The following is a 57,671-nucleotide window of genomic DNA, read 5'->3' as shown; positions in this document are numbered from 1 at the left end:
TAATAAATTAAAAACGTTATCAACAAAAATAACAATTTCAAACAAACAACAGTTAAAAAAAATAACTATTTTTTATAGAATCTATTATTTTTATAAAATATTCACTTTTATGTATAAATTTTATAATCGTAGGTATATCTCTTGTAAACAAAGAAATACACACATAAAACAACATTATATGATATTATTATATTTTAAATAAAAGATCAATATTTTAAAATATACCATAAAAAAAACGGCCGATATTAGAATCGGCCGTTTTAATAAATAAATACTAATAATTATTTAATATTTTTAATCCCCATTTCAAAAAGAGCAAAAGATAGTAAATCTGCATTTTCTCCTATCACCTGCTCGGTAGATCTACCAGCTCCGTGACCTGCATTTTTTTCAATTCTCAACAAAATAGGATTTTTACATGCCTGTTTTTCCTGAAGCTCTGCACCAAACTTGAAAGAATGCGCAGGAACCACTCTGTCGTCGTGATCACTGGTAATAATCATGGTAGAAGGATAACAGGTTCCAGCTTTTACATTATGCACAGGAGAATACGATTTTAAATAATCAAACATTTCTTTATTATCTTCTGCTGTACCATAATCGTAAGACCATCCTGCTCCTGCTGTAAACTTATTATACCTCAGCATATCCAGTACACCTACTCCCGGAAATGCAACTCTTGCCAGGTCGGGTCTCATCGTCATAGCTGCTCCAACCAGCAATCCACCATTCGATCTTCCTGAAAGTGCCATATATTCTTTTGAAGTATATTTTTTACTTTGCAAATATTCTCCGGCTGCGATAAAATCTTCAAAAACATTTTTCTTCTGCATTTTAGTACCCGCAATATGCCATTTTTTACCATATTCACCACCACCACGGATATTTGGAACCGCATAAATACCTCCATTTTCCATCCAGATTGCATTTACTACTGAGAACGAAGGTTGTAAGCTGATATTAAAACCACCATAAGAATAAAGAATCGTTGGATTTTTACCATCTAGCTTTGTTCCTTTTTTATAGTTGATCATCATTGGAATTTTTGTTCCATCCTTTGATGTATAAAATACTTGTTCTGAAATGTAATCTTCTGGATTAAACTTAACTTTTGGCTTTTGATAAACCTCTGATTTACCTGAATCTACATTGAATTTATAAATAGTACCAGGGGTAATATAGTTGGTAAATGAAAAATATACTTCTTTCTCTTTTTCCTTTCCTCCAAAGCCTGAAATATTCCCTTTCCCCGGAAGTGAAATCTCTCTCACTAATTTCCCGGTTTTGTCATATTGTTTCACCTGATCAATAGCATCAATCATGTAGGTAGCAAAGAAATAACCACCACCCGTAGAGACACCTAATACATTTTCAGTTTGAGGAATAACATCTTTCCAGTTTTCAGGAGTAGGATTCTTGATACTTGTTTTTACCAACCTCTCATTGGGTGCATCTTTATCAGTGGCAATAAACAGATCATCTCCTTCGGTGTCTACTATGCCAGCACTAATATCAAATCCTTTATTAATCTGTATGAAATCTCCGCCATTCTTAAGATCCTTAATATACAATTCGTTTCCGCTTGTCGTATTGGCTGCTGATATAATAAGATATCTCTGATCTTCAGATACACTTGCACCAATATATCTTCTTGGCGTTTTTTCACCTCCAAAGATCAATTGATCAGAGGATTGTTTAGTCCCTAATTTATGGAAATAGACTTTATGTTTATCTGTCATTCCGGAAAGTACAGTTCCTTCCTTTGGCTTATCATAACTGGAATAATAGAATCCTTCATCTCCCTGCCATGAAATACCACTAAACTTCACATCTACCAATGTTTCATCGATCTGTTTCTTGGTGATAGCGTCTATGATAATAATTTTATTCCAATCGCTACCGCCTTCAGAAATAGAGTAAGCTGCTAAATTTCCTTTTTTATTAAACGAAAGCTGCGAAAGAGAAGTGGTCCCTTTTTCAGAAAACTTATTAGGATCTAAAAATACTTCTGTAGCTTTGGTAGTATTATTTGTTCTGTATAAAACAGATTGCGCCTGCAACCCATCATTTTTAGAGTAATAAGTGTAATCACCTTCTTTGAAAGGGGCAGAAATTTTTTCATAATTCCAGATATCTCTTAACTGGTTTTTGATCTTTTCTCTAAAAGGTATTTTAGAAAGATAATCCTGACTGAAAGTAACTTCTTCATCAACCCATTTTTTTGTTGGCTCAGAGTCATTTTCCAAATCTCTAAACGGATCTGCTACAGCAGTACCGAAATATGTATCAGTTTGATTTCCTTTTAAGGCTTTAGGATAAGTCATTTTTTGTGAATAAAAAGACGCTGAAAATAGAACTCCAGCTGTTAATAAGATAGGTTTAAAATTCATTTCAAAGGATTTTATCAAAAATACATAATATCATTAAATAAAAAAAACCTGCACGAAATGCAGGCCTGTATGATCATTATTAACAAATTAAGGCACTATTTAATATTGAAACTATCAAAATAGAAATCAATAAGTGTTGACGCAATTTGATCCGGACTTCCATTCCAATAATACACCTTCCCATCTTGCTTAAGACCATACAAACTAAATTCCTGCTCTGTAGTGACTGTTTTATCTGCATTTTTAATTTTTTCCAACCCTTGAAGTAAAAACTGTTTTACATCTTCAGGTTTCGCTTTTTGAGGATCCGGAACAGCTATTTCTGATAATTTGGAAACAACCAGAAAACTTACGGAGTAAGTTATGTTTGCAATTTTTTGATCTGCAACATATTCGTTTTGTACCAGTTCTACTTTTTTCACAGACATCTTTCCATCCTTAAAATTTTTATATAATGCCGTGAAGTAATCTTCGGATTCTTTTTTACATGCAGCTGCCACCTTCTTAGGAAATACTGATAAAAAAGCCTCCGCGCTTTTCTTTACCATATCTTCTGAGACATCTTTTAGATTAACCTGATAACCATCTTTTCCCTCCATTGTTGGCTTCAGATAATCATTAAGTTTAGGAAGTGCCTGATCATCATATCTGACAAAAACATCGAAATAAAGTCCAAAAACCTCTGCTGGCTTTTTAACTTCCTGCGCACTCAGATGCTGTGCAAAAGTAGCTAGTAATAAAAATAAAATAACCTTGTACGTTTTCATAATGCTTATTTTGATTTTGGTTTGTTTAAAGTAGATATTTAAAAACAAAAAGTCTCTGTTTTCCAGAGACTTTAGTATTTATTTAAGAAAAAATTAAATAATTTTCGTATCAATAATGAATTACGTTATTTTTTACAGTCCCTTTGGCCCACCTCCAATTGTATCTGATGGTTTTGTATCCGGTAAATTTATATTACAATTTGCCAAATAAAGAGAAATATTACAAGCCGACAATACTGTTTTATCATTAACTATTTGAAATCTTCCCTTTCTAATAGTCTTTACCTTTACAGATACGGTTTTCCCACCGCACCCATACAGTTGAATCATATCATAAGGATTAATTTCAGCATAGTGAGTATTTGCTGGTAAATAAATTGTAGGAACAATACCAAACACCTGATTGTTTCCAATAAAATATTCTAATTCAAAAGTATATCCTTCATTGTACAGTTGTGGTGAATAAATCTGAATATAACCGCTAACATAATTTGTTGGAGTACTATTAGGTACAGCATCAGATCTATCACTTAAGATAAAATCGTAATTTTCAACAGCAGTTTTACTAGTAATGCTTTTGGACTGACTTTTCGTCTTCTGAACACCTGACGACATTTCTTCATTTTGAACATCGCCAGCACAAGATGAAATAAATAGTAGCACTAAAAATGATAAAAGAATTTTTTTCATAAAATTGAGTTTGGTTAAATTAAATATTAATAATTATCTTCCTCGCCCTTCATTTTTTCTGCATTTTCGGCCATAATTACAGCATCAATCATTTCAGAAATATCACCATTCATATAAGCATCCAGATTATACATGGATTTGTTGATTCTATGGTCTGTTACTCTACCTTGAGGGTAATTGTATGTTTTGATCTTTGCAGAACGGTCTCCTGTGGAAACCATTGATTTACGTTGTGCAGCGATATCCCCTTGAACTTTTTGTAATTCGATATCGTATAATTTAGTTCTCAACATCTCCATTGCCAATTCACGGTTAGCTAGCTGAGAACGAGCCTGCTGACAAACAACAACCATACCTGATGGTTTGTGTGTCAACTGAACTTTTGTTTCAACCTTGTTTACGTTCTGTCCTCCAGCACCTCCTGAACGGGAAGTCTGCATTTCGATATCGGCAGGATTCAGTTCAAAATCTACTTCTTCAGCTTCCGGTAACACAGCAATAGTAATTGCAGATGTGTGAACTCTTCCTTGAGATTCAGTTTCAGGAACACGTTGTACACGGTGAACTCCAGACTCGAATTTCATGATTCCATATACTCCTTCTCCTTCAACTTTCATGATCAGTTCTTTATACCCTTTCGCAGCTTCATTAGAATCAGTTACCTCATGTCTCCAACCTTTCGTTTTGAAATACATGGTATACATTCTGTAAACATCTTCCACAAAAATCGCAGCTTCATCACCACCCGTTCCAGCACGTAGCTCAACGATAACATTTTTATCATCTGCAGGGTCTTTAGGAATCAATAAAACTTTCAATTCTTCTTCAAAAGTCGGAAGTTTTGCCTGAGCTTCTAATTTTTCCTCTTTTGCAAGATCTACTAAATCTCTGTCTGAACCATCAGCAATGATTTCATCAGATTCTTCAATTGTATCTAAAGCACCTTTATACTGGTCGTAAACTCTAACAATTTTCCCCAAATCACTATATTCTTTGTTCAGAGAAGAATATCTTTTCTGATCAGAAATAACATCAGGCTGTATAATAAGATCTGCGACCTCATTATATCTTTGTTTTATGGCTTCTAATTTTGGAATTAATGACTTAGACATTATAGAAATTTTGTGGCTGCAAAGATATGAATTATTAATTCAATTTGAAACCCATTTAGTTTTCTGATTTAGAAAGTCTTTGGTTCTGGAAATACATAATCTTCCCGAAGCAACAATTTGCAATCGAAAAAACTCTGACCCTCTCATTTTTCCCATTAGGTTTTTAATCATCCGGTTTTACACTTTTGTGCTTAAGCAACTGAGTCCATTATCTATTTAACAATCATTTTCTGAATAGCAACTCCTGTATCAGATTTCAAATGAACCAAATAATTTCCAGAAGGATAGCTGGTTTTCAACTCATAAGTCCCATTCTCATTTTTAAGTTTAAAAGATTCCATTTTTTTGCCCGTCATATCATAAATACTAATTTCTCCATTTTTAGCTTTATAATACTTTAACCTCGCTATTTTATCTTTTACAGGGTTATCTATTATCTGAAGTGATAGTCTCTGGTCAGCATTTTCGTCTATAGTTGATAAATTTCCTGTATAGTTCCCAAAAATTCTAAATTCGCCTGGCTGTAACGTTATAGGAGCTGTAGTCGAAGTAATATTTGAAATGCTATTATCCATTAAATTCTGCCATTGACCCGTATATGGAAAATAAGGAACTACATTTTTGGCCGATGTATTATAATTTGCCAGCACAACAATATTCTTCACTCCGTTCGTAAGTAAGTTATCATATACATAGATTCTTGTGATCAATCCATCCGGATCATTGGACAAATTATTTGATTCTACAGTATAGGTTTTTGATGTAAATACGGGATAGGTATTTCTGATGTTAATAATTTTTGCCCAGGTATCATACACAGCTGTTCTGTTTGTATTATTATCATAGCCCAAAGTAAAAGCAATTGGTTTCTCATCTGTCCTGCATCCATTGTTGATCGAACCGTCTGCACATCTGTTGATACTGAATTCATAACCGAGCTCTCCAAATTGCCAGATCATTTTCGGTCCTGGTATCGTAAAGAAGGTTGCTCCAAAGGTTTTCATTCTTTCCAGGGCGGTATTTAGATTTTTCACACTGTATGCTCCATTGATTGCTCCGTATTCAAGATTCTTAAACATTAATCTCTCTTCGTCATGACTTTCGCCATATCCAACTACATTCATCGTATTAAAACCATGAAGTTCATGATCCATTCTATCAAAATTGCTATTATCCTTATACCCCATTGTGTTTTGATTATAAGGCTCTGTCTGCTTATTCCAGAGCATTACTCCTTTTCCTTCAGCAACCCTGTAATTTGCCCATTGCTGTTCTTCAGCATCGGTTCCCAGATGTTCAAAAATCATATAAGAATTAGGATCAATTGCCCACTGTTTATCAGCATAGCTTTTTAAGATATCTACTCTGTCCTGTTGATAAGCATTGGTGCAGTTTTCATCATTTTCAGAACAGTTTTGGGTAAAACCTTTGGTAAGGTCCCAGCGAAATCCATCAATTTTATATTCCGTCAGCCATTGCTTCAAAGTTCTTTCAACGTAATATTGAGTTGCCGCACTTGAATGATTGAAATCGTTGAAAACATTGTAAGAATGTTTAGGAACCTGATTAAAATATGGATTATTTGCAGCAACATTTCCATATCCATCTCCATCAGGATCAATATTCCATAGCCTTACCAACGGTGATCTTCCTGTTGCGTGGTTAAATGCGATGTCTAAAATCACTGCAATCCCATTTTGATGACAGAGATCGATAAACTCTTTAAATTTCTCAGGCGTTCCATAAGCTTTATCTAAAGCATAATGAAAAGAAGTATTATAACCCCATGAAAGGTTCCCTTCAAATTCCATGATAGGAAGAAGCTCGATAGCATTGATATTCAGATTCTTTAGATAAGTAATTTTGTTGATCAAAGACTGCCAGTTCTTTTCTTGTGTAAAATCCCTTAGCAGTAATTCGTACACTACCAGATTTTCTTTATTAGGCCTTTGAAAATTCGTTACCTGCCAGTTATAACCAGCTTGTCCGGTTTTAAATAATGAAACTTCAAAATCCTGTCCTGCTGGAAAAGGAGGCAAATTGGGATAGGTAGAAGCCGAGATCCACTGATCATCATAAGAAGACAGAATCTGCGGAGAGAACGGATCAGCTACTTTTTTCAAATCATTGGTTCTGTACTGAAAAGTGTATAATTGAGAGGGAGTAATTCCATTCAGCTCAATCCAATATAAATCCGGATTTGTCGTGTCCCTTTTCATCAGATAAGTATCGTTGACCACCCAATTATTAAAACTTCCAATCACGTGAACAAAGTTTTTGTGGGGAGCATATAAAGCCAGCCCTACTTTTGTATGATCTGTTGGGTGATAATTAATCCCTTGCTTTATCCAGGCTGGAATTGCTTCACTAACAACGTTTCTGGGCAATTGCAATATAAAAGCTGCATTTTTAGAATTTGAATTAGTATCTGTTGCAATCAGTTCCATATTAGCATCTGCTGAAACTGTATAGTTGTAAGAATATGATGTACCAGGAGCAGAAGTAGAATTTACGACAACTCCATTCGCTTTTAACTGGAAGGTAGCATTTACATTTGTGGTTGCTGTAACTGAAACAGAACTTCCAGAAGGCACCGATGTAAGGCTATTGGGAAGAGGATTGGTTAAAGTAAGATTAAGCACCCCCACATTAACAAAAATATCAGGGGTGGTTTGATGACTTCCTGTTTTATTTTTTAAAAGAAAACCAAATCTCCCAATTCCCGTTCTTCCGAAAAAAGCAGTGGGAGTAAATGTAAGTGAATAAGTATCTGTGGTTGTGTCATAATTTAATTTATTTAAGTCATCGGAATTATCCCAGCTCCCATTCGTCGGGCAGTTTTGGCTGTTCCCATAATTGGTATCCAAAGACCAGGACCAAATATAAATCGTATGATTGCTAACTCCCCAGGCAGATTCATCAATCTGATCACCGGGAACTGTTAGCGTAATCTGATCGGTTTCATTAAACGGATTAGGGGTAATGGTATAGTTGATTTGCCCAAACACGAAAATGGTAATCAACAGTAATATACCGGAATAAAATTTCTTCATAAAAGCTCGTTTTTCTATTAATATTTATACTAAAATAGTTTATTTCCGGAAATAGTCATTCTAAGATATACTGCTTCACAATATTTGATTGATCTGATCTGCAAATTTTTCAGGTTTTAAAATGACAGGTTCACACTTAATATTGTCCAGCTCACCTGTTTATCAATTGTTTCCCCTCAATAGCAGTCCTACTTTTGAATCAGAAATTAAAAACTCACTCTAAAACAATTAAAAACCTACGCTATGTTTACAAAACCAATATTCAAGTTTCAGTATATGATTGAAAAAATAACAGTAAGCCTAATCCTGATGATCCTTTTCAATGTGGGATTGGCTAATGCTCAGCAAAAAAGCTATCTGGGTACTTTAAAACAAATTGATGCCGGTGTCCTTAATATTGGATATACAGAAGCGGGGCCTACAAATGGCACCCCTGTTATCCTACTTCATGGATGGCCATACGACATTCATAGTTATAATGAAGTAGTTCCTCTTTTGGTATCAAAAGGTTACAGAGTCATCACTCCTTACTTAAGGGGATTTGGAACCACTCGTTTTATCTCTGACAACACCATGAGGAATGGTCAGCAATCAGCTGTCGCTAAGGACATTATTGCTTTGATGGATGCTCTTAAAATAAACAAAGCAATTGTTGGGGGATTTGATTGGGGCGCAAGAACAGCAGATGTTATGGCTGCGCTTTGGCCTGAGCGCGTAAAAGCCCTGGTTTCAGTAAGTGGCTACCTGATCACAAATTTAGACAGCAACCAAAATCCATTGAATCCAACCGCCGAATACGGCTGGTGGTATCAATATTATTTTTCTACTGCACGTGGCGAGAAAGGCTATGGGGACAACACCTATGAATTCAATAAGTTGATCTGGAAACTTGCCTCTCCGAAATGGAATTTTGACGATGCAACCTATGATCAGACAGCAGCTTCTTTCAAAAACCCGGATCATGTAGCTATTGTTATTCACAATTATCGCTGGAGACTTTCTCTTGCTAAGGGAGAAACTCAGTATGAAGATTTAGAAAACCGACTTGCCAAACGACCTGTCATTACCGTTCCGACCATTACAATAAGTAGTGATTTTGATGGCCTGGCAGCAGATGGAAAAGCGTATGCAAATAAATTCACTGGAAAATATTCTCACAAAATCCTCAATGGGATTGGCCATAATGTACCGCAGGAAGCTCCAAAAGCATTTGCAGATGCCATTAGTGAGGTCGATTCTTATACCAAATAGGCCTTTCTCAAATCAAGCCTATTCAAAAACAAAACCCGCAATGTACTACATAGGATACACTGCGGGTTTATTTAACTAAAAAATGAACTATCTTCTTTATGACCACACTATAAATTGTGATCTATTAAAAACAAAAGGTCTTTTTTAAGGACCTTTTTAAATAATCAATCAATATGCGAACATTAGTTTTTAATGATCTTTTTTGAGAAAGTCTGACCATTCTTTAATTTCAGCTGCACCACATAAACTCCGTTTGGAATTCCCTGCATGTTAATGTGATTCGTAAAGAATGGTACATCAATTACCTGCCCAACAACATTCGTCACCTGTACACTTTCTATTACAGAATCTACTTTGATGTTAAGAATGCCATTGGTAGGGTTAGGATAAACACCTACTGTATTTAGTTTGATTTCAGACGTACCCAGTGAAGAAACTTCCTTGATACATCTTACAGATTGCCCCTGACCTCTTGGGCTTCCGGCATTTGGATTTCCAATCGTAGTTCCAATATAGAAATATTTAGCTCCGAATGATGACGGAGTCGAACTCCAGTAATACCCTCTTTGCCCTACAAACGTATAATCACCACTACTTGGGCTTCTATATCCTGCTGCCGGCAATTTTAGGGTACTGCTATAAGCTGTAGCCGGATTATTAATGATCTCAGCGTTTTGTAAAGCTGTCCAGTCTGCCTGATTGGGCATTTTCCAACCCTGACCTATTGCTTTACAAGGATCGTATCCGTCGCCGGAGTTTACCGAGGCCATTGAATTTGCAGACCATTGATCTGTTAAAGAATTTGCAGACCACCACGATCCTGTAATAAATGAAGCGATTCCCGCCAGTCCATCCGGAGAGTTTGGTGTTGGAATACCTACGGTTAATGAATTTTTTTTCTGATGTCCATCGTCCCATCTTCCCCATTGAAATAGATCTCCATACGAATCTTCATCCGTCATTGATGTTGCCACCTGCGTACTTCCTAAGTTTTGCTGAAGCCATATTCTCCCATCTTTTCCTCTTACCGTATTGTAAGAAACAGAGCTCCCTTTATAAATAAAAGAGACACAACCAACATCTCCCGGATTATTTCCCGGATCCGTATTATTGCATACTGGTGTTGTTTTGGTAGTTGAAGTTCCAGAAACAGCTTGTACTCCACTACCATTTGCCCATTGTTGAGCATATAAAAAACTATTGGCAATGCTGAGCAACCCTAATCCCACTCCCAATTTCCGCATTGCAAAATGTAAATTTTTAAACATAACGAATATTATTTTTAATTATTCTAAATTTAATTTAACTTTGCGCAAAAGTACTGTACTCTATTAACCTTAAGTTATCATTTCCAAACTTTTTGTTATCTGAGGTTTCACTTTAGCTTTAAATTGTACCATGACCGTAAAAAGATTGTCGCATGAAAGACCAATCTAGAAAGGGATTACTATTCCAATCCGAAGACATTAAAATAATAATGCAGGAAGAATTATGTTCTGAAAAATCTTCAAAATCAAGCATGATTGAAGAAAAATCAAGCTTTAATCTTCTCTTTTTGCTAAGCCCAAATATCCATTTGGAAGCCCAGGATTGCAACACAAGCTTTTTGTTTAAAGAAAATCAATACATTCTTCATTATTCGGCACAGGAAAATACTTCGGAACTTTGGGTAGATAATCACGAAATATTGAAATATTTTCAAATTCAGATCAATTATCAATATATCTTCAATTTGATCAATCCTGATTCCGGTTTAGAAAGCAAAGAGATATTGGAAGGAATGCTAAACAACAGGTATATTTTCCTCCACAAGGAAACTCCGGCATACATGACCGCTGAAATGCATATAATCCTCAAAGAAATCATGTCCAATTCAAAAAGAGGGGTGATGCAAAAATTGCTTATAGAAGCAAAGATCATCAAGCTTCTTATTTTAGTCATTGAACAGTTTCACGAAAAAAACATTCAAGACACTTCTCCCAAAACAGCAACCCTGATCAAAAAGTTTGTGGATGAAAATTTCCATAAGAATATCAGGATAGAAGAAATGGGTAAGCTCATCGGAATCAATCAGAGTACAATGAGGAAAGAATTCAAGTCACAATACAACATTACAATAACTGATTATATTTCGGAGCTCAGAATGCTCAAGGCAAAAAAAATGATCATCAATAAAGAGATTATGATCAAAGAAATCTCCATCGAATGTGGGTATGAATATGTACAAAACTTTACAAGAGCTTTTAAAAAGAAATTCGGATTGTCTCCGGAAAAGCTCAGAAATACATAAAAAAACCACCTAATAAATTAAGTGGTTTTGTATATGTTGTTTTGCTTTGATATTACTTTTTCAGAATTAAGGTGAAAAAGCAATGACAATCAATTAATGATGTCCGTGACTATCGTGTAAGAAAGGACCGTTACCTTTAGGCTCGTTGAAGATCACTTCTACTCCTTCCTGCTCATATACTTTCTTTCTTCTAATATCTTCCGGATCAAAAGGCTTCACTTTACCGAAGTATTCCATCAAACCTTCACTTAACCACATTGGGATTACTAATCCAAAAAACATAAAGATACACCAGAATCCTACCAAGAACATTGTAAAAAAGTAGATGGTCCAAAGGAACTGATAAAACGGCCAAAATGCTGATAACATCATTTTTCTTAATATTTTAGGCAAAAATAGAACTTTTTTCCTTTTTATACAAAAGATAGAAGCCTATTTTTATTATTTATTTTTATTTTAAACTAATTAATGAGCAAGGTCTGCAAAGAAATCATTTCCTTTATCATCCGTAATGATGAATGCTGGGAAGTCTTTGATCTCAATTTTTCTTACAGCTTCCATACCTAATTCCGGGAAATCAACTACATCCACCGATAGAATATTGTCTTTAGCAAGAATAGCTGCCGGACCTCCGATCGATCCAAGATAGAATCCACCATGCTTCTTACATGCCTCCGTTACATCCTTACTTCTATTTCCTTTTGCCAGCATAATCATGCTACCACCATGGCTTTGAAATTCGTCTACATACACATCCATTCTTCCTGCTGTTGTAGGTCCAAAACTTCCGGAAGGCATTCCTTCAGGTGTTTTTGCGGGCCCCGCATAATAAACAGGATGATTTTTGAAGTATTCCGGCATTGGTTTCCCACTGTCGATCAATTCCTTAATTTTTGCGTGAGCAATATCTCTGGCAACGATTAAAGTTCCGTTTAGTTTTAATCGGGTTTTGATCGGATATTTAGAAAGTTCAGCCAGAATTTCAGGCATTGGTTTATTCAGATCAACTTCAACTGCCTCTTCAAGATGAGGAGCCGTTTCAGGTAAGAATCTCTTTGGATTTTCTTCCAGTTGTTCAAGGAAGATCCCATCTTTGTTGATCTTGCCTTTGATATTTCTGTCTGCCGAACAGGAAACTCCCATCCCAACAGGGCAAGATGCTGCATGACGAGGTAGTCGTATAACTCTTACATCATGTGTTAAATATTTTCCACCAAATTGAGCACCAATAGAACTCTCCTGGCAAATCTTCTGAACCCTTGCTTCCCATTCCAGATCCCTGAAAGCCTGACCTCCTTCATTACCTGAGGTTGGAAGGTTATCATAATATTTTGCTGATGCTTTCTTTACTGCAGCCAAATTGGCTTCTGCCGAAGTTCCTCCAATAACCAAAGCAAGGTGATAAGGTGGACAAGCCGCAGTTCCTAAGTCTGAGATTCTCTCTTTAATAAATTCTTCAAGCGACTTTTCGTTGAGTAAAGATTTTGTCTTTTGATATAAAAATGTCTTATTCGCTGATCCACCTCCTTTTGTTAAAAACAAAAATTCATAAGAATCTCCTTTTTTAGCATACAAATCGATCTGAGCAGGTAAGTTTGAACCGGAATTTTTTTCTTCAAACATATCAAGAGGAACGATCTGAGAATATCTCAGGTTCCTTTTCTGGTAGGTATTGTAAATCCCTTTACTTAAATACTCTCCATCATCTACACCTGTATAAACGTTCTCTCCTTTTTTACCCATAACGATAGCAGTTCCTGTATCCTGACAAGAAGGAAGAGCTCCTTCTACTGCTACAGCTGCATTCTGTAATAAATTGTAGGCAACAAAACGATCATTATCAGTCGCTTCAGGATCGTCTATAATTCTTCTTAAGCTTTCAAGGTGAGAAGAACGAAGCATAAAAGAAACATCTGCCATCGCCTCTTCAGCTAATAACTCCAACCCTTTCGGATCGATTGTTAAAATCTCCCTGTCTCCAAGTTGGTCAACTTTTACATAATCTGACGTAAGCTTCTTATACACCGTATCATCTTTCTGAATCGGATACGGATCCTGATATCTAAATTCCATTCAATTTTTTCTTTGTGCAAAAATAAAACATACTGAAAAAAACATGAGTAAAATCACCAATATCCGTTGATATTTATAACCATTATAAATTGCGAACTTTCCAGTTTATGATTAACTTTATAAAAATTTCAATCACAATGAATTACAGAATAGAAAAAGACACCATGGGTGAGGTGCAGGTACCGGCTGATAAATTTTGGGGTGCGCAGACAGAGCGTTCCAGAAATAATTTTAAGATTGGCCCCGAAGGTTCAATGCCACATGAAATTATAGATGCTTTTGCCTATTTAAAAAAAGCGGCAGCTTATGCTAACACCGATTTGGGAGCTCTTCCTGCTGAAAAAAGAGATATGATTGCGAAGGTTTGTGATGAAATCCTGGAAGGAAAATTAAATGATCAATTTCCATTGGTTATCTGGCAGACAGGTTCCGGAACACAATCGAATATGAATATCAATGAAGTGGTATCCAACAGAGCTCATGTTAACAATGGAGGAACCCTTGGGGATAAATCTGAAATACACCCAAATGATGATGTTAACAAGTCACAGTCTTCTAATGATACCTATCCAACAGCAATGCATATTGCAGCTTATAAAAAAGTAGTGGAAGTGACCATTCCAGCTGTTGAGAAACTAAAAAATACGTTAGCAGAAAAATCAAATGCTTTTAAGGATGTTGTAAAAATTGGTAGAACCCATTTGATGGATGCTACTCCTTTAACTTTAGGACAGGAGTTCTCTGGTTATGTGGCTCAATTGGAATTTGGTTTGAGAGCTTTAAGAAATACACTTCCCCATCTTTCGGAATTGGCATTGGGAGGAACTGCGGTAGGAACCGGATTGAATACCCCAAAAGGATATGATGTTTCCGTTGCCGAATACATTGCAAAATTCACCAACCTCCCTTTTATAACTGCAGAAAATAAATTTGAAGCTCTTGCTGCACACGATGCTATTGTAGAATCACATGGCGCATTAAAACAATTGGCAGTTTCTTTGTTTAAAATTGCACAGGATGTAAGATTATTAGCTTCCGGACCACGTTCAGGGATCGGAGAAATTCATATTCCGGAAAATGAACCGGGATCTTCTATCATGCCAGGAAAGGTTAATCCAACACAAAATGAAGCACTTACGATGGTTTGCGCTCAGGTTTTAGGAAATGATACAACTATTTCATTTGCCGGGACGCAGGGGAACTATGAACTAAACGTTTTCAAACCGGTAATGGCTTATAACTTCTTACAATCCGCTCAGCTGATTGCTGATGCATGTATATCATTCAATGATCACTGCGCAGTTGGAATTGAACCAAACTATGAAAGAATCAAAGAATTGGTTGATAAATCTTTAATGCTGGTAACTGCTTTAAATACACACATTGGTTATGAAAATGCAGCAAAGATTGCAAAGACAGCCCACAAAAATGGAACGACTTTAAAAGAAGAAGCTGTAAATCTTGGACTTTTAACTGCTGAACAGTTTGATGAATGGGTAAAGCCTGAAGATATGGTAGGAAGTCTAAAATAGTAGTCTCATCAAAACAATTATATACCAAAAGCCTCGTTACAATCTGAGGCTTTTGCTTTTATAATCAATAAGATATATTTTTTTCAAAATAATTAATTTGCGTTTGAATTTTTCATAAATTAGTGACATAAGTACAACTTTTATAAACAAATTACTATGAAAAATCTAACAAAGCTAAACAGGGAAAATTTAAAAAAAGTACTCGGTGGTCACACCTGCCCAAGCGGGACACGTCACATTATCTATAATGGATATCACGGCTGTTGCTTATCTGCTCCTTCCGGAAATCCTTGTACTTCAGGAATGTGTTTTGTAGAGGCAGATATGTGCTCGGAAGAACCAACATAAGAAAGCATAGATCATAAAAAAGATTTCAAAAAGAGAAAGGTCGGATAATAATTTTCCGACCTTCTTCAATGTATATATAAATGTTTATGTGTTTTTTACCACCATAGCATAACTCCAAAAACCAACGCTTTATCGTTTTTAAAGGTGTCATCTTTAAAGAAGTTACTGAAATCTTTTTTCACAAAAATACTATAGTCATTATAGGACAACGTAAGCTGCGCACCATAAATCAAAGGATTTACCTGATAGTTTCCACGATTTCTCGAATTGACATCATCTGCACTTATAATATTATTGCTGGACATTCTTACTCCTCCATACACATTAGCTCCAACTTTAAATCCTTTATTATAATCCCTGTATTGAATATCCATACCGGCACTTTTTAGCTTTGAAAAGTTATATTGTACACCTAGCGGAACAATAATGTAACCGGTTCTTAACTTACTTTTCTCTACGTCTCCAGCAAGTTTCTCAAGATGAACATTGGAATTGTTGCCTCCTTTGGCAAAAATCATATTATTATCTAAACGAATAGTTCTCCAGGAAAACCCGATTCCAGATATGATACCCCAAGGGCTTGTTCTGCTTAGTTGATAATTAAACTTCAATCCAAATTCCAGATTATTGGAATAGCCCAGGTTTTTATCCAGTTCGTTATCAGAAAGATTGTTCGTAAGTGCCATAGCTCCATAAGAAATATATCCACTCACACTCTTTGTAGCCCGGAACTTTTTCAAAAGCTTAGCCTTCAATTCTTCTTTGGACATAACATCTGAATTAAGAAGTGAATATCGTACCTGCTTCTGAATAACCTCATCCAGGTCAAAACCCAATGCTTCGATTCTCTGATCAATCTTCTCTGAGAATCGATCAGCTATTTCGGCTTTTCTTTTATTAAACTCTGCTTTATCCAGCCCCTTACTCTGAAGATCCAAAAGCTCAGTTTCCATCAGCTTTTTCTCTTCCTGAATAATGATGTTGATTTTTGTAGCATACTCTTCTACTTTTTCCTTTACCATAGGACTCACCTCTGTTTCTTCTTTTGAAGGAAGGTTAAATGCCGGTGTTTTTTGTGCATATGCTGAGGCAGAAAAAAGGCACACGAATCCTATCAGGATAAATTTCTTGATCATAGTATTATTTTTTTATAGTTAAAATTTATTATCTCCCGTTCAAATTGATGGTCGCGACATTGCTCTTGTCTTTGGTCTTTTCAATGACATCTTTATGTTCGACCGAGAAAAGCAAGGTTGAAGGATCAACGTATCTTTTCTTTTTTACGGGCATTTTTGAAGAATCAGCTTGTGCAATAATTGGTGCAGATGTTTCTGAAATATTGGAGCTTACTTCTGAAACATGCTCTCTGATTAAAGGTTGTTTTTTATTTTCTGTAAAAGCTTTTACTTCTGGTGTTTTAAGCTTTTCATCTTGATTCGCTTTTCTTACTTCCTCCACTGGCTTTTGCTCTTCCTGAGCAACTAATACAGGTAATTCTTTTCTTATTTCCAGTGTCTTTTTTTTGACATCAGAACCTGAATTATCTTTTTTTACAACCTTAGGACTTGACTGATCAGGTTTATTGTAAAATACAAGTACAGAACCCAGAGCAAATAATAACATCAGACATGCGGCCACCAACAGCCAGTTAAGTTTTGACTTTGGACGTTCTGCCTGAGTTTGTTCCTTAATTTCAGACCATAAATCTCTGGAAGGAGCAATCTCTCTTTCTTCTATTTGTTTTCGAATCTGATTTTCGAAATTATTTTTAATTGTGTTCATTTTTTAGCTTTTTCTGTTGTTGAAAGTAGATCTTTCTCAGTTTTTCTTTGGCTCTGAATAATTGCGTTTTGCTTACAGTCACTGAAATTTGCAAAACATCTGCAATCTCCTGATGGGAATATCCTTCCAAAACATACAGGTTGAAAACCATTTTGTAAGCATCCGGCAATTGATCCAAAAGCTCCTGGGCATTAAAATCAAACACGAGGTCTTCCTCCTGAATTTCTTCCATAAAAGACTGATTGATTTCGTCAAGATAAAAAACTGTTTTATGACTTTTAATAAAGTTTAAACATTCATTAACAACAATTCTTCTTGCCCATCCTTCAAGATTACCATCTCCTCTGAAGCTTTCGATATGTTTAAAAATCTTACAAAATGCTCTAATAAGACAATCTTCTGCCTGATACAAATCGCTGACGTAACTTTTACTTACACTCAGCAATTTTTTCACATTCTGGTCATAAAAGAATTTCTGCGCAGCCGGATCCTGTTTTTTCAGGCGGCTTAACAAATCATCTTTTTTATTTCCGAACAAAAGTTTCATTTTTTACTAGTTTCTACTTTAAAGACAACAAGAAATTAAAAAGGTTACACAAAAAAATATTTTTTTTGATTTTTTTCTGATTTGATATAAAGAATAAGATTGTAGAGTATAGATATTATCAGCTGTTAGCCTGAAAAATCATCCAACATTTCTCTCGTTGGAGCAAAGAATAATGTTCCGGTTTCTGCGGTACTGAAATCTAAAATCCTGTCATAGTTTCCGACCGGATCACCTACAAACATGTTAGTCAACATTTTTTTCACGGTGGAAAATGTACTTGCGTACGCAATAAAATAAGTCCCAAATTCATTGGTTGATGGATTTCCAAATGGCATATTATCGCGAACGATCTTTAGTTCCTCTCCATTTTCTCCCTCTATATTAGCCAAAGCGATATGGGAATTTGAAGGTTTCACTTCATCTGACATTTCGATGTCATTTTCCTTAGATCTTCCAATCACTTTCTCCTGCTCTTCTGTTGAAAGACCTTTCCATGCATCCATATTATGAAGGTATTTTTGAACAAAAAGATAACTTCCTCCTTTATATAATGCATCTTCATCTCCAACTTTTGCAAAATAATCACGATCATCACCATGCGGATTTTCGGTACCATCTACAAACCCAAGGATCGAGCGGGCATCCCAATATTTAAATCCATGAATTTCTAAAATACTCTCAGCAACAGAGCTTAATAGTTTTGAAATTTCAATTGCCATATCGAAGCAGATGCTGTTGTTATCTGCTCTGAGATGAAAATGAAGATCACCGGGAGTAGCTACGGCTGTATGTTTTACTCCTTTTATTTCCTCGAAATTGATCAGTTCCTTAGGCAATGGTGTTGGTAAATCCAGTTTTTTCCATGCTTCATATCCGATCGACATTACACAACTGGCCCGGCTATCCGGAAATCTATTAAAAACGGAATTATTGAGATTTAAAACCAACGCACAAAGCTGCTGAAATATGTTTTTTAGCTGCGGGCTTTCATCTTTTAATTTCCAAACAATAAATATGGTATTGCTGTTTGGGTAATCAGTAACGTTCTGCGATTCTTGCTTCATATATATTCATTTAAATTCGAATATACTAAAGGGAAACCTGATCTGCAAAATATTGTTCCAGTTCCTGAAGAGTTTCAGGGCTTGTCTGAATATCTTTAACCATATTCCCTTTATTTACCACTACTATCCTATTACAGACCTCTGTTGTATGTGATAAATCGTGACTGGATATAAGAAACGTTACACCATCCTGCTTAGATAATTCTTTGATTAGATTTTTTAGTTTTATCTGTGTAGAAGGATCAAGGTTTGCAAAGGGCTCATCCAGAATAATGATTTCAGGATTGCCGATAATAGCTCCCACAATACCCACTTTTTTCTGATTCCCTTTTGAAAGATCGCGTACATATTTTCCAGAGTTCAATATCTCTCCATTAAATAAGTCATGAAATGGTTTTAAGAATTCATCTACAGATGCTTTATTTTGTCCCCTGAGCTCTCCGATAAAGTAGAAATACTCTTCGGGAGTTAAGTAACCAATTAAAAATGTATCATCTACAAAAGCAGAAACCTTACTTTTCCACGCTTCAGACTCATTTACTTTAATCTCATCAATACTTACAAAACCTGTTGTAGGCTGAATCAGATCAAGCATCAAACTGAAGAGGGTCGTTTTTCCGGCTCCATTATTTCCCACCAGTCCAAAAGTTTCTCCTTTAGGGATTTCAAGATTTTCGATCTTAAGAACAGTAGCTGTCCCGTATGTCTTAGATAAATTATGTATAGTAATCATTTTTATTAATCTTTATTTTTGAATGCGTCCAGTGTACTGTATTTTTCTCTTTTGTAATGTCTTACGATAATATCAAAAATTTTCTCTCTGAATAAGAATCCTATCAAACCTAAAATAGCAATACTGATTACCCCACCAGTTATTCCAAAGAATTGTTTTGAGATTGCAAATACAACCATTGGTAAAAGCATTTTAGGGATCAGTAATAGCATTGCTTTTAAGTTAAAACTGTTTCTTTGTCCCATTCTCTTTTCTTTTGAGTTGAGATCAATTTGTGTTTTATTAAACGCACCTGACCAAAGCGTAAATTGGGAATTAACACCCATATTATATAGCCCGGCTGCGAGAAAGGTAACATATATATCCCATCCAAAATAGGCGTAAAACAAAGCAACCACCATTGAAAGACAAGTTATAATATTCATTAACCACCACTTTGCTTTTAGGTATTCTTTGTATGGAACATTCAGTGTCATCATCAGTGGATAATAAGAACTGTCGAATGCGGGAACTCTTTGTCCGAATAGAAACTGAAATCCACCAGTTACAAACAGCCCCATAAACATCATCATAGCAGGTGTTTTATAAACCGAATTCGCAAACATTAATAAGCCGTAAAAAACGAAAAGGAAACTTCCCAATAAAATACCTTTGGTTACTTTATTCCTTCTGAGCATCTTAATATCATTATTAATAAATGTACCTAATGCACCGTACTTATTAAGAAATGCTATATTTTCAGTTTTACCTATTGTTTTTTTTGCTTCGAGACCCTGGTCTAAATAAAATTCCTGATGAACATGCCTGAAACAAATCCACCACAATCCAAAGAATAATATCAATGGTATTACAGCGAAGTAGGGTTTTTCATAAAAACTATAGAAAACAGATTCCGAGTAGGATAATACCGGAACAATCTGATAATATCCCAATATCCCTACCGCACCAAAAATAATTGCGATTACAATGGCAACCTTTTCATTATCATTGAAAAAAATATTGATGAAATTATTAAGATAGAAAAGTGAAGAGATTCCTATAAACCAGGCAAAGACTTGTAACAAACCATATCCATTAAATACCGCAATAATAGAAAATGTAATAAAGAAAAGAGAATTCAACCAGCTAAAAGCAGATAAAAATGTCTTTATCAGCATATAGTTAACTAATGTTTTCTTTGGAATATTAAGCGTAAGAAAGGGCTTAATGTTTTGTGTCGGCATTTCCTGCCAAATGTATTTGACAATAAGATCTACAACCCAGCCAATAATCAAAAATCCTGAAACTATTTTCAATGGATCCTGGTGAAGTTCTTCCTGCACGTAAAAAAAAGCGCCAAATGCCCCACCCACCAAACATGCCATAAAATAAAGTATCCCCATCAAGCGGAGAATCTTCATCACCATATTAATCCCAACGGAAGTACCACGAAAAAAACTCTTGATTTCTAACCTAAGGAATTTTAAAAACATATCGTATTCTTTTTTACATTAGTAAATATAATGTAAAAAATGTTACAAAAAATTAACCTATAAGCTCTTTTGCTTGTGCTAAAGCGGCTTCTGTAATCTTACTTCCGGAAAGCAGTTGGGCAATTTCATTTAGTTTTTCATCATCGCTTAAAGGAATAATAGTAGACTGAGTTCTTCCTGAAACATCCTGTTTGATTACTTTGTAATTATTATTCCCTTTTGCAGCTACCTGTGCCAAGTGTGATATGACGATAAGCTGCATATCTTCTGACATTTCTCGCATCAGATTTCCAATTTCTTCAGCCACTTTTCCGGAAACCCCCGTATCGATCTCGTCCAAAATAAGTGTTGGAAGCTCATCACTTTCTGCAATAATTTTTTTGACAGCCAACATCACCCTGGATCTCTCACCTCCTGAAATGGCAGTTTGAATTGGCTTTAAAGGGAATCCAGAATTCGCCTGAAATAAAAGTTGAATATTTTCCTTACCAAACATATTGAAATCTGGTGATTCCTGTAGTTCAATATCTACTTTCGCTTTTTCAAGACCTAATTTTCTTAATAATTCTTCTGCTTTTTTTATGAATACAGGAACACTTTTCTTTCTGTTTTTGGATAATTTTTCAGAAAGTGATTGAAGTGATTTTTCTTTTTTTGAGATGTTTTCTTCAATTTCCAAAATAAGGGATTCAAGTTCTGAAGCTCCTTTTTGCTCACCTGATAATTGATCCCGGATTTCTTTCAACTCATTAACATCTGAAACATTATGCTTTAGCAGTAGAGCATTTAATTTATTATTAAGCTCGGATAGCAAAGCCAGATTCTCAGGATTAGCCTCAATTTTCTCGGATTCGTGCTCTAATTCGGAGATAATATCTTTTAACTCAACAAAAGATTCGTCCAGTCTTTTATCCAATTCAGAAAAGCTATGTGAAACGTCTGCTATTCTGGACAATTTATTTTTAGCTTCATTAAAAAAAGATAAAATACCAATTTCTTCCTGATGGAATCTTGATAAAATCTGAGCCAGGTTTTCAGAGATCATTTCTGCATTTTCCTGAATTGAAAGTTGATTCTGAAGTTCTTCATAATCCACATCATCCAATCCCAGGTCTTCTAACTCGCTCAACAAAAATTGTTTATAATCGCTTTCCTTATTATTTTCAGAAAGTTGAATCTGTAATTTTTTAAGTTGATTTTTTAAGCCTTGAAATTCTGAAAACTCATATTGGTAATCAGAAATAAGCTGTTTATTTTCAGAAAGCCCATCTATGATTTTAAACTGATATTCTGAAGTGAAAAGATTTGACGTTTCAAATTGAGAATGAATATCAATAAGCTGTGAGGAGAGCTCTTTCAAAATATCCAAGGTCACCGGAACATCGTTGATGAATGCCCTGGATTTTCCTGAAGGTAATATTTCTCTACGAATAATGGTCTGGTGTTCATAATCCAGATCATTTTCTATAAAGAACTTTTTGAATTGATTATTGAGAGCAAACTCTGTCTCTACAATGCTCTTTTCTTCTGTTTTTGAAATAGATTTTAAATCTGCTCTTTCTCCTAAAATAAGTCTTAAAGCTCCCAGAATAATAGATTTCCCGGCGCCCGTTTCGCCCGTAATCACCTGCAATCCATTATGTAATGAAACTTCAAGTGTATCAATCAGGGCAAAATTTTTAATAAAGATTTTAGAAAGCATAAATTTCCAGCAGATTAGTACTGCAAATATAAATTTTAGAATTAAGAATTCAAGATATTTATGTTCTTAAACTCTATTTCCACTTATTCCATTTATCATTAAACTTTGGTGCAAAGGTCATCATCATTTGCTTGAGATCATTTAAGACAATCCCCCCATTGTTATTAGAATTGAAAATATTGAAAATCTCGTCACTCTTTACTTCAAGGAAAAGGTTCAATGCATAGTTCTGTTGAAAGCTATTTTCATAGGTCTTTAATTGGAGCAAAGCATCATAAATTACTTTCTTTGCCTGGGTTTGATCCTGATTGTACAGATTGTCCAGTCCGGCTCTGTGATAGGTATAATATATAGATCGTAACTGACTTAAATTGGGACCTGTAAGTTGATTAATCAAAATCCCTCTTGACCTTGGGCTCTTACCTCCAATTTGTTCCCAACCATCAAAACCTCTATTTTGAGCATTTTGAGCAATTTGCTGTGCTTTTGAAAACCACGGTGTTCCTCCCATAGATTGAAAGCTGTCAGCATCATAACCCAAAATAAGATAAACATAGTAGCTTATTACGTCAATTAAATTTTTTCCTGAAAACTGTCGGTCATTGAATATTAGATTTTCATTTTCTACATACTCAAAAGCAAAATTGGTGTCCTGCAAATTAAGTAACGGAGACTCATAATTTGAATTATAAACAGGTCGAACTGCCTGAATCACAATATTCCCACCATATCTGTTTCCATCTTTGGACATCAATACAATGGCAAAATTGGATTTGATCTTTTCAAAATTCTGAAGTTTTTTACCTGTCCAGCTTGTATTATTGATAAAATCCTTAAGACTTTTTTCCAATGTTTTAAAAGCCTGTTGGTTACTTCCAGCCAATTGTTGGGCATTCACCTGAACAGTAGACAACAACTCCTGAGAAAAGCTGATATTATATATGAAAAGCAGTAAAAATAAACCTATAAGTTTTTTCATTATCTATTAAAAATTGAGAACGGAAATTTATTAAAATTATTTTAAAAGTTGATACTCAACGAAATTGAGAATGTCTTTTGCTACATCATCCTTAGACTTCAGTTCAAATTCTTTTCTTTCTGTTTTGGTGAATATTCTTACTTTATTGGTGTCATTTTTAAAGCCGGCTCCTGTATCACGAAGAGAATTCAAGACGATCATATCTAAATTCTTTTTTTCCAGCTTCCCTTTTGCATTCTCCTCTTCATTCTGGGTTTCCAGAGCAAATCCAACTAAAAACTGATGGGTCTTTTTCTCTCCCATTGTTTTGAGGATATCAGGGTTTTTAACTAATTCAATGGTCAGATTATCATCATTTTTTTTGATCTTCTCTTTGGCTACTTCTTTAGGAGCATAATCGGCTACTGCTGCACTCGCAATGGCTATATCCACATTGTCATAAAACTGAAATACTTTATCCAGCATTTCTTTTGCGGAAGTTACTTTATGCAATTCTATATTTTGAGAATGAGTCTGTTGAGAACTCGGTCCGGAAACCAAAATAACCTTTGCTCCTCTTTTCGCAGCTTCTTCTGCTAATGAAAAGCCCATTTTACCAGACGAATGATTCCCTATAAATCTTACCGGATCAATAGCCTCATAGGTAGGTCCTGCAGTAATCAGAACTGTTTTGCCTTTGAAAGTTGTATCTTGATTAATTTCAGTGAAAAAATCATCAACAGCCTTGAAAATGGTTTCTGGTTCCGCCATTCTTCCCTGACCGATCAGACCACTCGCCAATTCTCCACTTTCAGCAGGAATAATAAAATGTCCAAAGTCTTCCGCCAGTTCTAAGTTTTGTTTTGTTGTAGGATGCTCATACATATCCAAATCCATTGCAGGCGCAATAAAAACAGGACACTTTGCTGACATATACGTTGCCAGTACTAAATTATCACACATCCCGTGGGTCATCTTAGCCAGCGTATTAGCAGTGCACGGCGCAACGATGATTACATCTGCCCACAACCCTAATTCCACATGACTGTTCCAACTGCCATTTTCATTATAAAAATCAGTATACACAGGTTTCTTGGACAATGTCGAGATACTCAGTTTAGTCACAAAATGTTCAGCATCGGGAGTCATGATAACCTGTACCTCAGCTCCATTTTTTATAAAGTCTCTTATCAAAAAATGAATTTTGTAAGCAGCAATTCCTCCAGAAATGGCAATAAGAATCTTTTTTCCGGAAACACTCATTTAGTTTTAATTTTTTAAAATACTAAATTACTTATTTTTTCCCACAACAGGTTTACAAACGACAAAGGTCATAAAGAAATTATTCCCTTATGACCTTCATTTATAAAAAATACAAATGATTTTTATTTTCTTTCTTCAGTCTTTCTGAAGTACACGTCTTCGTTCAACCATTCTTCAATTGCAATAGAAGTTGGTTTTGGAAGTTTTTCGTAATGTTTAGAGATCTCAATTTGTTCTCTGTTTTCGAAAACCTCTTCCAATGTAGAATTGTGAACAGCAAATTCGTCTAATTTGTTATGCAATTCAGTACGAATTTCTGCATTAATCTGCTCTGCTCTCTTTCCCATGATAACAATAGCTTCATAGATTGAACCTACTTTATCTTCAATCTTGTCTTTATCGTAAGTAATTGTATTTACTTCTGCTTTTGTATCTTTTACACTCATTTTGAGAAAATTATTTATTTATAAGGTGGCAAATTTACGAATTATCTTTTGATTTTGAAAGTGGCAGCAGGAGGAGGTGTCTGTAACTTAGCACTATCTCTCTGAATCTGCATTGCTTTTTTCTCTGTATCAACCTGATCTTTGATCTGTTGATCGGTCTTATTTCTCGCTTCCAGCTTGTCTGCTTCTTTCTTTTGCCTTGCAGTTAATGTTGCTAATCTAGCTTCAGTTTGCTTCTTTACAACTGCAAAATTTTGTTTTTCTTTGTCAAGTTTTTCTCTAAGATCTACTGCAGTTTTAGAATATTCCGTATTCGGAAGGTCTTTTTCGACTTGTTTTGTAAAAGCTATTGCACTTTCTATACGTTCTTCTTTAAGACCATAAACAGAATTTTGTGCAAGCAGATAACGAGACTTCATCATATAATCATAGATCTTCGGACGAAGTTTTGTACTTGGAAAGTCTTCCAATACATTTTCCAACGCAACAGTGGCTGATTTATAATCACCCATTTTATAGTATTGTCTTGCGTTTTCGTAAGATTTGAATTCTAGTTTATAGGTCAACTCGTCAATAAGCTGATTGATATTCTTAGACCTTTCTGAATTAGGATAATTATTAAGGAAGTCCTGTAATTCATTTACAGCTAACTCAGTACTTGTCTGATCCAAGTTGTAATCCATAGATCCTTCATAGTAACATAATGCAGACATATAAGCTGCTTCTTCTGCTCTTGGATCTTTTGGAAAGCTTACAGCAAAGTTTTTAAACTGATGTCCTGCTAACTTATAGTTCTTATCATAATAGTTGGCATAGGCGGTATTAAATCCAACATTAGGAAAATCATCAGTACCTGCAACGAGGTTAGCAAGCCTGTCGTAAAGAGCTAAAGCATTCTTCCATTTCTTTTTAGCAAAATTTTCATTTGCTGCCTTTAAGATGAAAGCTTTATCAGCACTTTTCAATGCTTTTTCCTGCTGACTTGCACATGATGAAATTACAGCTATGGCAAAAAGACCTAAAATATATTTTTTCATATAAAAATTCAACCATTCCCGGATTATTCCGATCTATTAATTTGCAAAAATATAACTTTTTTATCAATAGATTTTTTTTTATGATTATTTAACGTAATTTTAGTCCGCAGCGTATCCCAATATTGCAAAAACACTTAATAAAAGATTCATTCTTACTTTTTTCTCGGCCTCCTTGGCATAAGCTTCTTCATTTTTACTAGGTACATAGAGCTCGTAAAAGTTCTTATTGCGAATCACAAATAATGTAGACCCTATAATTGTTGTAAGGATATCTTCCGGCTTTGGAGTAAATGTAAAAACACCTGAAGCAACCCCTTTTTTGATTACCTCATCTAATTTTTTTACAAATAGCTGATAAAAATCCAATAACTCGACCTTCAGATTTTCTGTATGCCGAAGCTCCTGAGTGACAAACCCATGAAAATAATTATACTTAAACAATTGAGATACAATGTACTTTATGATTTCTTTCATTTGCATTTCGGGTTTACCATCTTTAATGGTATCTGCAAATTCTGAAAAGTTCTCTCTGGTTTTCAATACTCTGTATTGATAGAGATAGGACATCATTTTTTCTTTTGAACCAAAATAATAGGAAATCATTGCAACATTAATGTTTGCTTTGGAGCAAATATCCCTCACCGATGTTCCTTCATACCCTTTTTTCGCAATTAGCTCCTCGGCAATATCCAAAATATGGATTTGTTTTTCCGTAAATTTTTTTTTCATAAAGTGTCGATTTGAGTAAAGTTAAGAAATTTTTAACATATTTATAAACGTTCGTTTAAGAATTTTAAATTAATTCTAAATAATAGTATTTTTGACCATGGAATTTTTTGATTTTCACCATCATAAAAAAAATGTAACCTATGGCATTTACAATGTAGATATTGAAGATGTTATACCCACAGGTCCTTATTCTGTGGGGATCCATCCAAAAGATATTAATCCGGATATTCTTGACAAACAATTTAGCTGGTTAGATTCTGCAATCCATGAAAATTGTTTTACCATTGGAGAATGCGGCCTTGATGGTTTGGTACCCATTGATATGAAAATTCAGGAAATGGTATTTTTGAGACAAATCAAAATTTCCAATGAATTGAAAAAACCTTTGGTCATTCATTGTGTAAGAAAATTCTATGAGATTATTTCTTTCAGAAATAAGGCAGAACAGGCAATGGTCATCCATGGTTTTAATAAAAAACAAAGCATTGCAGAAGATCTGCTAAAAAATAATTTTTATTTGAGTGTTGGAAAACCTGTTTTGTATAATTTATCTTTGCAAAATACTTTGAAAATAGTTCCTTTAAACAGGATCTTCTTAGAAACTGATAATGAATACTTTAATATAGAAGAATTGTATCTGAAAGTTTCAGAAATAAAAGGAATTACATTGGAAGAACTTACTCAACAAATTAAAGAAAATTTAGAGACGATAAAAAATGGATAAATATTGGCTGGAAAGAACGGAACTGCTTATTAAAGAAGAAGGATTAGAAAAACTTAATAAGGCAAAGGTTCTGGTAGTAGGTTTAGGAGGTGTGGGTTCTTTTGCAGCAGAATTTCTGGCAAGAGCTGGTGTTGGCAGCATGACTATTGTAGATGGTGACACTGTAGATATTACGAATGTCAACAGGCAACTTCCCGCATTACATTCTACCGTTGGAAAGCACAAAGTAGATGTGGTTGCTGACAGGCTACTGGATATCAATCCAGGTCTCAATCTGATAAAGATCAATGAATTTTTAAATCCTGACCGAATGGATGAAATCCTTGATTCAGAAAACTTTGATTATGTTTTGGATTGCATTGACAGTGTAACGCCCAAGGTATACCTGATGATAGCTGCCAGAAAAAGAAAAGTAAAAATAGTGAGTTCAATGGGTGCTGGTGGTAAGATAGACCCAAGTAAAGTTCTTGTAAGAGATATCAGTAAAACTCAAAACTGTTTTTTAGCAAAGCAAGTGAGAAAAAGACTGAAAAAAGAAAAAATAGACAAGGGTATCAGATGTGTCTTTTCTAATGAATTACAGAATGAAGAAAGCTTAAAACTGACAGACGGAGCTAATTACAAAAGGTCTTTCTATGGTACAATAAGTTATATTCCTGCCATCTTTGGCTTGTATGCTGCAGCTGAAGTTATTAATTATTTAGTAAAAAAAGATTAATGCAAAACTTCGGATATCCTAAAGAGGAAAAGCTTAAAAAAACAAATGAAATTTCATTACTTTTCGAAAAGGGTAAATGGAGAACCTGTGAAAATCTGAGAATTATTTTGCTTAAGGATAAACCAAACCTACCAATAGAAACTTCTAAGTTCGGAGTTTCTGTTTCGAAGAGATACTTTAAAAAAGCAGTTAGCAGAAATAGAGTAAAAAGATTATTGAGAGAATGCTATCGTTTACATAAAGATCTATTCAAAGCTTCTTTCGGAGAAAAAACATTTGCCATGCTATTTTGGGTTTCGCCTGAAATGCCAGAGAAGTTCCAGGACGTTGAGTCTCAATTCATAAAGCTTTGTCAGGCTCAGAAAAAATAACTAATTATTTCAGGGGGTCACATCTTTTCATTTAGGAATAGAAATTAGATAAAAGCTTACAATAGTTTTTGTAACTTTATGGGAAACCAATCTGAAAATTAATATGTTAGATAACATTCCCTACTTTCCTTATATATTAAGTGCATTTATTGGTATCGGGCTTTCTGCAGCAACAGGCTTTAGGGTTTTTCTACCCATTTTTGCTGTTAGTCTTGCTTCTTACTTACATTGGATTCCTATGAGTGAACAGTTTGAGTGGCTCGCCGGACTTCCTGCACTTATAACAACCGGTATCGCGACCATTGCCGAGATTTTGGCTTACTACATTCCCTTTGTTGATCATTTACTGGATACCATTTCGGTTCCAATGGCTACGGTTGCAGGATCTATATTATTTGCAAGCCAGTTCGCGGATTTTGGAACATTTCCCCAATGGGCATTAGCAATAATTGCTGGTGGTGGAACTGCAGCAACAATTAGTTCGGGATTTGCAGGGCTCAGAGCAGCATCAACTGCAACCACCGGAGGACTTGGTAATTCTGTTGTCGGAACTACTGAAACTGCAGGAGCTGGGATTATGTCTGTTCTGGCTATGGCTCTTCCCATTATTGCAGCGATTTTGGCAATCATCTTAGTGATCCTCGTTATTGTATTTGGACGTAAAGCATGGCGAAAGTTAAGACGTAATAATGGTGTAATAGATAAAGTATAAAAATAAAAGGGTTGAATTTACATTCAACCCTTTTAAATATTTTTCTTGTCTGAGTAGAACTCTAAGAATTAATTTTTCCCTCTAACATCTTTTACTTCCTGAACTTTATCTTCAAAATAAGACTTCTTTTCAGGGTGCTTAGTAGCTAATATTTCAAATGCTTTTATCGCTTTAGTATACAATTTTTGTTCAAAATACAGTTTAGCAAGTGTTTCCGTCATCAAATGTGAGATATCATCATTTTTTTCTTTCACCACAAAATTGCTTTCATCTTTTAGCTGACTTATTTTGGGATTATTCTCTATGAAAGATTCGATAACTTTATTTTTAACCTCAGCCTTATCCTTTTCAGGTTCTTTCTCTGTACGATCTATTTTCAGCCAGCTCTGCCAAGTATTGATGAAGCCTGGAACATTGCTATCAACAGGATCGGAAGATATTTCTTCCTTCTCTACAATATCTTCTTCCGGACTTTCTTCTTTTTCTTCCTCATTATGTGTCCAACTTGAAATATCTGAGCTAAAGAAAGAAACATTCATTACCGGTACTTCTTCCTTGTTGTTTTCTACAGCATTTTCTGTATCAGATATTTCTTCTTGCGCTTCCTTGGATTCCTCTTCTACGTCCTCGATTGGTTCAGAAACCACCTCTATTGGTGTTACATTCTTCTCTATTGGAAGCTCTTCTTTTATTATTTCTTCTTTTGGCTTAGAAGGTTCTATCGGTTTATTGAGTAACGAATCCGGAACATTAGATTCAAAACTCATTGGTTTCCAATCAGATTTTATGTCTGCATTAAAATCAGTGCTCGCAGTTTCGTTTAAAACTTCTGTTTTTATTTCGGAATCTTCTGAACTCTTAACATCAGTAGTTTCCTGAACGACCTCTTTTTTTTCTTTTTCTTCTTCTTTAATTACCGGATGAAAGCTCTGAGTTTCAGCAAAGTTGATATCATGACTTACCATTTCCGGTTCGTCTTCTTTTTTCTGGTCTGCAATTACTTTGCTTGCCTTCATCTTTTTCTCAACTTCTTCAATCAGTCTTCTCATTTCATCCTCATGTTTGTTGAAACTTGGTTGAGAAATTTCAGATACAGGAAGTTCACCTCTCGTACCAGATTCTATTTTGACATCAGGCATGAAAGAATCAGTTCCATGGAAACTTAATTCAGAATTATCCGAAACCTCTTCTTTTTCAATTGGAGAAGTGATTTGATCTTCATTGATAATTTCTTCAGGAGTAAATTCTGTTGATTCATTATCTTTAAAATCATTACCTACCTCTTTCGAAGGTTCCTCTTCCTGAATATCATTTACCTGATTTATATTTTCAGAAGCTCCTGATTCAGAAGAAATAGCCAGTTCAATATCTTCAGCAGAGATGTCCTCCGATTCATCAGGTTTAACAACTTCATCTAAATCAGTATTTCCTTGAAGAGATTCAATTTCCTGAACTGGTTCTTCTGAAGGAATAATATTCTGTTTTTGAGTAACAATCGTTCCTGATTCTAAGGTAGATTCAAGATCAATTGTTTCATGATTATTTTCATCAAGGAAATTTTCCTCGCCTTCAAATAAGATTCTATTCCGTTCTCCATTTACATAAATGTGCTTGATTTCAGGTAATGCACCTGGAAGTTGAGAAGGAACGGACTCTTTTATCTGCGATTTTCCAGACAGTTCTTCTCTTTTGATAGGGAAACTCTTACTCTTCGGAAAATATCTTGATCTATTTTCAACTTCAGTTGTATTCTTATTTTCTACAATTTCAGGCTTTGTTTTCTGTTGGATTTTTCCGTTAATTAACTGATACAGAATCTTTTTATCTGTAGTATAAGCAGCTGTGGTAGATAATTCTTTTTGATAATTTTCCTGATCATAAAGATGAACACCATACAGATGTAAAGCTCTTATATTTTGAATATAGGGAAAAGAATTAATTTCCTCTTTCAGAAGATTAAGATCTTCTGATTGAATGTTTTTGGGGTTCTTTAATAATTCTAAAACTCTATTATTCATCTTACCAGTTCGCTACAATATCGTTAAATATCTTATTAATGATTCTATCGTTTACAATTTTCACCTGTGAATTTTCTATATCACTTTGAGATAAACTGCTGTTAAATACAGCCTCATCTGAATAGGTTCTATCAAAACTTAATTCAGAATGTAATTTATTCTCATAATGTACCTTTACCGTAATGGTAAGCTTGTTTTGTGATTCCTGTATGACTCCACCAGTGGATGTTGTCTGTGTATTGGAACTAATTGTAGTAGGAGTAATTGAGTAATCTGTAATTTCTCCTTCTACCAAAATATCAGCATTTTCTTTTGTTCCTTTCAGGGTTGTTCTTTGTAAGAAACGATTCTGAATTGCCGTAGAAAATTGTTGCGCCAAAGTAGGATTTACCAAAGCAGCATTATTTGGAAATTCATTAATCTGAATTGTTTTTTCGTCCTTCAAAGAGGATCCTGTAAAACTATAACACGAGTTTAAAGTAGTCAGGCAAAGCAACAAAAGACCAACAATTTTCAGTTTCATTATATTGATATTCTTAATTTTAAAATTCATTTTTTGATCCGATTTCTTTTATTTCATCATATTCGATTTGCTGAAGAGCATCCTCAAATGCAAAGTAATGGGTTGTATAAAAATAAGGCATTGTAATCAAAATACCAATCCCACAAAGAAGTATTCCTATTTGAGAAAGAAATCCAACAACAATCGCAAATAAGAAAATAGACAGCAAATTATTTTTTGTCATAATCCTGGACATACTCCATGCAGTCTTGATATCACGAATCCCCTTTAAGGAAATCAGTGCTGGTATATAAAACCCAAGTAAAGCTACAATAAAAATAGCGATAAAAATTATGAACATATACGGCATCATAAATATTGCGACAGCAGCGGAAGCATCATCTCCACCTGCCATTGAACTCACTGGAATTAATATAAACAGTGGAATATACAGAACTATAACCGCCGCTATAATGATCAACTGTACGATAAAATAAGGTAAAAAATCATCAAAATTAAAAATATCACCTACGTTTGCTTGCTCTCCTTTGTTTACTTTTCTGCAATATTTATAAAAATTTCCCATTGCCAGGAGTCCACAAAAAGGTATAATAGCCATTATCATACATACAATGTAAGCTACTAAGAAATTCCCAAAATCTTTTTTTAAAAGTTCCAGACCTTTATTCAGGTATTCATTTAATTTAAATTCGATAGGCTTTGCCTTACTATTCATCATAATTAATCTTCTAGATTGTATTGTTTTATTTTCCTATATAAAGTTCTTTGTGAAATACCAAGCTCATCGGCGGCTTTATTTCTACGTCCCTTATGCTTTTCCAAAGCCTTGATAATCAAATCCTTCTCGTTGTTTTGCAGCGAAAGAGACTCAGGTCTATTTTCCTCGATTTCTATATCTTCTATATCTTCATAGCTATCATCCGGAGTAGACATAATAGTTGGTGTTTGAACTACCGGGTGACTGTCCTCAAAATACAATAAAGAATTTGAATTCCCATTTTGTTGGGTTTCCTGGGTATATAGTCTGTTTATCAGTGTCTTCTCCTGAGAACTCAGATCATTAGCCCCCCTGTTTTTGATTAATTCTGAAGTCAGCGATTTTAAATCATTGATATCGTTTCTCATATCAAAGAGGATTTTATACATAATCTCTCTTTCATTCCCAAAGTCACTCTGTTTCTGCGAATTGGGTGTATTAACCACCATTGGCAAATGAGTTTCCATAGGTATATACTCTGACAGCTTTTCAACGTTTACAGTTCTTTCACGCTCGACAACGGTCATTTGCTCAACTAAATTCCTTAGTTGACGTACATTTCCAGGAAAGCTATAGTTTTCAATATAGTGTACAGCACTTGGATCTAATACCAATTCCGGCATTCTGTATTTTTCAGCAAAATCTATGGCAAATTTTCGGAATAGTAAGTGAATATCTCCTTTTCGATCACGTAAAGGAGGCATATCGATTTGCACTGTATTCAAACGATAAAATAAGTCTTCACGGAATCTACCATCCTGAATGGCTTTCATCATGTTGACATTGGTAGCTGCAACAATTCTCACATTGGTTTTCTGCACCTGAGAAGAACCTACTTTCATAAATTCTCCACTCTCTAAAACCCTCAATAGACGAACCTGTGTCTGCAAAGGAAGTTCTCCAACCTCATCAAGAAATATCGTTCCACCATCGGCTACTTCAAAATACCCTTTTCTGGTAGCTGTAGCTCCGGTAAATGCTCCTTTTTCGTGTCCGAATAATTCTGAATCAATGGTTCCTTCTGGAATTGCTCCACAATTGACAACGATATAGGGCTGATGTTTTCTTCTGGATTCTGAATGGATAATTTTAGGAATAAATTCTTTTCCAACTCCACTTTCTCCAATTACTAAAACGGAAATATCTGTGGGTGCTACTTGAATAGATTTTTCTAAGGCGCGATTTAGAGCTGGAAAATTTCCAATTATTCCAAAACGATTTTTTATATTTTGTAACTCGTTACTCATAAGTAAATTAGATTATTGATCTTAAGTTTCGTCCGTATTTAAAAATCATACAGACTTCGTTTAATTTGTTAAATAATAGTTGTAAAATTTTGAATTCTAACTTATTATATCCAAATAATCTTTGTTTCTGATCTTCGAAACTTTACTTTTGAAATAGGTTCCTTCGACGAACCTGTATACTTTATTCTCTTTCTCAAAATTTACTAAAACCTGTTCATATTTCCTATTCTCAAGGTTCCCTCCGGAATTGTATTTATGCGCAGTGAAGTTATATTGTTTTTGAGAAGATATTTGAATAAGATCCCCAGCATTTTGCTTATGATTGATTGCATAACAAGGGGTGGTCTTTTTTCTTTCAGAAAGGAAACAGTCTTTAGTATCCTGAGAATTAAAAAACTGGGAATAGACTTCATGCAGTCTTTTATAAGCCTCATTTTCAACGGAGCAATGGTTGCTCTGTGCTGAAATATTACTGCAAATTATTACCAATAAAACACTCAGGCAATATTTATGAAGCTTTTCCATTGTCTATTTTAAGGTTATTGATAATAATTTATTTATAATTAATGATTTCTATCCAATCAGAAGAAGGGTTATTTTACGGTCTCCCCTAAAAGCGTGCCTTGTGTATTATCAAATACAAAAACATCCACAATGTCACCCATCTTTTGCCCTTCCAGCATATCAAATACGCAAACAGCATTCTGGGAATTTCTTCCTTTCCATTGCTTTTTATTCTTTTTTGAAATTCCTTCAATTAAAACCTGATGAACTCTTCCTACATAAGATTTCATACGATTTTTCGAAAGTTCTCCCTGTAAAGCAATAACTTCTGCCAAACGTCTTTGTTTAACATCTGCAGGAATATTATCTTCCATTTTTTTATGTGCCGGAGTTCCAGGTCTTTCAGAATAAGCAAACATATAACCATAGTCATACTCTACTTCTCTCATCAGACTCAAGGTATCCTGATGATCTTCTTCAGTTTCATTACAGAAACCAATGATCATATCCTGCGAAAAAGAAATATCAGGAACTATTTGTTTAGCTTTAGCAATAAGCTCTAAATATTCTTCACGGGTATGTTGTCTGTTCATTGCAGCAAGCATATTATTGCTTCCACTTTGTACAGGAAGGTGAACGTATTTACAGATATTCTCATGCTTTGCCATTATCCTGAAAACATCTAAGCTCATATCCTGAGGATTGGATGTTGAGAATCGTATTCTCATCTGAGGAACAGCCTTAGCAACCAGATCAAGCAAGTTAGCAAAATCAACAGCTGTAGCTTTCTGCATTTCAGAGGCTTTAGCAAAATCTTTTTTAGGACCTCCACCATACCATAAGTAGGAATCAACATTTTGTCCTAAAAGGGTAATTTCTTTATAACCATTGTTCCAAAGGTCTTTACACTCTTCAAGAATAGAGTGCGGATCACGGCTTCTTTCTCTTCCTCTGGTAAAAGGAACAACACAGAAAGTACACATATTATCGCAACCTCTTGTTATCGTAACATAAGCAGTTACACCATTTCCTCCCAGACGAACCGGGTTGATGTCTGCATAGGTTTCTTCTTTGGAAAGGATAACGTTAATAGCATCTCTACCATCTTCTGTTTCTTTTAATAGATTAGGTAAATCTCTGTAAGCATCTGGTCCAACCACAAGATCAACCAGTTGCTCTTCTTCCAGAAATTTAGTTTTCAATCTCTCAGCCATACATCCTAAAACACCAACCGTCATATTTGGACGTTCTTTTTTAAGATTTTTGAACTGGGAAAGACGCATTCTTACCGTTTGCTCAGCTTTCTCACGTATAGAACATGTATTTAAAAGAATTAAATCAGCCTCTTCTACTTTTAACGTTGTATTATATCCTTGTTCATTTAGGATAGAAGCAACAATTTCAGAATCAGAGAAATTCATCTGACAGCCATAGCTTTCTAAAAACAATTTTTTAGAATTCCCGTCTCTTTCAGCAATAGCAAAAGCTTCTCCCTGTTTTGTTTCGTCTATATATTTTTCCTGCACTATAATCAATTTAAGTTTTACATCACAAAGTTAAAGCACTCTTTTCACAACTTTGAATTTTGAACGCTAAAACTTTAAGTAATCAATTTGCAAAGATACAAAATATTGTGACAGAATGGCAGAAATTATTCACCATATGAAAAACTTAGAGGAAGTCTAAATCTATAATTAACAGGTTCTCCATGAATAGTAGCTGGTGTCCATTTCTTTCGTATACTTCTGATCCCATCTAAAATTCGCTCATCAAATTCTTTATTACCAGAAGATTCTACTAATTGAAGATCAACCAGCTTTCCTTCTCTATTGATTACAAAAGTTACAACCAATTGAAAAGCTTTATTCCATACAAATCCTCTTAAATCAATATTCTTCACAACCTCCGCTCTAAAAGCATTAATACCTCCAGGCATTCCTTCCTTTTTCCCAAATCCTGCTATCTCTTCAAAATTTTCTGCAACATATCCTTCTTTATACTTATCAAACAAGGCATCAGGAAAAATAATGAATCTCGTAAGTGCCGGTTTCTTAACATTATCAAGAACAGCTGGTTTCCATTTATCCATATACTTTAAAACTTCCAGGCTCAGTTCAAATGCACATTTACTTTTAATGGTAGAGTCAGGATTTAATTCATCTATTACATATTTGATAGAAGCATCCTCAAAAACCACCAGTTTAAGAATGTGGACCTCATTTTTATTTTCACATGGTTTTAGACCTTTATCCTTTAGGATCTGATGAAAGTCCTTATAAAATTGAACATCTCCGCCTTCATAAGCATCTTGCCCTTTTGGATAAAAGTAATATTCAGCCCCAGTCGATTGACTAAATAGTGATAAAGAAAAACATATTAGAAAAACAGAGGTAAGAAATTTCCCGATCATATGCGTTTGTAGCAATTAATTTTCTGCAAAGAAAAAAAATTAAATTACCGCTTTCTCATTATGAATAAAAAAAGATAAAATTTAATATTAAAAAAGCCCCATATTAAAAAATGGGGCCTATAAATATTTCAATAGATCTTAATTACAACAATCCTTTAATGTGCTTGTAATTGCTTTTCACTGTTTCCAAAACTTCCTCCATTTTTCCACCCAGCATCAGTTGTGCCATGGACCTGGTCATTCCTATTACCTGATCGAAATCTATTTTTGGAGGTAAGGCCAAAGCATTAGGATTAGTGAAAATATTTAAAAGGTATGGTCCGTTATGATTTAAACACTCTTGTATAGCAGATTCCACTTCCTCTGGTTTGTGAACATTTTTTCCGGGATATCCCATTGCCTGAGCAACCATAGCAAAGTCAGGATTGATCATATCCGTTTCATTATCCGGCATTCCTCCTACTTCCATTTCCAGCTTGACCATTCCCAAAGTCCTGTTATTGAAAACGATCAGTTTTATTGGTAATTTATACTGAAAAATAGTTGCCATGTCTCCCAATAACATTGATATTCCACCATCTCCACACATTGCAATTACCTGTCGATCCGGATGAGCTAATGAAGCACCTATTGCCATCGGCATCGCATTAGCCATGGAGCCATGATTAAAAGATCCAAGCATTTTACGCTCCCCGGTTCCTGTTATAAATCTTGCTCCCCATACACAACACATTCCTGTATCAACCGTAAAAATAGCATCTTTCGTTGCTAAACGGTCCAACGTATTTGCTACATATTCCGGCTGAATAGCATCTTCTTTTCCAAAATCTTTCACATAAGCAAGTTGGTTTTCTTTTACCTTGTTATAAAATTCCAGTTGTTGATTAAGAAAATGCTCATCCGTTTTTTCTTTTAATAAAGGTAATAATGCTTTTACGGTTTCTTTTACATCTCCGGTAAGTCCAAGCTCCAGTTTGGCTCTTCGTCCCAGTCTCTCAGGACTTTCATCAACCTGAACAATTTTATTTTTTACCGGCATAAATTTTTGGTAAGGAAAATCTGTTCCCAAAAGAATAACAAGATCCGCTTCATGCATCGCATGATATGCTGAAGGAAAACCTAATAAACCAGTCAATCCAACTTCATTTGGATTATTGGGTTGGATCGCCATTTTACCTCTGAATGAATATCCTACAGGAGCTTTTAAGAGTTTTGACAATCCAACAACCTCAGAATTAGCATTTTCGGCTCCGATTCCACAATAGATCGTTACTTTTTCACTTTCATTAATAAGCTTTGCTAAATGAGTTAATTCTTCATCCGAGGGACGAACAATTGGATTTGTTCTGAATATTTGATTGGATGTTGTCGCTACTTCTGCATCCATTTCTGAAACATCACCAGGAAGACCAATAACAGCTACACCCTTTTTGGATAATGCATGCTGAATTGCTGTTTGAACAGTTCTCTGGACCTGCTCTGGTCTTGTGATCATTTGATTATAATAACTGCAGTCATCAAATAATTTTATGGTATTCGTCTCCTGGAAATAATCTGTTCCCATCTCATCGCTGGGAATCGTGGAAGCAATCACCAACATAGGAACATGCGAGCGGTGTGCCTCATAAACTCCATTGATAAGATGAACATGTCCTGGCCCACTACTTCCTGCACAAACAGCAAAGCCATCAAGCTCCGCTTCTGCCGCCGCTGCATAAGCACCTACTTCCTCATGACGAACATGAATCCATTTGATACTGCTCTTCTTCACCGCTGCATTTAAATGATTGAGACTATCCCCTGTTACTGCATAGATCCTTTTCACATTTGCTTTTTCAAGCATTTCAACAATTTGTTCCGCTATATTTTTTGCCATAATTAATGTTTTTGTGCTAGTTATTATATCTCGAATACAGAAAAAGAATAGAGGCAGCCCATATTCTTTTCTGTCTAAAAGCTTATACTCCTATCAAATTTAATTAATTATTTCAGGACCTCTATTGAAACTTACTGTTAATTTTCTATAATTAACATCAAAAAAAACTCCGCAATTTCTTGCGGAGTTTCTGATATTTTAGTTTAGATTACTTCAATCTGATTTCTCAATAAATCTTCAAATTCATCTCTCTTACGAATAAGATGAGCTTTACCATCTAAGAATAATACTTCAGCAGGCTTCAATCTGGAATTGAAATTAGAACTCATTTCAAATCCGTAAGCTCCTGCAGTGTGGAAGGCAAGGATGTCCCCTTCTTTTACTTCATTTAATTTTCTGTCCCACGCAAAGGTATCGGTCTCACAAATGTTCCCGACAACAGTATAAATTCTTTCAGGTCCTTTTTGATTTGATAAATTTTCAATCGTATGGTAAGAATCATAAAACATTGGACGGATCAGGTGATTGAATCCTGAATTAACACCAACGAAAACTGTAGCAGTCGTTTGTTTGATCACATTGGCTTTCACTAAAAGGTATCCACTTTTCCCTACCAAAAATTTTCCAGGTTCAAACCATAATTCAAATTTCCTACCTGTATCTTTAGAAAAATCGGAAATTACTTTCTCTACTTTCTTGCCTAATGTTTTCACATCAGTTTCCATCTCACCTTCCTGATAAGGAATCTTGAAACCACTTCCCATATCAAGATATTTTAAATTAGGGAAATGTTCAGAAAGCTCCAGCATAATGTCCAGCGCCTGTAAGAAAACATCCGGATCTTTGATTTCACTTCCTGTATGCATGTGAAGACCTTCAACATTAAGGTTGGTACTTTTCATTACTCTTTCGATATGACGCACCTGATGAATAGAAATTCCAAATTTACTATCGATGTGGCCTGTTGAAATTTTATAATTTCCTCCTGCAAAAATATGTGGGTTGATTCTTACCAGAATTGGATATGTATTCCCGTATTTGTTTCCAAACTGTTCAAGAATAGAGATATTATCGATATTGATATGAACCCCGTGCAGCATAGCCTCTTCAATTTCAGCCAGATCTACACAATTGGGTGTAAATAATATTTTTTCTTTAGGAAACCCAGCCTTTAAGCCAAGCTTTACTTCGTTAATAGAAACACAATCCAAAGAAGCACCCAGGTTCTTGACATACTTTAGAATATTGATGTTGGTTAATGCCTTTGCGGCGTAAAAGAACTTAGTGTGTTTTAAAAAAGAAGATGTAAGTTTTTCGTATTGGGTTTTGATGGATTCAGCATCGTAAACATACACCGGGGTGCCAAACTCATTGGCAATCTTTAATAATTCTTTTGAATTCATAATTTCATTTTAACATAAAAAAAGGCAGAATCTTTGCTCAAGAGTCTGCCACATTAATTATTTTTATGCAAGACAACTCTTTTACATATTCCAAACCTTAGAAAACCTTACGGCTCCCTTTTTTCCAGTTTTGATTTGTTTAAAATATTGCATTGCTTATTTTTTTATTTTGGCAAAAATACTATTTATTTTTTACTTTAGGAAAAATGATTTTTATCATTTCGGCAGTGGGAGTGTCTCAAAATCACCGCGAAGCAGCGCCAGTTGCAATTCATTATTCAAATCAGCAGAAGACAAAGGCAAATCTATTTTCAATTTGGAAAGCCTGCTTAATGTCTGAATCTGCGTAAATAATTCATAAAAACCATAAGAAATAACTTTTCCGTTTTCAACAATTAAAAATAATTTTTCACCAAGTTTTCTTCCTGGTCCCAGCCAAAGTTCATTCCTCTTTTTAAAATCTATTTTCTTTTTAAAAACGTTTACGTCATCATATTCTTTCTGGCTTCCAATAAATTGAATAGCTTTTGCTCCCTGAGTAAAAGATCTGAATCTTAATAAAGGTCTGTCATCTTTATTCAAAGTATTCTTCTCAACAATATATTTATTATTTTTATAATAAAGCCCAAAAGGCAGCACTTCTCTTTTCTTTATATTTTTTGAATTGAGTATAAGTTTAGCTATAATATCATTTCCAGTTAGTTCAAAACTAATCTGTTCGACATTATTTTGGATAGCTTCCCACTTTTTTGATTTTGAATTAAAAACCTTTTTTGAAAATTTATTGATATCCTGAACATATTCAGACAGGATAATTTTCCCTTTTTCACTCTGAAAATAAACAAAACCTTTCTCATTAGGCAAATCTTGCGTTAACTGCTTGATTTTATTAATATATGTTTTCGCATTGGTTTCGTCATGATGCTCCTGTATAATTTCATTTTCCGTGTCTTTTGAAACCAGGAGTTTAAAAAGTTCTAAAGTAGCCCTCGCATCTCCATCAGCCCGATGATGATTCGTTAAAGGAATTCCTAATGATTTTACAAGCTTTCCAAGAGAATAACTTGCTTCATCTGGAATTAATTTTTTAGCCAGTGGAATAGTATCTAAAGTATTGATTTTAAAATCATAACCAAGTCCTTTGAACGATTGGCGAAGCATTCTGTAATCAAAATCAATATTATGTCCAACAAGGGTGGTATTTTGAGTAATTTCAATCACTCTTTTTGCTATTTCATGAAATTTCGGAGCAGTCTTAACCATTTTCGGAGTAATACTGGTTAGCTTCTGCACGAATGGTGTAATATCACTTTCAGGATTAACAAGAGAAATAAACTGGTCGACAATTTTCTGCCCATCATATCTGTAGATGGCAATATCTATAATGCATTCTTTTCTATAACCTGCACCATTACTTTCTATATCTATAATTGAATACATTTAATTTGATCTTAAAATAATATTTTTTCTTCGACTCCACTTAACAATTCCAGTCATTAAAAGACTGAACACAAGTGTTAAAAGGCTAAGTACATAACCCATGCCATATGTCCATAAAGGCTGTAACTCTTTATTTTGAGCATCTTTAACTGTTGAAACAAAAACAGCAAAAATAATGTATACACTAATGAAAGACATAAGCCCTCCAAATAATTGATACATCCACTTTTTATTGATCAATAAAGGCAATCCGGCTAAAATAACAAAAATTATGTCAAAAAAAACAAAGTTCCCATTAACGGAGTCCATAATCAGATTAACAAGAGCTAATCCGATAAAATAAAATGATGATAAATTTTTCATGGTTATTAGGTATGAAATTACATCAGTATGAGATTATCTTCTTCTGCCTCCCAGTCCAAACATTCCGAGAACCGCTTTTGCTCCTTCTCTCATCAAAGTGGAGGTAAATGTTCTTCCAGCCTGACTTTGCAGTACCTGTTCAAACATCCCCGGCTCTTCTTTTACCGGTTTGGCCTTTTGTGTTGGTGCTGGATTTTGGGCAGCCTGCTCCATTCTGGAGGTTAGTATCTCGTAAGCTGACTCTTTGTCTATAGCTTGCTGATATTTAGCAACTAAAGCTGATTTCCCTGTAAGTTCAGAAACCTCATTCTCATTAAGAACATCCATTCTTGATTCCGGAGAGATTAAATAGGTATGAACCAGTGGTGTAGGAATTCCTTTTTCATCCAGTGCTGTTACAAAAGCTTCTCCAATTCCTAAATTCTGAATTAAATTTGAAGCATTATAAAATTCTGTTGTTGGATAGTTTTCAACAGCTTTTGAAATTTCTTTTTTATCTTTTGCAGTAAACCCTCTCAATGCATGTTGAATTTTCAATCCTAATTGAGAGAGAACATTTTCAGGAACATCACCAGGAATTTGTGTGATAAAATAAATACCAACTCCTTTTGAGCGGATCAATTTCACCATTGTTTCAATTTGAGAAAGCAATGCTTTAGAAGCCTCATTAAAAATTAAATGGGCTTCATCAATGAATAAGACCAATTTTGGTTTTCCACTATCACCTTCTTCAGGGAATGTCATATATATTTCAGCAAAAAGAGAAAGCATAAATGTTGAAAACAACTGTGGTTTATTTTGAATATCTGCTACTCGTAAAATATTGACAACCCCTTTTCCATCTCTCGTCTCAAGCAGATCTTCAACATCAAAGCTCAGCTCTCCAAAGAAGCTTGCTGCTCCCTGCTGTTCCAAAGCTACAATCGATCTAAGAATTGTTCCCAGAGAAGATGGTGCTATTGAACCATAGTTCGCAGTCATCTCTGCTTTACCTGCTGCATTATCAGTAACGTATTGTAAAACTTTCTTCAGGTCATTCAGATCAATCAATGGAAGCCCTTTATCATCACAATATTTAAAGATAATTGACATAATGCTCTGCTGAGTATCATTTAATTCTAAAATTTTACTCAACAAAACAGGTCCAAATTCTGTTACTGTCGCTCTTAATTTCACTCCAGCTCCGCCGGAAATGCTCATCAGTTCTACTGGAAATGCCTGTGGATTATAAGGCAGCTCGGTCTTTGCATATCTTTCCTGTATTATAGAATTCATTTCACCTGCTTCAGCAATCCCTGAAAAGTCACCTTTAATATCGAGTACCAAAGAAGGAACTCCTGCATGAGATAATTGTTCTGCAAAAACCTGTAATGTTTTGGTTTTACCAGTTCCGGTAGCTCCGGCAATAAGACCATGTCTGTTGATCGTTTTTAAAGGAATCGTTACATTCACCTCGTTTACGACTTCACCATCCAGCATTCCTTTTCCTAATATAATGTGTTCTCCCTTTGGAGTATATCTCGCGCTTAGCTCGTCAATAAATTGTTTTTTATCTGCCATTTGATTTTTTTAACATATAAATATAAAATTTTTTATAAAATATCAGACCATTAAAGTTGGATTCTTAGAAACAAGATCAACAATCTTTTGGGTAATTCTCTGAAAGACTACAATGTAACAACTGCTCAAAAAATAACATAAACTCCATCCACTATGAAGACATATTGAAGATTAAAACCCCTTTACGTATTTATTTTTGTTTTTAAAGCATGACAAAAAACAGTCTACTAATTTGGTGCGTTTATCACAAATCCTTTCTATTTGAAAACAAATCACTTTCGTTCTCTACCTATACGAAAAAGCCTCTAAATTGAAATAAACTATTATTCAGATTTAACATTTCGTTTACAATTCATCTAATACTTTGTATCTTTAACTCAAATTTAATTTTAAAATCTAGTCAATGAAAGTTGAACAAATATATACGGGCTGTCTAGCTCAGGGAGCCTATTATATTGTATCAGAAAACGAAGCTGCAATTATAGATCCTCTACGAGAGGTAAAACCATATCTGGATCGTCTTGAAAAAGACAATGTAACTTTAAAGTATATTTTTGAAACTCATTTCCATGCTGATTTTGTTTCGGGACATTTGGATTTAAGTAAAAAGACAAATGCTCCTATTATTTATGGCCCGACGGCCAATCCTGAATTCGAAGCAATCATAGCAGAAGATCATCAGATTTTTGAAATTGGAAAGGTAAAAATAAAGGTTTTGCATACTCCCGGTCACACAATGGAAAGTACAACGTATCTTTTAATTGATGAAAACGGTGTTGAAACTGCAATATTTACAGGTGACACTTTATTTTTAGGTGATGTTGGAAGACCTGACCTTGCACAGAAAGCAACTAATCTTACACAGGAGGACCTTGCAGGAATTTTATATGAGAGTCTTCATAGTAAAATTATCCCATTAGATGACTCTATTACGGTTTATCCAGCACATGGAGCCGGATCAGCTTGTGGAAAAAACATGCAGAAAGAGACAGTAGATACGCTTGGTAATCAAAAAAGAACGAATTATGCTTTAAACCAACCTGATAAAGAATCTTTTATAAAAGAGGTTTTGGATGGTTTAACTGCTCCTCCTAAATATTTCGGAATGAATGTAGCCCTAAATAAAGGAGGCTATGAAAGCATAGACACCGTGATGGATAAAGGACTGAATCCGATTTCGGTTGAGGATTTTGAAGGTTTTGCAGAAGATTCCGGAGCTTTGATCTTAGACACAAGAGGTGCTGCAGAATTTCACAAAGGTTTTATTCCTAACTCTATAAATATAGGTTTAAAAGGAGATTTCGCCCCTTGGGTAGGAACTTTAATTGTAGATGTAAAGCACCCACTGCTACTGGTTACAGACGAAGGTACCGAAGAAGAAGTAATCACCAGATTAAGCAGAGTTGGATTTGATAATGTTTTAGGATACCTGAAAGGAGGATTTAAAGCATGGCAAAATTCAAATAAAGAAACAGATGAAATTAAAAGAATTTCTCCTTCCGAATTTGTAGAGCAATTTGATGAAAAGGCGACAATAATTGACGTTCGAAAACTTACAGAATACGCAGCTGAACATATTGACAATGCATTCAATAGGCCACTTGATAACATCAGCGATTGGGTAACTTCCATTGATGATTCAGAACATTTTTTCATTCATTGTGCAGGAGGATACCGAAGCATGGTTGCCGCAAGCATCCTTAATTCACACGGAATCAGAAACTTTACTGAAATCGAAGGTGGTTTTAACGCAATTAAGAAAACCGAAAAATTACCTACTTCAGATTTCGTTTGTCAGTCAAAAACATTATAAATCAAAGAATGAGAAGTAAGGGTTGGGGATTTATATTTGCTGTATCAATTATTACAAGTGCATGTAAAACAGCACCCATTGCACAAAACAACACTCCTGCAAATATTAAGGAAATAGTTAATAGCAATGATGTTACTTTACTGGACGTGAGAGTTCCTGAACAATATAAAGAAGGAACGGCAAAAAATGCAATCAACATTCCTCTTGCTCAAATCCCAAATAATATTGATGCTCTAAAGGGTAAGAAGGTAGTTGTTTTTTGTAACAAAGGAATACAGGCAGATCAGGCTATGGAGATTTTAAAGAAAAATGGAGTGGAAGCCTATGATGGAACAAGCTGGAAAAATGTAAAAGCCATTCAGGACGAAAATACGACTAAACCATAAACACCAAAATCATGTCAGAAAAATTTAAAGAACTTATTAACTCCGAAAGACCAGTTTTAATTGACTTTTTTGCCACATGGTGTCAACCATGCAAAGTGCAGTCTTCGGTCTTAACTACAGTAAAAGAAAATGTAGGTGAAGGAGCAAGAATCATAAAAGTAGATGTAGACCAATATCCTGCTATTGCATCGCAATACGGAGTACGTGGAGTTCCTACTTTAGCAATATTTAAAGATGGAGAACTTCTCTGGAAGGAAAGTGGTGTACATGATGTAAACACTTTAACTCAACTTTTGAAACAATACGAATAAAACTGTGAAAATCTCACAGTTTTATTTTTATGGAATGAGTCTGATTCATTTCTAAACTTGAATCTCTGGTCTACATTTCAATAGAAAAATGATCTCTATCATTTAAAAACTGAAAATGTTTTCTGAAATCCTTTAATTCTTCTAAGTTCAATTCTGCTGAAACAATATTCTTGTCTTTTTGGGAAATCTCTTTACCATCAGCAAAAAAACAATGGGTGCTTTCCTGATAAAAAAGATTATTTCCGTCTGTTCCAATTCTATTCAATCCAAAAACAAAAGATAAATTTTCAATAGCCCGGGCTTTTAATAAATGCTCCCATGCTCCTACTCTCTTCTCAGGCCAGTTAGCCACATATAGAATTGCATCATAATCATCATTATTCCTTGCAAAGACAGGAAAGCGAAGATCATAGCAAACCTGTAATAAAAAACGGATTCCTTTATGTTCAACAATTACTCTTTCTTTTCCTGGTGTATACACTTTATCTTCACCTGAGAAAGAAAACAAATGCCTTTTATCATAAAAAATGATTGTGGAATCAGGTTTTACAAAATACATTCGATTGTAGAAATTACCATTCTCTTCAACCGGAGCGCTACCACAAAATGCAGTATTTTTCTCTTTTGAAATCTTCTTCAAAAATTCTAATGTTTCCTCATTTCGATCTGAAACTTCAGAAGCATCCATACAAAAACCTGTAGAAAACATTTCCGGCAGGAGAAACAGATCAGCCTCCTGATTATTTAATTCTTCTTCTATTAAACGAAAGTTTTCATTTTTATCTTTCCAGACAATATCTAAATTTAATCCCTTAATTTTCATAAAATCATTCAAAATCTTGTATAAAAATAGGGTTTTTAATCGATTTCGGTTCTATTTTTGTTGCTCAATATTTTTAGTAAATACATCAAAAGTTTAAATTTTATGAAGAAATTGGTTTTTATATTTATGGTTATCTTCTTTGGAGCTACCGTAAATGCTCAGGCCTGGACAGGAAAAGGAGATCAGAAAATACAACTTGGCTTTAGTGCCTGGGGATATGGAACAGGAGTTACAGGAACCTATGATTACGGACTGAATAAGCTCATTTCTGTAGGAGCTGGGTTAAATGGTTATTTTAGCGGATATAAAAACAATGATAATGACAACAGGGTTTTCATCTTTGGAAGGTTGAATTTTCATTTAAAAGAAACTTTACAGTTACCGGAAAAATTAGATATCTATCCGGGAGTAGATCTTGGTGTTCTTGGAAAGGATTTTGGAATTGGCGCTCATATTGGAGCACGCTACTTTTTCACGGAGAGAATCGGGGTATTTGCCGAGGTTGGTAACAATGGCAGTCTTGGAGTTTCTATAAATTTATAAAAACAGTCTGATTATATGACAAAGCTTCTCTATATGAGGAGCTTTTTTATTTGGCATAGTTTTGATAATTGTTACCTTTGCAAATTAAAATCTAAAATTTATTAATGGAATTAGCAATTAAAATTTTTCAATTCATATTAAGCATTTCTATCTTAGTCGTTCTTCATGAACTTGGGCATTTTTTACCTGCCAAATGGTTTAAAACCAAAGTAGAAAAGTTTTATTTATTTTTCGATCCTTGGTTTTCTATTGCAAAGAAAAAAATCGGTGAAACGGAATATGGTATCGGATGGCTTCCTTTCGGAGGGTATGTGAAAATTGCAGGAATGGTGGATGAAAGCATGGATACAGAGCAATTGAAGCAGCCTGCACAACCGTGGGAATTTCGTGCAAAACCGGCTTGGCAGAGATTAATCATTATGATGGGTGGAGTTACAGTTAACTTTTTCCTTGCCTGGTTAATTTACAGCTGCCTTTCTCTTTTTAATGGAGAGATGTACACAGACCTTACAAAATTTGATAACGGTATCGGTGTAACCGAAGCTGGTAAAAAAATGGGATTCCAAAGTGGTGATAAAATTGTCTCTATAGATGGAAAACCAGCAGAAAGATTGGAAAATTCAGCTATTAATATACTTTTCAGTGATCATGTGACTGTTCTTAGAAATGGAAAAGAAGTAACATTTAAAGTAAATGAAGATGGTGTAGCTGATGTTATCAAACAAAGAGAAGCAAAACTATACATCACTCCAAGAATTCCAATGATCATTGATTCTTTAGCGACTCCTTCTTCAAAAGCATCAGGATTAGCTAAAGGGGATAGAATTATAGCCATCAATGGAAAATCAACACCTTTCTTCGACGAGGTAAGTTCAACATTAGCTGAAAACAAAGGGAAAACAGTTAACATTGAGGTAACTCGTGGTACTGAAAAGCAAACCATTTCTGCACCAGTAGATAAAAATGGTAAATTAGGAATCGCTGTTGACCAAAAAAGCCTTGCAAGTGTAGTAACTGATAAAAAATATTCTTTTGGAGAGTCTATTCCAAGAGGATTTGAGAGAACAATTGAAGCTTTAACCATGCAGGTAAAGCAATTCAAAATCATGTTCAACTCTAAGATCCAGGGATACAAAAATGTAGGGGGCCCAATTGCAATTGTGAAATCTATGCCAGTAAATAAAGCTGCGGATGGTAGTTTTGCAATCAACTGGCCAGCTTTCTGGAGTTTTACGGCAATGTTCTCAATCTGGCTAGCATTTCTGAACCTTATTCCTATTCCGGGACTTGATGGTGGACATGTTATTTTTACATTATATGAAATTATTGTCGGAAAACCAGTTCCTCAAAAGGTGTTGGAAAACGCACAGATGATTGGGGTTATCTTCCTGTTAGGCTTGATGTTACTGATTTTCGGAAGCGACATATTTAAAATATTTACAGGAAAATTATAAGATTTTTCAAATTTTCAAAAGAAAAATTTGTGTGGTATAGATATTCGTCCTATATTTGCACCACTTAAAAACAAAGGACATTCCTCCTTAGCTCAGTTGGTTAGAGCATCTGACTGTTAATCAGAGGGTCGCTGGTTCGAGCCCAGCAGGAGGAGCCAAAAAGACTTACATTTCTGTAAGTCTTTTTTTTGCTTTATATCTTCAAATTCCTACAATTTAATTGCTTTAAGCTCTAAACATTTTTCAAAAATATTAGATATTTGTAACTTATTATTAAGTTTTCATACTCTTTAGTAAAAAGCTTTAGCGACTTCTTTTATAATCTTGTATACATATTGAAATATTCCATGAGAAAAATCTTCATTTCGTTAGCAGTAGTTTTTGCTACTATTCAGGTTTCAGCACAGGAGAAATCTTTTTTTTTATCTAGTCCATCATTAAGTCCTGACGGAAAAACTGCTTATTTCGCATATGATGGGGATATCTGGAAAGTGGATTCCAATGGCGGAAATGCTTCAAGGGTCACCGCTTTAGATGGAGAAGAAATTAATCCACGTATTTCTCCAGATGGAAAATGGCTTGCATTCAGCTCTAATCAATATGGAAACTATGATGTTTACTTAATGCCTGCTGAAGGTGGAACAATTAAACAGCTTACTTTCCATACCGGAAAAGATGAAATAGAAAACTGGGGATGGGATAGTAAAACCATTTATTTTACGTCTAACAGAAATAATAATTTTGGAAGTTTTAAAACCAGTATTGAAGGAAAGACTCCACAAAAACTTTTCAACAATTATTTCAACAATACCAATGGGCTTGCTGAAACCCCTTCAGGCGAATATCTTTTTACCAGTTCACCTGAAAGTGCTTATCAGGTACATCGAAAACATTATAAAGGAGAAAACAATCCTGATATTTTAGGGTTCAATCAAAAGAATAATATCTTCAAACAGTATACGAACTACGAAGGAAAAGATTTCAATCCAACGGTCGATAAGAATGGAATCATCTATTTTATTTCTGATGAAAATAATAATGAATACAATCTCTATAAAATTGAAAATGGCAAAAAGACGGCATTGACCGAATTTAGCACTTCTATTAAAAAGCCATTTGTTTCTGCAAATGGCTCTAAAGTAATTTTTGAAAAAGATTACCAGCTTTATATTTACGATGTAGCCACCAAGAATACAAAGGCACTGAACATTAGCTTGAACACCAATAAAACATTGGAAAAAGAGCAAAATTTCATGACAGAGAATAATATTTCTTACTACGACGTTTCACCAGATGGAAAAAAAATGGCATTTGTCAGCAGAGGCGTTTTATTTGTGTCTGACATTGAAGGGAAATTTACACAACAAATTTCCGATGGAAAAGAGCGCGTAATGGAAGTAAAATGGCTGAAAGATAATCGCACCTTACTTTTTAATCAGACCGACAAGGGATATCAAAACTGGTTTAGCATCAGTGCAGATGGAAAAGGAGAATTAAAACAGCTGACAAAAGATTTGCGAAACAACCGTAATATAACCCTTAACAATGACCTTACAAAAGGAGTTTACTTAAGTGGCCGGGATGAAGTAAGATTAATAGATCTAAAAAATTTCAATTCTACCACTATTGTAAATGATGAAATATGGGCTTTCCAAAATTCAACACCTTCATTTTCTCCTAATGATGAATATGTGCTATTTTCAGCAAAAAGGAATTTTGAACTGGATATATTCATTTATAACATCAAAAAAGCTCAAACTATAAACCTCACCAACACGGGCGTTTCAGAAGAGGATCCTTTCTGGTCGCCAGATGGTAAGTACATTTATTTTACGAGTGACAGAACCACCCCTTCTTATCCTTTGGGATTGCAGAAATCCAACATTTACAGAATGGCTCTTGATTGGTTTGACGAACCTTACAAATCTGAAAAATTTGACAAACTTTTTATCGAAGAGAAAAAAGAAACTAAAACAGATGAAACCAAAAAGGATAGCAATGACAAAAAGGGTGAAAAAGAAGAAAATAAAGAGAAAAAAGAAACAAAAGAGCCTGTCATCAAGGAATTAAAAATTAACCCTGAAAATGCATTGGAAAGAATCGAAATGGTTACTGACAGGTATGGATATCAGGATAACCCTATGGTTTTTACTGATGATAAAAAAGAAATCTTGTTTTTTAATTCCAATCAGGATAACGGAAAGAAACAGTTGTTTAAAAAAGTATTTACGGATTTTGAACCAGCCAAATCCGAGAAGATTTTCGATAAGGCTGCTAATTATATTACCAAAAACGACAAGAATCTTTTTGCGTTGATAGAAGGTAATATCTATAAAATGACATTAGCCACTTTAAAACCTGAAAAAATAAATATTCAATACACTTTTGATAAAGATCTTGCATCTGAATTTACCCAAATGTTTGATGAAGCATGGACAGGTGTTGAAGAGAATTTTTACGATCAGAAGTTTCATGGCATTGACTGGAAAGCAAAAAAGGAACAATATGCCAAATACCTCCCTTATGTAAACAATAGAAATGATCTGAGAATATTATTAAACGACCTTTTAGGTGAACTCAATTCTTCGCACATTGGTTTTTCCTCTATGGGAAAAGAAGAAACCAGATATTTGAATTACTTTACAAACGAAACCGGAATTATATTTAAAAAAGACGAACCTTATGTCGTAGAAATTATCGTTCGTAAATCTCCGGCGTTCCGTTCCGGTGTCGATATTAAACCGGGAGACAAACTACTAACGGTAAATGGCAAAAATGTCGATTCCAATGAAAATCGTGAAGCCTATTTCACGAGTCCGAAAAAACAGGATGAGCTTATCCTTACTTTTAATCGCAGTGGCAAGAACATAGCAACTAAAGTGCACCCTATCTCAAATGGGGAACTGAAAGGACTGCTCTACGATGATTGGATTTTCAACAACCGCCAACGTGTTAATCGACTTAGTAACAACCGTATCGCTTATTCTTATATGAAAAACATGTCTACTGATGAATTGGATCATTTCCTTTTAGATATGGTAGAACAGGAAAACAGAAAAGATGCCGTCATTCTTGATTTACGCTATAACACAGGAGGGAATGTACACGATAAAGTATTAAACTTCCTTGCACAAAAGCCTTATTTACAATGGAAATACCGCGAAGGCAAAATGACTACACAACCCAATTTTGCACCTGCAGCAAAACCAATTGTTTTGCTTGTTAATGAAGGCTCATTAAGTGATGCTGAAGTAACAGCCGCTGGCTTCAAATCTCTAAAACTGGGAAAAATTATAGGACAGGACACTTATCGTTGGATCATCTTTACTTCAGCAAAAAGCCTTGTGGATAATTCTTCTTATAGACTTCCTTCATGGGGAACCTATACTCTGGATGGCCAAAACCTGGAAAAAACAGGTGTAAAACCTGACATTTACGTCAAAAACACCTTTCTGGACAGGCAACAAGATAATGATCCACAGCTTGAACGAGCGATTCAGGAAATACTCAAAGATTTAAAATAAAAACTGGACTTACAGAAATGTAGGTCTTTTTTTTGCATAAATTTTGCTTGATAGGATTGATTTAGTAAATAAATGGACACAAGACCTTACCTATCCCGGATCTATTTAAAGGATGACCATCCACAAGGTTTTCCATTCAATCTTCCTTTTCTAAGTAATGGTTTAGATTTAAAATTGAGAAGCAATGTTACTTTCTTCGTTGGTGAAAACGGGATTGGAAAATCAACGTTGTTAGAAGCGATTGCTGAAAAATGCGGATTCAATGTATCTGGTGGGAATCGAAATCACAATTATAATTTTCATAAAACAGAATCACCCCTATCGGAACATCTTACTCTTTCCTGGAATACGAAAACCGCTCAAGGATTTTTTATGAGAGCTGAGAGCTTTTTTAACTTCGCAACATATATTGATGAAGTAGCAGAAGAAGACATACGTGTCTTAGATGCTTATGGAGGAAAGTCTTTACATCAGCAATCTCACGGTGAAGCCTTTCTATCATTATTTCATAATCATTTCCAAAAAGGAATTTATATCCTTGACGAACCCGAATCTGCACTTTCTCCACAAAGACAACTTTCGCTATTATCCATAATCCATAAATTGGAAAAGGCCAACAAAGCTCAGTTTATCATTTCCAGTCATTCGCCTATTTTGATGAGCTACCCTAATGCTGAAGTCTATTTGTTGGATGATAAAATTCAGCGCACTCATTACAAAGAAACGGAGCATTATCAATTAACAAAGAGTTTTTTAGAATCTCCGGAGCTTTATTTTAGGCATCTATTTGAAGATATTTAGATTTAATTATAAAATTGATTAAATATTTCTTATTGAAATTCAACATATTTAGCCTAAAACACCTTATAATTAGCAGTAAAATTTGCTTCATATCAATATTCATATTATATTTGCAGCACTTAAAACAAAGGAAAATTCCTCCTTAGCTCAGTTGGTTAGAGCATCTGACTGTTAATCAGAGGGTCGCTGGTTCGAGCCCAGCAGGAGGAGCAAAAAGACTTACAGAAATGTAGGTCTTTTTTATTTTTATTCAATTGGCTTTTTAGCCTCTTTCTTCTAAAACCATAGGCAACAATTAACCAAATTCGTCCTATAAATTTCATTACATTTGCATTTTTGTAAACAAACACGAAATTTTTTTAACCGTTATCCGTTCTAAATACATAAACAGCATACTTTTTGTTTATGCTAAATGCTTGATGAAATACCTAATGTTAATTAATAACCCCAAATACCAGTACCTCTATCTTTTTCTATTCTTTTCCGGCGTCGTTTGTGCACAAAATGCAGCAAGTGGAAGAATTGTTGATGCTAAAACAAATAAAGAAGTTACTGGAGTAGATATTTTCATTAATGATAGCAACGATCCTCTTTTAACAACTACGACAGGAGCTTTTAGTGTTCAATCAGATAGCATTATTTATAAATTAAAGTTTTTAAGAAAGAGCTATGCACTGCAAAGCATTGATATTACACCTGAAAATGCTAATAATATTTTTGTAAAACTGTCAAAAGAAAAGGTAGAGAATATTCAGGAAGTTGTTATTCACAACGAAAAAACAAAATATAAGAGCAAGAAAGAAAATCCAGCTTATGCAATTATGCAGGAAGTATGGAAGCGGAAGAGAAATAATGGTCTGGATAAATTCGATACCTATACTTACAATGAATACGAAAAGATCCAGTTTGACGCCAATAATCTGGACAGCACTTTCATGAAAAGAAAGATCTTTAACAAGCTGGATTTCATTTTTGACTATGCAGATTCAACAGCAAGTGGTAAAATGGCACTTCCTATCTTTCTGAATGAGGCTGTTTATAAAAATTACGGTGAGAATAAGCCTGGAAAAAAAACCAAAAGACTTCTGGTAGCACAGAAAACCTCAGGGTTCCAGGATAATCAAATTGTTACGTTAACTGCCAAAAACCTTTACCGCGATATCAATATCTATGACAATACATTGAATTATTTTGATATTGGCTTTCCAAGTCCCGTAGGAAGTGATGGTTTTAGTACGTATGATTACAATCTTATTGATACCATTTCCATGCGAGGTGAAAATGCCTACAAAATAAGATATCAGCCTAAAAGAACTGAAATTTTGGCCTTTCAGGGCTACCTCTATATCGACACTGATACGTATGCCGTTTTGGGAGCGACATTAAAATCAACCCAAAAGATGAACGTTAATTTTGTCAATGGAATTTCCACAGAGCTGGAATATGATAATCCAGACGAAAATACATTCTTACCTAAAAAGTTTGTAACGGTTGTAGAAATGACTCCTTTCTCCAAAAAGAAAACATCGAAAAGTATTATTGCCAAAAGAACTGTCGATTATTCTCAATATGAATTTAACAAACCTCTTGCCGCTTCAGTTTTTAAAAGGAGTGAAGAGGAGTATGATAATAAATTTGTAGATAAAGATGATTCTTATTGGGTAAAAGCAAGACCAGATTCACTATCCAAATCAGAACAGGGAGTCTATGACATGCTGGATAAGCTTCAACAGGTGCCAAAATTCAACAGGATCGTAAAACTATATGAAACCCTTGGATCGGGTTATTATAATGTCACTAAAGGAATCGACTTAGGTCCTATATTTTCTGTTTATGGTGTAAACGAAGTTGAGGGAGACAGAATAAGATTAGGAGCAAGAAGTTATTTCTCTATGAATGATCCATGGAGAGTACAATTCTATACTGCTTATGGGTTTAAAGATCAAAAATTCAAATATGGTGTAGAGGCAAAATACATGTTCAATAAAGTTAACCGATTCATGATCGGAGCCGGAACAAGAAGAGATGTTATGCAATTAGGTGTACAGCTGACAACAGATGATGGAATCATGTCCCGAACTTTTGCATCTTCTACGGTGTTTGCAAGAGGAAGTAACGCTTCCTTAAGCTCTTTAAATCAAACCAATATTTTCACATCCATAGAGCCCTGGAAAAATTTTCAGATCAGAATTGATGGAACCATGCAAAGCATTAAATCGGCCAATCCTGAGGGATTCAGTCTGATGTACTACCGAAATGGAGACCTGAGAAAAACGGTTAATGATTCACATGTCACCGTTAGCTTAATAGCAAGACCAGGAGCCAAATTTTCACAAACCGGAGTCGACAGACATGAACATGGTACCTTGGCACCCACAATTGTTTTAAAGTACACCAGAGGGATTGAGGGGCTTTTTAATGCGGATTTTAACTATAACAAATTACAGTTTTTATTTTATAAACCTGTTTTAATTGGAAGCTGGGGCAAGACTTTAATTAATTTTGAAGCCGGAAAGAATTTCAATACGGTTCCATTAGCATTGCAAAATGTAATTCCCGGAAACCAATCTTATAGTTTGGTGGGAAATACATTTGCACAATTGAATTATTATGAATTCGTTGCGGACACTTACACAACGCTTCATTTAGAGCACCATTTCAATGGTAAAATCCTTTCTTACATTCCTTTAATAAAGAAACTAAAATTAAGAGAAATAGCCTTTATCCGAAGTGCTTATGGGACTTTAAGTAATGCCTCTAAAGCTATCAACGTAGAGGGCTTCAAATACTCTGCTCCAAGTGATCATATTTATTATGAATATGGGTTCGGTATAGAAAATATAGGATTTGGAAATCTTAGAATTTTTAGAGTCGATTTTAACTGGCGAGGAAATTACTTAAACAGACCAGACATTTCTACATTTGGAGTAAAGGCAGGGTTCCAAGTTGGGTTTTAAAAAATAAATACTTCAAGAATTATCGTATCTTTTTAATGTCTATTGTAGATTGATGTCATTTACTACAATTCTCTCGATATAATATTTTTTTTAGTTCCGCTTTATTTAAATAATGTTAAATTTTTAAATATCATTGATATTTCGAATCGATCATAAAAGAAAAGCACTACTTATTCTCCGGATAAACAAATTATAAAACACAAAAAAGCCTCAACAAATTGTTGAGGCTTTCGTTTTTTTATAGAACGCTTAGATTAAGCGTTTGGTTCTACAGATACAAAAGATCTGTTATTTGCTTTCTTTCTGAAAACTACTTTACCGTCTACTAATGCAAACAAAGTATGGTCTTTACCCATTCCCACGTTTTCACCTGGGTGGTGTTGTGTACCTCTTTGTCTGATAATAATATTACCGGCAATAGCTTCTTGTCCACCGAAAATCTTTACACCTAATCTTTTAGAGTGAGATTCTCTACCGTTTTTGGAACTACCGACTCCTTTCTTGTGTGCCATTTTATTTGTAGATTATTATTATTTATTAAGAGCTTTAAATTGATCAATGTTCTTAACGATAGCAGCATCTACTTCTTCGTGAGTAAGAACTTTCTTCTCTAATTCAACTTTAACAGCTTTACCTAAAGTAATTAAAGTCTCTCTGTTTTCTTTAGACTGAGACAAGTTGTTTTTCTTTAAGTGATAGTTCAATTCATGATCTTCACCAAAGTTAACAGTTGCGTTGTCTGAAAGAACCTCAGCCTTTACAGTTTCTTTTTTAGCTGCTTTCTTTGCACCTCCTTCAAATCCAGTGATTCCTGTAATTTGAATTTGAGTTAAAGATTGTCTGTGACCATTTTTAACTTCGTATCCTTTTCTTCTTTTCTTTTTGAAAACGATTACTTTATCAGCTTTTACATGATCTAAGATCTCTGCTTCTACAGTGATCCCGCTTACAGCTGGGGCGCCTACAGTGATTGTACCATTTACAGTAAGAAGAACTTTATCGAAAGAAACTTTTCCTCCTTTGTCTCCTTTTAAACGGTGTACAAACAACTTCTGGTCTTGCTCAACTTTATATTGAAGCCCTGCTATTTCTACAATTGCAAACATTGTTTATAAATTTTTAGTTATTTCAAGGTGCAAATATACAAATTATTTTATAAATAGCTTACAATCAAAACCATATTTTTATTAAAAA

51 protein-coding genes and 2 tRNA genes are annotated in these 57,671 nt (G+C 34.7%); 18 read left to right on the top strand and 35 right to left on the bottom strand.

Annotated features, from left to right (window positions below):
* Positions 1-281 precede the first annotated feature (281 nt).
* The 5 genes from JHL15_RS04265 to JHL15_RS04245 all read right to left on the bottom strand — a co-directional run bounded on the left by JHL15_RS04265 (position 282) and on the right by JHL15_RS04245 (position 8,012).
* On the bottom strand, positions 282-2,390 hold the full coding sequence (locus JHL15_RS04265) for a prolyl oligopeptidase family serine peptidase (protein ID WP_200243232.1): 2,109 nt from the start codon (positions 2,388-2,390) through the stop codon (positions 282-284).
* Positions 2,391-2,485: 95 nt separating this feature from the next.
* A complete protein-coding gene (locus tag JHL15_RS04260; RefSeq protein ID WP_200243231.1) occupies positions 2,486-3,157 on the bottom strand; it encodes a hypothetical protein in 672 nt (223 codons plus the stop codon).
* A 132-nt stretch (positions 3,158-3,289) separates the two neighbouring features.
* Positions 3,290-3,847, bottom strand: a complete 558-nt coding sequence (locus JHL15_RS04255; RefSeq protein ID WP_200243229.1) for a hypothetical protein — start codon at positions 3,845-3,847, stop codon at positions 3,290-3,292.
* A gap of 26 nt (positions 3,848-3,873) precedes the next feature.
* Positions 3,874-4,959 carry a peptide chain release factor 1 gene (prfA, locus tag JHL15_RS04250; protein ID WP_200243228.1) on the bottom strand — a complete coding sequence of 362 codons (1,086 nt, stop codon included), beginning with the start codon at positions 4,957-4,959 and terminating at the stop codon, positions 3,874-3,876.
* 212 nt (positions 4,960-5,171) lie between these two features.
* On the bottom strand, positions 5,172-8,012 hold the full coding sequence (locus tag JHL15_RS04245; RefSeq protein WP_200243226.1) for an alpha-amylase family glycosyl hydrolase: 2,841 nt from the start codon (positions 8,010-8,012) through the stop codon (positions 5,172-5,174).
* Positions 8,013-8,255: 243 nt separating this feature from the next.
* Between JHL15_RS04245 and JHL15_RS04240 the strand changes: the two genes are divergently transcribed.
* Complete coding sequence (locus JHL15_RS04240) at positions 8,256-9,263, top strand: alpha/beta fold hydrolase (RefSeq protein WP_234047676.1); 1,008 nt, start codon at positions 8,256-8,258, stop codon at positions 9,261-9,263.
* A 182-nt stretch (positions 9,264-9,445) separates the two neighbouring features.
* On the opposite strand, the gene JHL15_RS04235 is transcribed toward JHL15_RS04240, so the two are convergent.
* Positions 9,446-10,531 carry a T9SS type A sorting domain-containing protein gene (locus JHL15_RS04235; RefSeq protein WP_200243223.1) on the bottom strand — a complete coding sequence of 362 codons (1,086 nt, stop codon included), beginning with the start codon at positions 10,529-10,531 and terminating at the stop codon, positions 9,446-9,448.
* Between the two features lie 152 nt (positions 10,532-10,683).
* Here JHL15_RS04235 and JHL15_RS04230 point away from each other — a divergent pair, with 152 nt between their 5' ends.
* Complete coding sequence (locus JHL15_RS04230; RefSeq protein ID WP_200243215.1) at positions 10,684-11,553, top strand: helix-turn-helix transcriptional regulator; 870 nt, start codon at positions 10,684-10,686, stop codon at positions 11,551-11,553.
* A 93-nt stretch (positions 11,554-11,646) separates the two neighbouring features.
* Here the strand turns inward: JHL15_RS04230 and JHL15_RS04225 are convergent, their stop codons facing one another.
* Together JHL15_RS04225 and JHL15_RS04220 are read right to left on the bottom strand one after the other, a co-directional pair.
* On the bottom strand, positions 11,647-11,925 hold the full coding sequence (locus tag JHL15_RS04225; protein ID WP_200243213.1) for a hypothetical protein: 279 nt from the start codon (positions 11,923-11,925) through the stop codon (positions 11,647-11,649).
* A gap of 93 nt (positions 11,926-12,018) precedes the next feature.
* On the bottom strand, positions 12,019-13,626 hold the full coding sequence (locus tag JHL15_RS04220; RefSeq protein ID WP_200243211.1) for a fumarate hydratase: 1,608 nt from the start codon (positions 13,624-13,626) through the stop codon (positions 12,019-12,021).
* Positions 13,627-13,763: 137 nt separating this feature from the next.
* Between JHL15_RS04220 and fumC the strand changes: the two genes are divergently transcribed.
* Complete coding sequence (gene fumC, locus JHL15_RS04215; protein ID WP_200243209.1) at positions 13,764-15,158, top strand: class II fumarate hydratase; 1,395 nt, start codon at positions 13,764-13,766, stop codon at positions 15,156-15,158.
* A 156-nt stretch (positions 15,159-15,314) separates the two neighbouring features.
* The gene (locus JHL15_RS04210) at positions 15,315-15,506 is read left to right on the top strand and encodes a bacteriocin-like protein (protein ID WP_200243197.1); all 192 of its coding nucleotides are present in this window, start codon (positions 15,315-15,317) and stop codon (positions 15,504-15,506) included.
* 95 nt (positions 15,507-15,601) lie between these two features.
* Here the strand turns inward: JHL15_RS04210 and JHL15_RS04205 are convergent, their stop codons facing one another.
* From JHL15_RS04205 to JHL15_RS04150, 12 genes are all read right to left on the bottom strand, one after another.
* Entirely contained in the window at positions 15,602-16,642 is a 1,041-nt protein-coding gene (locus tag JHL15_RS04205) for an outer membrane beta-barrel protein (RefSeq protein WP_200243194.1), read from the bottom strand.
* A gap of 28 nt (positions 16,643-16,670) precedes the next feature.
* Positions 16,671-17,288, bottom strand: coding sequence for a hypothetical protein (locus tag JHL15_RS04200; RefSeq protein WP_200243192.1), 618 nt, complete (start codon positions 17,286-17,288; stop codon positions 16,671-16,673).
* Complete coding sequence (locus JHL15_RS04195; protein ID WP_200243189.1) at positions 17,275-17,835, bottom strand: RNA polymerase sigma factor; 561 nt, start codon at positions 17,833-17,835, stop codon at positions 17,275-17,277. Before JHL15_RS04195 ends, JHL15_RS04200 begins: the two co-directional genes overlap by 14 nt.
* A gap of 125 nt (positions 17,836-17,960) precedes the next feature.
* Complete coding sequence (locus JHL15_RS04190) at positions 17,961-18,899, bottom strand: Dyp-type peroxidase (RefSeq protein ID WP_200243186.1); 939 nt, start codon at positions 18,897-18,899, stop codon at positions 17,961-17,963.
* Positions 18,900-18,924: 25 nt separating this feature from the next.
* Positions 18,925-19,632, bottom strand: coding sequence for an ABC transporter ATP-binding protein (locus JHL15_RS04185; protein WP_200243184.1), 708 nt, complete (start codon positions 19,630-19,632; stop codon positions 18,925-18,927).
* A gap of 5 nt (positions 19,633-19,637) precedes the next feature.
* Positions 19,638-21,104 (bottom strand): DUF5687 family protein, encoded by a 1,467-nt coding sequence (locus JHL15_RS04180; protein ID WP_200243181.1) that lies wholly within the window; start codon positions 21,102-21,104, stop codon positions 19,638-19,640.
* Positions 21,105-21,156: 52 nt separating this feature from the next.
* Positions 21,157-22,806 (bottom strand): DNA repair protein RecN, encoded by a 1,650-nt coding sequence (locus JHL15_RS04175; protein ID WP_200243179.1) that lies wholly within the window; start codon positions 22,804-22,806, stop codon positions 21,157-21,159.
* A 73-nt stretch (positions 22,807-22,879) separates the two neighbouring features.
* A complete protein-coding gene (gene porD / locus JHL15_RS04170) occupies positions 22,880-23,785 on the bottom strand; it encodes a type IX secretion system protein PorD (RefSeq protein WP_200243176.1) in 906 nt (301 codons plus the stop codon).
* A gap of 36 nt (positions 23,786-23,821) precedes the next feature.
* Positions 23,822-25,027, bottom strand: coding sequence for a bifunctional phosphopantothenoylcysteine decarboxylase/phosphopantothenate--cysteine ligase CoaBC (gene coaBC, locus JHL15_RS04165; protein ID WP_200243172.1), 1,206 nt, complete (start codon positions 25,025-25,027; stop codon positions 23,822-23,824).
* A gap of 122 nt (positions 25,028-25,149) precedes the next feature.
* On the bottom strand, positions 25,150-25,473 hold the full coding sequence (locus JHL15_RS04160) for a DNA-directed RNA polymerase subunit omega (protein ID WP_034681463.1): 324 nt from the start codon (positions 25,471-25,473) through the stop codon (positions 25,150-25,152).
* Between the two features lie 41 nt (positions 25,474-25,514).
* A complete protein-coding gene (locus JHL15_RS04155; RefSeq protein WP_200243163.1) occupies positions 25,515-26,510 on the bottom strand; it encodes an outer membrane protein assembly factor BamD in 996 nt (331 codons plus the stop codon).
* Between the two features lie 99 nt (positions 26,511-26,609).
* Positions 26,610-27,239, bottom strand: coding sequence for a TetR/AcrR family transcriptional regulator (locus JHL15_RS04150; RefSeq protein ID WP_200243154.1), 630 nt, complete (start codon positions 27,237-27,239; stop codon positions 26,610-26,612).
* A 97-nt stretch (positions 27,240-27,336) separates the two neighbouring features.
* Between JHL15_RS04150 and JHL15_RS04145 the strand changes: the two genes are divergently transcribed.
* The 4 genes from JHL15_RS04145 (at position 27,337) to JHL15_RS04130 (ending at position 29,764) form a co-directional block, all read left to right on the top strand.
* Positions 27,337-27,963, top strand: coding sequence for a TatD family hydrolase (locus JHL15_RS04145; RefSeq protein WP_200243151.1), 627 nt, complete (start codon positions 27,337-27,339; stop codon positions 27,961-27,963).
* Positions 27,956-28,681 carry a tRNA threonylcarbamoyladenosine dehydratase gene (locus JHL15_RS04140; RefSeq protein ID WP_200243148.1) on the top strand — a complete coding sequence of 242 codons (726 nt, stop codon included), beginning with the start codon at positions 27,956-27,958 and terminating at the stop codon, positions 28,679-28,681. The genes JHL15_RS04145 and JHL15_RS04140 overlap by 8 nt, the downstream gene beginning before the upstream one ends.
* The gene (gene rnpA, locus JHL15_RS04135; protein WP_200243146.1) at positions 28,681-29,052 is read left to right on the top strand and encodes a ribonuclease P protein component; all 372 of its coding nucleotides are present in this window, start codon (positions 28,681-28,683) and stop codon (positions 29,050-29,052) included. The genes JHL15_RS04140 and rnpA overlap by 1 nt, the downstream gene beginning before the upstream one ends.
* A 103-nt stretch (positions 29,053-29,155) precedes the next feature.
* Entirely contained in the window at positions 29,156-29,764 is a 609-nt protein-coding gene (locus tag JHL15_RS04130; protein ID WP_200243144.1) for a DUF4126 domain-containing protein, read from the top strand.
* A gap of 68 nt (positions 29,765-29,832) precedes the next feature.
* On the opposite strand, the gene JHL15_RS04125 is transcribed toward JHL15_RS04130, so the two are convergent.
* The 12 genes from JHL15_RS04125 to JHL15_RS04070 all read right to left on the bottom strand — a co-directional run bounded on the left by JHL15_RS04125 (position 29,833) and on the right by JHL15_RS04070 (position 43,865).
* Positions 29,833-31,782: a hypothetical protein gene (locus JHL15_RS04125; protein WP_200243143.1), complete on the bottom strand. Its 1,950-nt coding sequence runs from the start codon at positions 31,780-31,782 to the stop codon at positions 29,833-29,835.
* A gap of 1 nt (position 31,783) precedes the next feature.
* Positions 31,784-32,335, bottom strand: a complete 552-nt coding sequence (locus tag JHL15_RS04120) for an LptE family protein (protein WP_200243142.1) — start codon at positions 32,333-32,335, stop codon at positions 31,784-31,786.
* A complete protein-coding gene (locus tag JHL15_RS04115; protein WP_200243141.1) occupies positions 32,325-33,023 on the bottom strand; it encodes a DUF4013 domain-containing protein in 699 nt (232 codons plus the stop codon). The genes JHL15_RS04120 and JHL15_RS04115 overlap by 11 nt, the downstream gene beginning before the upstream one ends.
* 2 nt (positions 33,024-33,025) lie before the next feature.
* The gene (locus JHL15_RS04110; RefSeq protein WP_200243140.1) at positions 33,026-34,309 is read right to left on the bottom strand and encodes a sigma-54 interaction domain-containing protein; all 1,284 of its coding nucleotides are present in this window, start codon (positions 34,307-34,309) and stop codon (positions 33,026-33,028) included.
* Positions 34,310-34,405: 96 nt separating this feature from the next.
* Positions 34,406-34,834 carry a hypothetical protein gene (locus JHL15_RS04105; RefSeq protein WP_200243139.1) on the bottom strand — a complete coding sequence of 143 codons (429 nt, stop codon included), beginning with the start codon at positions 34,832-34,834 and terminating at the stop codon, positions 34,406-34,408.
* Between the two features lie 68 nt (positions 34,835-34,902).
* On the bottom strand, positions 34,903-36,339 hold the full coding sequence (gene miaB / locus JHL15_RS04100; RefSeq protein ID WP_200243137.1) for a tRNA (N6-isopentenyl adenosine(37)-C2)-methylthiotransferase MiaB: 1,437 nt from the start codon (positions 36,337-36,339) through the stop codon (positions 34,903-34,905).
* A 125-nt stretch (positions 36,340-36,464) separates the two neighbouring features.
* A complete protein-coding gene (locus tag JHL15_RS04095) occupies positions 36,465-37,223 on the bottom strand; it encodes an energy transducer TonB (protein ID WP_200243134.1) in 759 nt (252 codons plus the stop codon).
* Between the two features lie 142 nt (positions 37,224-37,365).
* Positions 37,366-39,099: a thiamine pyrophosphate-dependent enzyme gene (locus JHL15_RS04090; RefSeq protein ID WP_200243131.1), complete on the bottom strand. Its 1,734-nt coding sequence runs from the start codon at positions 39,097-39,099 to the stop codon at positions 37,366-37,368.
* Between the two features lie 203 nt (positions 39,100-39,302).
* A complete protein-coding gene (gene lysA, locus JHL15_RS04085) occupies positions 39,303-40,502 on the bottom strand; it encodes a diaminopimelate decarboxylase (RefSeq protein WP_200243128.1) in 1,200 nt (399 codons plus the stop codon).
* A 216-nt stretch (positions 40,503-40,718) separates the two neighbouring features.
* Positions 40,719-41,942 (bottom strand): 3'-5' exonuclease, encoded by a 1,224-nt coding sequence (locus tag JHL15_RS04080; RefSeq protein ID WP_200243125.1) that lies wholly within the window; start codon positions 41,940-41,942, stop codon positions 40,719-40,721.
* Complete coding sequence (locus tag JHL15_RS04075; RefSeq protein ID WP_200243122.1) at positions 41,943-42,305, bottom strand: hypothetical protein; 363 nt, start codon at positions 42,303-42,305, stop codon at positions 41,943-41,945.
* A 33-nt stretch (positions 42,306-42,338) separates the two neighbouring features.
* Positions 42,339-43,865, bottom strand: coding sequence for a helicase HerA-like domain-containing protein (locus JHL15_RS04070; protein ID WP_200243118.1), 1,527 nt, complete (start codon positions 43,863-43,865; stop codon positions 42,339-42,341).
* A gap of 403 nt (positions 43,866-44,268) precedes the next feature.
* On the opposite strand from JHL15_RS04070, the gene JHL15_RS04065 reads away from it, so the two are divergent.
* From JHL15_RS04065 to JHL15_RS04055, 3 genes are read left to right on the top strand one after another with little or no spacing between them, the layout of a single operon-like run.
* Positions 44,269-45,678, top strand: a complete 1,410-nt coding sequence (locus tag JHL15_RS04065) for an MBL fold metallo-hydrolase (RefSeq protein ID WP_200243117.1) — start codon at positions 44,269-44,271, stop codon at positions 45,676-45,678.
* 8 nt (positions 45,679-45,686) lie between these two features.
* Positions 45,687-46,064, top strand: a complete 378-nt coding sequence (locus JHL15_RS04060; RefSeq protein WP_200243114.1) for a rhodanese-like domain-containing protein — start codon at positions 45,687-45,689, stop codon at positions 46,062-46,064.
* A gap of 11 nt (positions 46,065-46,075) precedes the next feature.
* On the top strand, positions 46,076-46,375 hold the full coding sequence (locus tag JHL15_RS04055; protein ID WP_200243111.1) for a thioredoxin family protein: 300 nt from the start codon (positions 46,076-46,078) through the stop codon (positions 46,373-46,375).
* Positions 46,376-46,445: 70 nt separating this feature from the next.
* On the opposite strand, the gene JHL15_RS04050 is transcribed toward JHL15_RS04055, so the two are convergent.
* Positions 46,446-47,198 (bottom strand): nitrilase-related carbon-nitrogen hydrolase, encoded by a 753-nt coding sequence (locus JHL15_RS04050; protein WP_200243108.1) that lies wholly within the window; start codon positions 47,196-47,198, stop codon positions 46,446-46,448.
* Positions 47,199-47,300: 102 nt separating this feature from the next.
* On the opposite strand from JHL15_RS04050, the gene JHL15_RS04045 reads away from it, so the two are divergent.
* The 7 genes from JHL15_RS04045 to JHL15_RS04015 all read left to right on the top strand — a co-directional run bounded on the left by JHL15_RS04045 (position 47,301) and on the right by JHL15_RS04015 (position 56,477).
* Positions 47,301-47,741 carry a DUF6646 family protein gene (locus tag JHL15_RS04045; RefSeq protein ID WP_200243106.1) on the top strand — a complete coding sequence of 147 codons (441 nt, stop codon included), beginning with the start codon at positions 47,301-47,303 and terminating at the stop codon, positions 47,739-47,741.
* Positions 47,742-47,845: 104 nt separating this feature from the next.
* Positions 47,846-49,195 (top strand): RIP metalloprotease RseP, encoded by a 1,350-nt coding sequence (rseP, locus tag JHL15_RS04040; protein ID WP_200243103.1) that lies wholly within the window; start codon positions 47,846-47,848, stop codon positions 49,193-49,195.
* An 81-nt stretch (positions 49,196-49,276) separates the two neighbouring features.
* A tRNA-Asn gene (locus tag JHL15_RS04035) sits at positions 49,277-49,353 on the top strand.
* A 189-nt stretch (positions 49,354-49,542) separates the two neighbouring features.
* The gene (locus JHL15_RS04030; RefSeq protein ID WP_200243094.1) at positions 49,543-52,719 is read left to right on the top strand and encodes a S41 family peptidase; all 3,177 of its coding nucleotides are present in this window, start codon (positions 49,543-49,545) and stop codon (positions 52,717-52,719) included.
* A gap of 72 nt (positions 52,720-52,791) precedes the next feature.
* A complete protein-coding gene (locus tag JHL15_RS04025) occupies positions 52,792-53,520 on the top strand; it encodes an AAA family ATPase (protein ID WP_200243089.1) in 729 nt (242 codons plus the stop codon).
* 136 nt (positions 53,521-53,656) lie between these two features.
* A tRNA-Asn gene (locus tag JHL15_RS04020) sits at positions 53,657-53,730 on the top strand.
* Positions 53,731-53,951: 221 nt separating this feature from the next.
* Positions 53,952-56,477, top strand: a complete 2,526-nt coding sequence (locus JHL15_RS04015; RefSeq protein WP_200243086.1) for a DUF5686 family protein — start codon at positions 53,952-53,954, stop codon at positions 56,475-56,477.
* Positions 56,478-56,731: 254 nt separating this feature from the next.
* On the opposite strand, the gene rpmA is transcribed toward JHL15_RS04015, so the two are convergent.
* Complete coding sequence (gene rpmA, locus JHL15_RS04010) at positions 56,732-56,989, bottom strand: 50S ribosomal protein L27 (protein WP_007842221.1); 258 nt, start codon at positions 56,987-56,989, stop codon at positions 56,732-56,734.
* 18 nt (positions 56,990-57,007) lie between these two features.
* Positions 57,008-57,583: a 50S ribosomal protein L21 gene (rplU, locus tag JHL15_RS04005; RefSeq protein WP_200243083.1), complete on the bottom strand. Its 576-nt coding sequence runs from the start codon at positions 57,581-57,583 to the stop codon at positions 57,008-57,010.
* Positions 57,584-57,671 lie beyond the last annotated feature (88 nt).

The sequence above is a fragment of the Chryseobacterium paridis genome (genome assembly GCF_016595215.1).
Taxonomy (GTDB): Bacteria; Bacteroidota; Bacteroidia; order Flavobacteriales; family Weeksellaceae; genus Chryseobacterium; species Chryseobacterium paridis.
This window is presented reverse-complemented; position numbering and strand designations above follow the sequence as displayed.

Bases quoted from the DNA above. Each gene is read 5' to 3' on its own strand.
- JHL15_RS04265 (WP_200243232.1), bottom strand. From the start codon at position 2,390: ATGAATTTTAAACCTATCTTATTAACAGCTGGAGTTCTATTTTCAGCG.
- JHL15_RS04260 (WP_200243231.1), bottom strand. From the start codon at position 3,157: ATGAAAACGTACAAGGTTATTTTATTTTTATTACTAGCTACTTTTGCA.
- JHL15_RS04255 (WP_200243229.1), bottom strand. From the start codon at position 3,847: ATGAAAAAAATTCTTTTATCATTTTTAGTGCTACTATTTATTTCATCT.
- prfA (WP_200243228.1), bottom strand. From the start codon at position 4,959: ATGTCTAAGTCATTAATTCCAAAATTAGAAGCCATAAAACAAAGATAT.
- JHL15_RS04245 (WP_200243226.1), bottom strand. From the start codon at position 8,012: ATGAAGAAATTTTATTCCGGTATATTACTGTTGATTACCATTTTCGTG.
- JHL15_RS04240 (WP_234047676.1), top strand. From the start codon at position 8,256: ATGTTTACAAAACCAATATTCAAGTTTCAGTATATGATTGAAAAAATA.
- JHL15_RS04235 (WP_200243223.1), bottom strand. From the start codon at position 10,531: ATGTTTAAAAATTTACATTTTGCAATGCGGAAATTGGGAGTGGGATTA.
- JHL15_RS04230 (WP_200243215.1), top strand. From the start codon at position 10,684: ATGAAAGACCAATCTAGAAAGGGATTACTATTCCAATCCGAAGACATT.
- JHL15_RS04225 (WP_200243213.1), bottom strand. From the start codon at position 11,925: ATGATGTTATCAGCATTTTGGCCGTTTTATCAGTTCCTTTGGACCATC.
- JHL15_RS04220 (WP_200243211.1), bottom strand. From the start codon at position 13,626: ATGGAATTTAGATATCAGGATCCGTATCCGATTCAGAAAGATGATACG.
- fumC (WP_200243209.1), top strand. From the start codon at position 13,764: ATGAATTACAGAATAGAAAAAGACACCATGGGTGAGGTGCAGGTACCG.
- JHL15_RS04210 (WP_200243197.1), top strand. From the start codon at position 15,315: ATGAAAAATCTAACAAAGCTAAACAGGGAAAATTTAAAAAAAGTACTC.
- JHL15_RS04205 (WP_200243194.1), bottom strand. From the start codon at position 16,642: ATGATCAAGAAATTTATCCTGATAGGATTCGTGTGCCTTTTTTCTGCC.
- JHL15_RS04200 (WP_200243192.1), bottom strand. From the start codon at position 17,288: ATGAACACAATTAAAAATAATTTCGAAAATCAGATTCGAAAACAAATA.
- JHL15_RS04195 (WP_200243189.1), bottom strand. From the start codon at position 17,835: ATGAAACTTTTGTTCGGAAATAAAAAAGATGATTTGTTAAGCCGCCTG.
- JHL15_RS04190 (WP_200243186.1), bottom strand. From the start codon at position 18,899: ATGAAGCAAGAATCGCAGAACGTTACTGATTACCCAAACAGCAATACC.
- JHL15_RS04185 (WP_200243184.1), bottom strand. From the start codon at position 19,632: ATGATTACTATACATAATTTATCTAAGACATACGGGACAGCTACTGTT.
- JHL15_RS04180 (WP_200243181.1), bottom strand. From the start codon at position 21,104: ATGTTTTTAAAATTCCTTAGGTTAGAAATCAAGAGTTTTTTTCGTGGT.
- JHL15_RS04175 (WP_200243179.1), bottom strand. From the start codon at position 22,806: ATGCTTTCTAAAATCTTTATTAAAAATTTTGCCCTGATTGATACACTT.
- porD (WP_200243176.1), bottom strand. From the start codon at position 23,785: ATGAAAAAACTTATAGGTTTATTTTTACTGCTTTTCATATATAATATC.
- coaBC (WP_200243172.1), bottom strand. From the start codon at position 25,027: ATGAGTGTTTCCGGAAAAAAGATTCTTATTGCCATTTCTGGAGGAATT.
- JHL15_RS04160 (WP_034681463.1), bottom strand. From the start codon at position 25,473: ATGAGTGTAAAAGATACAAAAGCAGAAGTAAATACAATTACTTACGAT.
- JHL15_RS04155 (WP_200243163.1), bottom strand. From the start codon at position 26,510: ATGAAAAAATATATTTTAGGTCTTTTTGCCATAGCTGTAATTTCATCA.
- JHL15_RS04150 (WP_200243154.1), bottom strand. From the start codon at position 27,239: ATGAAAAAAAAATTTACGGAAAAACAAATCCATATTTTGGATATTGCC.
- JHL15_RS04145 (WP_200243151.1), top strand. From the start codon at position 27,337: ATGGAATTTTTTGATTTTCACCATCATAAAAAAAATGTAACCTATGGC.
- JHL15_RS04140 (WP_200243148.1), top strand. From the start codon at position 27,956: ATGGATAAATATTGGCTGGAAAGAACGGAACTGCTTATTAAAGAAGAA.
- rnpA (WP_200243146.1), top strand. From the start codon at position 28,681: ATGCAAAACTTCGGATATCCTAAAGAGGAAAAGCTTAAAAAAACAAAT.
- JHL15_RS04130 (WP_200243144.1), top strand. From the start codon at position 29,156: ATGTTAGATAACATTCCCTACTTTCCTTATATATTAAGTGCATTTATT.
- JHL15_RS04125 (WP_200243143.1), bottom strand. From the start codon at position 31,782: ATGAATAATAGAGTTTTAGAATTATTAAAGAACCCCAAAAACATTCAA.
- JHL15_RS04120 (WP_200243142.1), bottom strand. From the start codon at position 32,335: ATGAATTTTAAAATTAAGAATATCAATATAATGAAACTGAAAATTGTT.
- JHL15_RS04115 (WP_200243141.1), bottom strand. From the start codon at position 33,023: ATGATGAATAGTAAGGCAAAGCCTATCGAATTTAAATTAAATGAATAC.
- JHL15_RS04110 (WP_200243140.1), bottom strand. From the start codon at position 34,309: ATGAGTAACGAGTTACAAAATATAAAAAATCGTTTTGGAATAATTGGA.
- JHL15_RS04105 (WP_200243139.1), bottom strand. From the start codon at position 34,834: ATGGAAAAGCTTCATAAATATTGCCTGAGTGTTTTATTGGTAATAATT.
- JHL15_RS04095 (WP_200243134.1), bottom strand. From the start codon at position 37,223: ATGATCGGGAAATTTCTTACCTCTGTTTTTCTAATATGTTTTTCTTTA.
- JHL15_RS04090 (WP_200243131.1), bottom strand. From the start codon at position 39,099: ATGGCAAAAAATATAGCGGAACAAATTGTTGAAATGCTTGAAAAAGCA.
- lysA (WP_200243128.1), bottom strand. From the start codon at position 40,502: ATGAATTCAAAAGAATTATTAAAGATTGCCAATGAGTTTGGCACCCCG.
- JHL15_RS04080 (WP_200243125.1), bottom strand. From the start codon at position 41,942: ATGTATTCAATTATAGATATAGAAAGTAATGGTGCAGGTTATAGAAAA.
- JHL15_RS04075 (WP_200243122.1), bottom strand. From the start codon at position 42,305: ATGAAAAATTTATCATCATTTTATTTTATCGGATTAGCTCTTGTTAAT.
- JHL15_RS04070 (WP_200243118.1), bottom strand. From the start codon at position 43,865: ATGGCAGATAAAAAACAATTTATTGACGAGCTAAGCGCGAGATATACT.
- JHL15_RS04065 (WP_200243117.1), top strand. From the start codon at position 44,269: ATGAAAGTTGAACAAATATATACGGGCTGTCTAGCTCAGGGAGCCTAT.
- JHL15_RS04060 (WP_200243114.1), top strand. From the start codon at position 45,687: ATGAGAAGTAAGGGTTGGGGATTTATATTTGCTGTATCAATTATTACA.
- JHL15_RS04055 (WP_200243111.1), top strand. From the start codon at position 46,076: ATGTCAGAAAAATTTAAAGAACTTATTAACTCCGAAAGACCAGTTTTA.
- JHL15_RS04050 (WP_200243108.1), bottom strand. From the start codon at position 47,198: ATGAAAATTAAGGGATTAAATTTAGATATTGTCTGGAAAGATAAAAAT.
- JHL15_RS04045 (WP_200243106.1), top strand. From the start codon at position 47,301: ATGAAGAAATTGGTTTTTATATTTATGGTTATCTTCTTTGGAGCTACC.
- rseP (WP_200243103.1), top strand. From the start codon at position 47,846: ATGGAATTAGCAATTAAAATTTTTCAATTCATATTAAGCATTTCTATC.
- JHL15_RS04030 (WP_200243094.1), top strand. From the start codon at position 49,543: ATGAGAAAAATCTTCATTTCGTTAGCAGTAGTTTTTGCTACTATTCAG.
- JHL15_RS04025 (WP_200243089.1), top strand. From the start codon at position 52,792: ATGGACACAAGACCTTACCTATCCCGGATCTATTTAAAGGATGACCAT.
- JHL15_RS04015 (WP_200243086.1), top strand. From the start codon at position 53,952: ATGTTAATTAATAACCCCAAATACCAGTACCTCTATCTTTTTCTATTC.
- rpmA (WP_007842221.1), bottom strand. From the start codon at position 56,989: ATGGCACACAAGAAAGGAGTCGGTAGTTCCAAAAACGGTAGAGAATCT.
- rplU (WP_200243083.1), bottom strand. From the start codon at position 57,583: ATGTTTGCAATTGTAGAAATAGCAGGGCTTCAATATAAAGTTGAGCAA.